This window comes from Halomonas sp. DN3 (assembly GCF_024137905.1).
GTDB classification, from domain to species: Bacteria; Pseudomonadota; Gammaproteobacteria; order Pseudomonadales; family Halomonadaceae; genus Halomonas; species Halomonas litopenaei.
This window is the reverse complement of the sequence record NZ_CP099965.1, coordinates 921,366-977,774: the sequence shown is the minus strand read 5'-3', so window position 1 is coordinate 977,774 and position 56,409 is coordinate 921,366. Positions and strand designations below refer to the sequence as shown.

General features: G+C 65.3%; 53 protein-coding genes and 1 pseudogene (1 of these 54 cut by a window edge). 19 read left to right on the top strand and 35 right to left on the bottom strand.

Annotated features, from left to right (window positions below):
• Positions 1-14: 14 nt before the first annotated feature.
• Positions 15-1,772, top strand: coding sequence for a sugar phosphorylase (locus NKF27_RS04430; RefSeq protein ID WP_253555491.1), 1,758 nt, complete (start codon positions 15-17; stop codon positions 1,770-1,772).
• A gap of 158 nt (positions 1,773-1,930) precedes the next feature.
• Positions 1,931-2,734 carry a thiol:disulfide interchange protein DsbG gene (gene dsbG / locus NKF27_RS04425; RefSeq protein ID WP_253029118.1) on the top strand — a complete coding sequence of 268 codons (804 nt, stop codon included), beginning with the start codon at positions 1,931-1,933 and terminating at the stop codon, positions 2,732-2,734.
• A gap of 228 nt (positions 2,735-2,962) precedes the next feature.
• Here dsbG and NKF27_RS04420 read toward each other — a convergent pair whose 3' ends face one another.
• The 7 genes from NKF27_RS04420 to NKF27_RS04390 all read right to left on the bottom strand — a co-directional run bounded on the left by NKF27_RS04420 (position 2,963) and on the right by NKF27_RS04390 (position 13,511).
• Entirely contained in the window at positions 2,963-4,183 is a 1,221-nt protein-coding gene (locus NKF27_RS04420; protein WP_045991048.1) for a glycosyl transferase, read from the bottom strand.
• A complete protein-coding gene (locus tag NKF27_RS04415) occupies positions 4,180-5,130 on the bottom strand; it encodes a mannosyl-3-phosphoglycerate phosphatase (RefSeq protein WP_253555490.1) in 951 nt (316 codons plus the stop codon). The genes NKF27_RS04420 and NKF27_RS04415 overlap by 4 nt, the downstream gene beginning before the upstream one ends.
• A gap of 315 nt (positions 5,131-5,445) precedes the next feature.
• On the bottom strand, positions 5,446-6,711 hold the full coding sequence (gene glyA / locus NKF27_RS04410; protein ID WP_253555489.1) for a serine hydroxymethyltransferase: 1,266 nt from the start codon (positions 6,709-6,711) through the stop codon (positions 5,446-5,448).
• A 218-nt stretch (positions 6,712-6,929) separates the two neighbouring features.
• Entirely contained in the window at positions 6,930-8,315 is a 1,386-nt protein-coding gene (locus NKF27_RS04405; protein ID WP_253555488.1) for a hypothetical protein, read from the bottom strand.
• Positions 8,316-8,456: 141 nt separating this feature from the next.
• Positions 8,457-9,980 carry a polyphosphate kinase gene (locus NKF27_RS04400; RefSeq protein WP_253555487.1) on the bottom strand — a complete coding sequence of 508 codons (1,524 nt, stop codon included), beginning with the start codon at positions 9,978-9,980 and terminating at the stop codon, positions 8,457-8,459.
• 163 nt (positions 9,981-10,143) lie between these two features.
• Positions 10,144-12,762 carry an ABC transporter permease gene (locus tag NKF27_RS04395; protein ID WP_253555486.1) on the bottom strand — a complete coding sequence of 873 codons (2,619 nt, stop codon included), beginning with the start codon at positions 12,760-12,762 and terminating at the stop codon, positions 10,144-10,146.
• The gene (locus NKF27_RS04390; protein WP_108448147.1) at positions 12,759-13,511 is read right to left on the bottom strand and encodes an ABC transporter ATP-binding protein; all 753 of its coding nucleotides are present in this window, start codon (positions 13,509-13,511) and stop codon (positions 12,759-12,761) included. Before NKF27_RS04390 ends, NKF27_RS04395 begins: the two co-directional genes overlap by 4 nt.
• A 136-nt stretch (positions 13,512-13,647) precedes the next feature.
• On the opposite strand from NKF27_RS04390, the gene NKF27_RS04385 reads away from it, so the two are divergent.
• On the top strand, positions 13,648-14,328 hold the full coding sequence (locus tag NKF27_RS04385) for an arylesterase (RefSeq protein ID WP_253555485.1): 681 nt from the start codon (positions 13,648-13,650) through the stop codon (positions 14,326-14,328).
• Between the two features lie 23 nt (positions 14,329-14,351).
• Positions 14,352-14,615, top strand: a pseudogene (locus tag NKF27_RS04380) (hypothetical protein); the annotation flags it as partial.
• Positions 14,616-14,670: 55 nt separating this feature from the next.
• Here NKF27_RS04380 and NKF27_RS04375 read toward each other — a convergent pair.
• Positions 14,671-15,567 carry a DMT family transporter gene (locus NKF27_RS04375; protein ID WP_253555484.1) on the bottom strand — a complete coding sequence of 299 codons (897 nt, stop codon included), beginning with the start codon at positions 15,565-15,567 and terminating at the stop codon, positions 14,671-14,673.
• Between the two features lie 132 nt (positions 15,568-15,699).
• Positions 15,700-15,969, bottom strand: a complete 270-nt coding sequence (locus tag NKF27_RS04370) for a SelT/SelW/SelH family protein (RefSeq protein WP_253555483.1) — start codon at positions 15,967-15,969, stop codon at positions 15,700-15,702.
• Between the two features lie 110 nt (positions 15,970-16,079).
• Here NKF27_RS04370 and NKF27_RS04365 point away from each other — a divergent pair, with 110 nt between their 5' ends.
• From NKF27_RS04365 to NKF27_RS04345, 5 genes are all read left to right on the top strand, one after another.
• Positions 16,080-17,390, top strand: a complete 1,311-nt coding sequence (locus tag NKF27_RS04365) for an MFS transporter (protein ID WP_108448146.1) — start codon at positions 16,080-16,082, stop codon at positions 17,388-17,390.
• Between the two features lie 222 nt (positions 17,391-17,612).
• On the top strand, positions 17,613-18,047 hold the full coding sequence (locus NKF27_RS04360; RefSeq protein ID WP_108131386.1) for a PAS domain-containing protein: 435 nt from the start codon (positions 17,613-17,615) through the stop codon (positions 18,045-18,047).
• A gap of 143 nt (positions 18,048-18,190) precedes the next feature.
• Positions 18,191-18,406: a PA3496 family putative envelope integrity protein gene (locus NKF27_RS04355; protein ID WP_253555482.1), complete on the top strand. Its 216-nt coding sequence runs from the start codon at positions 18,191-18,193 to the stop codon at positions 18,404-18,406.
• Positions 18,407-18,677: 271 nt separating this feature from the next.
• Positions 18,678-20,339 (top strand): energy-dependent translational throttle protein EttA, encoded by a 1,662-nt coding sequence (gene ettA / locus NKF27_RS04350; RefSeq protein ID WP_045991039.1) that lies wholly within the window; start codon positions 18,678-18,680, stop codon positions 20,337-20,339.
• A 205-nt stretch (positions 20,340-20,544) separates the two neighbouring features.
• The gene (locus NKF27_RS04345) at positions 20,545-21,897 is read left to right on the top strand and encodes a DUF2254 domain-containing protein (RefSeq protein ID WP_253555481.1); all 1,353 of its coding nucleotides are present in this window, start codon (positions 20,545-20,547) and stop codon (positions 21,895-21,897) included.
• A 57-nt stretch (positions 21,898-21,954) separates the two neighbouring features.
• On the opposite strand, the gene lpxL is transcribed toward NKF27_RS04345, so the two are convergent.
• The 20 genes from lpxL to NKF27_RS04245 all read right to left on the bottom strand — a co-directional run bounded on the left by lpxL (position 21,955) and on the right by NKF27_RS04245 (position 41,282).
• Positions 21,955-22,875, bottom strand: a complete 921-nt coding sequence (gene lpxL, locus NKF27_RS04340) for an LpxL/LpxP family Kdo(2)-lipid IV(A) lauroyl/palmitoleoyl acyltransferase (protein ID WP_253555480.1) — start codon at positions 22,873-22,875, stop codon at positions 21,955-21,957.
• A gap of 44 nt (positions 22,876-22,919) precedes the next feature.
• Positions 22,920-24,029 carry an alanine racemase gene (gene alr / locus NKF27_RS04335; protein WP_253555479.1) on the bottom strand — a complete coding sequence of 370 codons (1,110 nt, stop codon included), beginning with the start codon at positions 24,027-24,029 and terminating at the stop codon, positions 22,920-22,922.
• 309 nt (positions 24,030-24,338) lie between these two features.
• On the bottom strand, positions 24,339-25,334 hold the full coding sequence (gene rpoS, locus NKF27_RS04330; protein ID WP_108448198.1) for an RNA polymerase sigma factor RpoS: 996 nt from the start codon (positions 25,332-25,334) through the stop codon (positions 24,339-24,341).
• 110 nt (positions 25,335-25,444) lie between these two features.
• Positions 25,445-26,617 carry a peptidoglycan DD-metalloendopeptidase family protein gene (locus NKF27_RS04325; protein ID WP_253555477.1) on the bottom strand — a complete coding sequence of 391 codons (1,173 nt, stop codon included), beginning with the start codon at positions 26,615-26,617 and terminating at the stop codon, positions 25,445-25,447.
• Positions 26,610-27,563: a DUF368 domain-containing protein gene (locus NKF27_RS04320; RefSeq protein ID WP_108448141.1), complete on the bottom strand. Its 954-nt coding sequence runs from the start codon at positions 27,561-27,563 to the stop codon at positions 26,610-26,612. Before NKF27_RS04320 ends, NKF27_RS04325 begins: the two co-directional genes overlap by 8 nt.
• A gap of 35 nt (positions 27,564-27,598) precedes the next feature.
• Positions 27,599-28,264, bottom strand: coding sequence for a protein-L-isoaspartate(D-aspartate) O-methyltransferase (locus NKF27_RS04315; protein WP_045991033.1), 666 nt, complete (start codon positions 28,262-28,264; stop codon positions 27,599-27,601).
• Complete coding sequence (surE, locus tag NKF27_RS04310) at positions 28,251-28,997, bottom strand: 5'/3'-nucleotidase SurE (RefSeq protein ID WP_045991032.1); 747 nt, start codon at positions 28,995-28,997, stop codon at positions 28,251-28,253. Before surE ends, NKF27_RS04315 begins: the two co-directional genes overlap by 14 nt.
• A complete protein-coding gene (gene truD / locus NKF27_RS04305; protein ID WP_253555475.1) occupies positions 28,994-30,169 on the bottom strand; it encodes a tRNA pseudouridine(13) synthase TruD in 1,176 nt (391 codons plus the stop codon). The genes surE and truD overlap by 4 nt, the downstream gene beginning before the upstream one ends.
• Entirely contained in the window at positions 30,166-30,702 is a 537-nt protein-coding gene (ispF, locus tag NKF27_RS04300; protein ID WP_301271192.1) for a 2-C-methyl-D-erythritol 2,4-cyclodiphosphate synthase, read from the bottom strand. The genes truD and ispF overlap by 4 nt, the downstream gene beginning before the upstream one ends.
• A gap of 14 nt (positions 30,703-30,716) precedes the next feature.
• Positions 30,717-31,445 (bottom strand): 2-C-methyl-D-erythritol 4-phosphate cytidylyltransferase, encoded by a 729-nt coding sequence (gene ispD / locus NKF27_RS04295; RefSeq protein ID WP_253555474.1) that lies wholly within the window; start codon positions 31,443-31,445, stop codon positions 30,717-30,719.
• Positions 31,442-31,777, bottom strand: coding sequence for a cell division protein FtsB (ftsB, locus tag NKF27_RS04290; protein WP_045991030.1), 336 nt, complete (start codon positions 31,775-31,777; stop codon positions 31,442-31,444). Before ftsB ends, ispD begins: the two co-directional genes overlap by 4 nt.
• A 192-nt stretch (positions 31,778-31,969) precedes the next feature.
• On the bottom strand, positions 31,970-33,046 hold the full coding sequence (locus NKF27_RS04285) for a transporter (protein WP_253555473.1): 1,077 nt from the start codon (positions 33,044-33,046) through the stop codon (positions 31,970-31,972).
• 150 nt (positions 33,047-33,196) lie between these two features.
• On the bottom strand, positions 33,197-33,985 hold the full coding sequence (locus tag NKF27_RS04280; protein WP_253555472.1) for a hypothetical protein: 789 nt from the start codon (positions 33,983-33,985) through the stop codon (positions 33,197-33,199).
• A gap of 69 nt (positions 33,986-34,054) precedes the next feature.
• A complete protein-coding gene (locus NKF27_RS04275; RefSeq protein ID WP_253555471.1) occupies positions 34,055-34,759 on the bottom strand; it encodes a C39 family peptidase in 705 nt (234 codons plus the stop codon).
• Positions 34,760-34,888: 129 nt separating this feature from the next.
• Positions 34,889-36,034 carry a hypothetical protein gene (locus NKF27_RS04270; RefSeq protein ID WP_253555470.1) on the bottom strand — a complete coding sequence of 382 codons (1,146 nt, stop codon included), beginning with the start codon at positions 36,032-36,034 and terminating at the stop codon, positions 34,889-34,891.
• Between the two features lie 75 nt (positions 36,035-36,109).
• Positions 36,110-36,751: a hypothetical protein gene (locus tag NKF27_RS04265; RefSeq protein ID WP_253555469.1), complete on the bottom strand. Its 642-nt coding sequence runs from the start codon at positions 36,749-36,751 to the stop codon at positions 36,110-36,112.
• Between the two features lie 2 nt (positions 36,752-36,753).
• The gene (locus tag NKF27_RS04260; protein ID WP_253555468.1) at positions 36,754-37,314 is read right to left on the bottom strand and encodes a hypothetical protein; all 561 of its coding nucleotides are present in this window, start codon (positions 37,312-37,314) and stop codon (positions 36,754-36,756) included.
• Positions 37,315-37,319: 5 nt separating this feature from the next.
• Entirely contained in the window at positions 37,320-37,670 is a 351-nt protein-coding gene (locus NKF27_RS04255; protein ID WP_253555466.1) for a hypothetical protein, read from the bottom strand.
• Between the two features lie 958 nt (positions 37,671-38,628).
• Positions 38,629-40,011: a sigma-54-dependent Fis family transcriptional regulator gene (locus tag NKF27_RS04250; RefSeq protein WP_253555464.1), complete on the bottom strand. Its 1,383-nt coding sequence runs from the start codon at positions 40,009-40,011 to the stop codon at positions 38,629-38,631.
• A gap of 152 nt (positions 40,012-40,163) precedes the next feature.
• Complete coding sequence (locus NKF27_RS04245; RefSeq protein WP_253556407.1) at positions 40,164-41,282, bottom strand: GNAT family N-acetyltransferase; 1,119 nt, start codon at positions 41,280-41,282, stop codon at positions 40,164-40,166.
• A 274-nt stretch (positions 41,283-41,556) separates the two neighbouring features.
• On the opposite strand from NKF27_RS04245, the gene edd reads away from it, so the two are divergent.
• From edd to NKF27_RS04225, 4 genes are read left to right on the top strand one after another with little or no spacing between them, the layout of a single operon-like run.
• Positions 41,557-43,446: a phosphogluconate dehydratase gene (gene edd, locus NKF27_RS04240; protein ID WP_253555462.1), complete on the top strand. Its 1,890-nt coding sequence runs from the start codon at positions 41,557-41,559 to the stop codon at positions 43,444-43,446.
• 8 nt (positions 43,447-43,454) lie between these two features.
• Positions 43,455-44,423 (top strand): glucokinase, encoded by a 969-nt coding sequence (gene glk, locus NKF27_RS04235; RefSeq protein WP_253555461.1) that lies wholly within the window; start codon positions 43,455-43,457, stop codon positions 44,421-44,423.
• Positions 44,420-45,451 (top strand): D-hexose-6-phosphate mutarotase, encoded by a 1,032-nt coding sequence (locus NKF27_RS04230; RefSeq protein WP_253555460.1) that lies wholly within the window; start codon positions 44,420-44,422, stop codon positions 45,449-45,451. Before glk ends, NKF27_RS04230 begins: the two co-directional genes overlap by 4 nt.
• Before the next feature lie 18 nt (positions 45,452-45,469).
• Positions 45,470-46,426, top strand: a complete 957-nt coding sequence (locus NKF27_RS04225) for a carbohydrate kinase (RefSeq protein WP_045991021.1) — start codon at positions 45,470-45,472, stop codon at positions 46,424-46,426.
• Positions 46,427-46,477: 51 nt separating this feature from the next.
• Here NKF27_RS04225 and NKF27_RS04220 read toward each other — a convergent pair whose 3' ends face one another.
• The 5 genes from NKF27_RS04220 to zwf all read right to left on the bottom strand — a co-directional run bounded on the left by NKF27_RS04220 (position 46,478) and on the right by zwf (position 50,679).
• On the bottom strand, positions 46,478-46,900 hold the full coding sequence (locus NKF27_RS04220) for a hypothetical protein (RefSeq protein WP_253555459.1): 423 nt from the start codon (positions 46,898-46,900) through the stop codon (positions 46,478-46,480).
• A 36-nt stretch (positions 46,901-46,936) separates the two neighbouring features.
• Positions 46,937-47,617, bottom strand: a complete 681-nt coding sequence (locus tag NKF27_RS04215) for an NAD(P)H-binding protein (RefSeq protein ID WP_253555458.1) — start codon at positions 47,615-47,617, stop codon at positions 46,937-46,939.
• A gap of 196 nt (positions 47,618-47,813) precedes the next feature.
• Positions 47,814-48,476, bottom strand: a complete 663-nt coding sequence (locus tag NKF27_RS04210; protein ID WP_045991018.1) for a bifunctional 4-hydroxy-2-oxoglutarate aldolase/2-dehydro-3-deoxy-phosphogluconate aldolase — start codon at positions 48,474-48,476, stop codon at positions 47,814-47,816.
• A gap of 18 nt (positions 48,477-48,494) precedes the next feature.
• Positions 48,495-49,178 (bottom strand): 6-phosphogluconolactonase, encoded by a 684-nt coding sequence (gene pgl, locus NKF27_RS04205; RefSeq protein WP_253555457.1) that lies wholly within the window; start codon positions 49,176-49,178, stop codon positions 48,495-48,497.
• Position 49,179: 1 nt separating this feature from the next.
• Positions 49,180-50,679 (bottom strand): glucose-6-phosphate dehydrogenase, encoded by a 1,500-nt coding sequence (gene zwf / locus NKF27_RS04200; RefSeq protein WP_253555456.1) that lies wholly within the window; start codon positions 50,677-50,679, stop codon positions 49,180-49,182.
• A gap of 331 nt (positions 50,680-51,010) precedes the next feature.
• On the opposite strand from zwf, the gene NKF27_RS04195 reads away from it, so the two are divergent.
• From NKF27_RS04195 to NKF27_RS04180, 4 genes are all read left to right on the top strand, one after another.
• Positions 51,011-51,868, top strand: coding sequence for a MurR/RpiR family transcriptional regulator (locus tag NKF27_RS04195; RefSeq protein ID WP_253555455.1), 858 nt, complete (start codon positions 51,011-51,013; stop codon positions 51,866-51,868).
• A gap of 115 nt (positions 51,869-51,983) precedes the next feature.
• Positions 51,984-52,862: a putative selenate ABC transporter substrate-binding protein gene (locus NKF27_RS04190; protein WP_253555453.1), complete on the top strand. Its 879-nt coding sequence runs from the start codon at positions 51,984-51,986 to the stop codon at positions 52,860-52,862.
• The gene (locus NKF27_RS04185; RefSeq protein WP_253555451.1) at positions 52,862-53,695 is read left to right on the top strand and encodes an ATP-binding cassette domain-containing protein; all 834 of its coding nucleotides are present in this window, start codon (positions 52,862-52,864) and stop codon (positions 53,693-53,695) included. Before NKF27_RS04190 ends, NKF27_RS04185 begins: the two co-directional genes overlap by 1 nt.
• The gene (locus NKF27_RS04180; protein ID WP_253555449.1) at positions 53,692-55,200 is read left to right on the top strand and encodes an ABC transporter permease subunit; all 1,509 of its coding nucleotides are present in this window, start codon (positions 53,692-53,694) and stop codon (positions 55,198-55,200) included. Before NKF27_RS04185 ends, NKF27_RS04180 begins: the two co-directional genes overlap by 4 nt.
• 195 nt (positions 55,201-55,395) lie before the next feature.
• Here NKF27_RS04180 and NKF27_RS04175 read toward each other — a convergent pair whose 3' ends face one another.
• Complete coding sequence (locus tag NKF27_RS04175; protein WP_045991015.1) at positions 55,396-55,758, bottom strand: RidA family protein; 363 nt, start codon at positions 55,756-55,758, stop codon at positions 55,396-55,398.
• Positions 55,759-55,998: 240 nt separating this feature from the next.
• Here NKF27_RS04175 and NKF27_RS04170 point away from each other — a divergent pair, with 240 nt between their 5' ends.
• Positions 55,999-56,277 (top strand): DUF2282 domain-containing protein, encoded by a 279-nt coding sequence (locus NKF27_RS04170; protein WP_253555448.1) that lies wholly within the window; start codon positions 55,999-56,001, stop codon positions 56,275-56,277.
• A gap of 89 nt (positions 56,278-56,366) precedes the next feature.
• On the top strand, positions 56,367-56,409 hold the 5' portion of the coding sequence (locus tag NKF27_RS04165; RefSeq protein ID WP_253555447.1) for a DUF692 family multinuclear iron-containing protein. 950 nt of this gene lie beyond the right edge of the window; the window shows 43 of its 993 coding nt (coding positions 1-43); the start codon lies at positions 56,367-56,369; the stop codon falls past the right edge of the window.

Here is a 56,409-nt window from a genome sequence, read left to right as displayed (position 1 = left end):
CTGCGGAGGACACCATGGCAAGCCACCTCTCCCCCCTGGAACCCGACGACTTTCGCCAGCGTGCCGCAGAGCTGCTCGCGCCTCTCTATGGTGCACGCAGCGAAGAGGTCCTGCGCCGTCTGCTGCGCCTGATCGAAGCGCAGGGGGCCGGGTTGAGGCACCGTCATGGTGCACGCCAGACGCTGTGGAGCGAGCAGGACCAGTGGCTGATCGTCTATGGCGACTCGCTGCTGGATGCCGACAAGCCCCCCCTGGCGGTACTCGATGAGTTCCTGAGCAAGCGCCTGAAGACTGTCTTCAGCGGTGTCCATGTGCTGCCCTTCTTCCCCTGGAGCAGCGACGACGGCTTCTCGGTGATCCACTATCGCGAGGTCGACCCGAAACTGGGCGACTGGCGCGATATCCGGCGCCTGGCCAGTCACCATGATCTGATGGTGGACCTGGTGCTCAACCATGTCTCGCGGGAATCGCTGTGGTTCGCCGACTATCTCGGCGGCAACCTGCCCGGGCGCGACTACTTCATCGAGATGGACCCCGATACCGATCTCAGCGAGGTGGTGCGTCCGCGCAGCTCACCGCTACTGGTCCCCGTCAGCACCCGCCGTGGCGTTCGCCACCTGTGGGCGACCTTCTCCGAGGACCAGATCGACCTCAACTTCGCCAACCCCGACGTGTTGATCGAATTCGTCGGCATCCTGCTGTTCTACCTGCAGCAGGGCGCCCGCATCGTCCGGCTGGACGCCGTCGCCTTCCTGTGGAAACGCCCCGGCACCCGCTGTATCCACCTTCCCGAGACCCACGCGGTGGTGCGGCTGTTGCGGGCGGTGGTCGACCACGTCGCCCCCGGCACCCTGATCATCACCGAGACCAATGTGCCCCACGCCGAGAACATCAGCTACTTCGGCCTGGAGCGACAGGACACGCCGCCCGACGAGGCCCACCTGGTCTACCAGTTCCCGCTGCCACCTCTGTTGCTGCACACCTTGACCAGTGGCGAGGCCGGCACCCTGGCGCGCTGGCTCGACAGCCTGCCCGAGCTCCCCGCCGGCTGCAGCTATCTGAACTTCACCGCCAGCCACGATGGTATTGGCGTGCGCCCGCTGGAAGGCTGGCTGGAAGGCCACGAGATCGACGCCCTGGTCGCCTTGATGCAGCGCTTCGGTGGCTTCGTCAGCATGCGCCGGCAGGCCGACGGCAGCGACAGCCCCTACGAGCTCAATATCACCTGGTTCGACGCCATGAGCGGCACCCGGCGCGGCCCCGACCCGTGGCAGGTCGAGCGCTTCCTGTTGAGCCAGCACCTGATGCTGGTGCTGAAGGGTATCCCCGGCGTCTACCTGCACTGCCTGACCGCCACCCAGAACGACCACGACGGGGTCGAACGCAGCGGGCGCCTGCGTTCGATCAATCGCAAGCGCTGGGACCGCCAGGAGCTGGAACCTCTGCTGGACAGCCGTCACACGCCGACCCGCGAGGTGTTTTTCGCCCTCACCCGACGCCTCGAGATCCGTCGCAGGGAACCCTGCTTCCACCCCGATGCGGCCCAGACGGTCATCTCCACACCACCGGAGCTGCTGGCGATACAGCGCGGCCCCCTGGACGATGGCCGTCGACTGTTGGCCATTCACAACGTCACCGATCGGCCTCAGCCACTGGTACTGGACGGCCTCGACCAGTCCGGCTGGCAGGACCTGCTGGAAGGGGGCGCCTGGCGGCCCGTCGACACCCTGGCCCCCTATCGTTCACTGTGGCTGGTGCGCACCGACAGATAAGCCACCGCGCGCTCGGTGTATCACACAACAGCGCGGCCCTGGCGCTTTCACTGCCCTGCGACGTCAGCGGTCGAACCGATGGCGTTTGCTGCTGTCCTAGTGCGAGTGATTCTCGCTTGTCGCGGGATTCGTCCTACAAGATGCCGGAGAGTAACGACATGCCCCGCCGCCCCCGACTGCCCCGCCTGCCCGACCTGCCCCGCCATCAGCGTTCCTTCATGACCCTGGCGGCGGTGGCCTTCGGCCTGATGCCACTGTCCAGCGTCGAGGCCGAGGACCACCCCGCCCCCATCGAGGCGCTGGAAGAGGAAGGTCTTGAGGTGCACGGTGAATTCGACGCGCCGGGTGGGCTCAGCGGCTTCGCCGCCAGCCATCGCGGACAGCCGATGACCATCTTCGTCACCGAGGATGGCGAGCACGCCATCGTCGGCAATCTGATCGATGCCGACGCCAACAATCTGTCGGAGGCGCCGCTGGAGCGCCTGGTACGCGGGCCCCAGGACGAGACCACCTGGCAGAGCCTTGAGGACAGCGCGTGGATCGCCGACGGCGATCCCGACGCCGAGCGCATCGTCTATGTGTTCACCGATCCCAACTGCCCCTACTGCACCCGCCTGTGGCAGCAAAGCCGGCCCTTCGTCGAAAGCGGCCAGGTCCAGCTACGCCACGTGATGGTCGGTATCCTCGACCCCGAAAGTCCGCGCCAGGCGGTCACGATGCTGGCCGCCGATGACCCTCAGGCCGCCCTCCGCGCCCATGAGAGCGGCGATCCGATTGAGCCCATGCGCCAACTGCCCCGAGACCTGGAGCAGCGCCTGCAGAGCAACCATGAACTGTTTCGCAGCTTCGGCATGGTGGCGACCCCGGGCATCGTCTATCGCAACGATGGCAAGCTCGAGATGAGCCAAGGCCTGCCCAGCGAAGAACTGTTCCATACCATCATGGGGCCGGAGCCCGACTGACAGGGTTTATCAAGGTACTGGTACAAGCGCCTGGCAATAGCCTTCTGGTGCCAGGGCCCCGGGTGGGGCCTGGTGCCAGCGCGATGAAGGCTTTATACGAAAAGTCGACGAGCGATGGTTAGACAAGGCAAAAATCGGTGAGAAAGCGCAGTTTACGTGATGTAAATGAGCATTTTGACCCGATTTTTAACGCCGTATTACCGAGCGCAGGCACTTTTCGTCAAAGCCTTAGACATCCCCGGCGTTATCGGCCTCCACCGCGCTATATAGCTGTTCGGGCAGGTCCGGCAAGGCCGCCCGCACACGGTTCCAGCTGGGGATAAAGGGCTTCTCCCTGGGGTTATCGAGAAAGGCGTTACCGGCCTCGATCAGATTGGCCGCAAACAGCTCCACCGCCTGCTCCTCGGCGTGACGGTCCAGGCTCAGCCCGTTCATGGTGGCGTCGTGGTCGTAGGCCTCGATCAGATCGAGGGCCAGGCGATAGTAGGTGGCCTTGAGGGTACGAAAGCCTTCCGACGAGAAACCCACACCCTGGGTGGCCAGCTTGCGATAGAGCGCCTTGGCGATATCCAGGCTCATGCGGTTGAGCCCGGTGGCCGCGTCATCGGCGGACACCGGTTGATGCTTGTGGTCGTAGACGTCGGCGATATCCACCTGACACAGCCGATTGGTGGAGTGGTCGCGGTGGACCTCGGACAGCACCCCGATCTCCAGCCCCCAGTCGGCGGGGATACGGATGTTGTCCAGCACCTCGGTACGCATCGAGAACTCCCCCGACAACGGGTAGCGATAGCTGTCCAGGTAGTCCAGGTAAGGCAAGGGCCCGTGCATGATCTTCAGCGCCCGCAGCAGCGGGGTCACCATCAGCCGGGAGACCCGGCCATTGAGCTTGCCCTCGGCGATACGCGGGTAGTAGCCCTTGCAGAAGGCGTAGTTGAAGCGTGGGTGGGCCACCGGATACATCAGCCGTGCCAGCAGGCCGCGGTCGTAGGTCAGGATATCGCAGTCATGCAGCCCCACCGCGGCGGTGCGCCCGGAGGCCTGCACATAGCCCGCACAGAACCACACATTGCGGCCCTTGCCCGGCTGCTGTGGCGCCAGGCCTTCCTCGGCCAGCTGCGCGTCCAGCGCGCTCAGGCGCGGGCCGTCATTCCACAGGATGCGATGGTGCTGGGGCAGGCGCGAAAAGAACTCGCGTGCACGCAGAAACTGGTCCCGGTCGGCACGATCGAGGCCGATCACGATCTCCGACAGATAGCTCGCCTGGGCCAGCGACTCGACGATGGCGTCCAGCGCCGGTCCTTCCAGCTCCGAGTACAATGACGGCAGGATCAGCCCGAGCGGGCGCTGGCGGCCGAAGCGCTCCAGATCCGCCTCCAGGTCTTCGACCTTGCGCCGGGTCAGATTGTGAAAGTCGGTGATGATGCCGTTCTGGTGGAAATCGCTCATGCCTCACCCTCCTCGCCCAGCTTGTGATGACCCTTGTCGTCGGCGCCGCCGGCATCGGCGCTGCCGGCATCGGCGCTGCAGGAAGGCCCCGCCGCTTCCTGCTCCCCCCAGAAGTGCGCAACCCCCTCGGCCCAGCCCCAGGGGCCCAGCGCCTCGCTGCGATACAAGCGCGGCTGGCACGGGGACACGTCGAGGCCATGGCGGGCACGAATCACCACCGCCGCATCGGTGGCCTCGAGCATGGCAACGTCGTTGGGGCCATCGCCCAGCGACAGGGTCTCGGGGCGTCGGCCCTTGAGCGCCTCGAAGCGGGCGCACAGCCATTGCACCGCCTGGCCCTTGTCGGTGTCGCCGAGCACGTGCCAGAAGCGCCCACCCCTCGTCATGCGCAGGCCGTCACTGGCCAGGCCCTCGCGAAAGCGCTGCAGCAGCGCTTCGTCGTCTTCCCACAACAGCGGCTCGCTGCCCTCACGCAGGCGTGCCAGTCGAGCCTCCTGTTCATCCAGACCGGTGAAGGCCACCACGTCTTCCAGCGCCATCTCGCTCATGGTCAGAAAGCGCGCGGACAGTCGCTCGCGCCAGATCGCCACCCGCCGGCGGATCAGTCCGATATCCACCCCAAGGGTGCGAATCACCAACCCATCGGGCCCCGGCTGTCCTTCGCGCCGGGCGTGACACCAGCTGGCGGGCAGCGCGATTACCGCGCCGTTCTCGGCGATGAAGGGACGATCGGCGAGGCCAAGCTGCTGGCGCAGGCCGAGCAGTTCACTGCGAGTCTTGCTGGTCACCGGGATCACCGCGACGCCGGCCTCGCGCAGGGCATCGAGCCAGGGCTCGGCGGGCTTCCAGCCGTAGTCATGGTGGTCGAGCAGCGAGCCATCCAGGTCGGTGAACAGCAGCCTGGGCCCGTCGAAGGCACCGATTCGGGGAGTCGTGCTGGCGTGCATGGAGGGACCTTCGCATCAAAAGGGTTCACCGAGATACAAAGCAAGGGCTGCGCCAGCGCTCAACAGAGCAACGGAAAAACAAGTAGATGACGGGCAGATAGACATCAGGGCAACGAGGCCCCGTCAGGTCCGGGGCGAGCGCGGCCATGCCCGGTGCAGGTTAAGGCACCACAATGGTGCATCGACTGCCGACGCCCCGCTGGGAGCACGCGAGGAGGTAGCTCCAAGACGACAACACCCCCGAGAGCGGGGCTCTCGGGGGTGTCATTGTTGGCCTGAGCGGCGGGTCATCCCGCCGGGTCCTCAGCCGGGCACTCAGCCATAGACCGGCAGACGGGCGCAGACTTCTTCCACCTTGGCCTTGACCTCGGCCTCGATGGCCTCGGTGGACTCGCCCTTGGCCATGACGTCGAGGATGTCGCAGATCCAGCCAGCCAGATCACCGCACTCGCTCTCGCCGAAACCACGGGTGGTGACCGCCGGGGTACCGATACGCAGGCCAGAAGTCACGAAGGGGCTCTGCGGATCACCGGGCACGGCGTTCTTGTTGACGGTGATGTGGGCACGACCCAGGGCGGCGTCCGCGTCCTTGCCGGTCAGGCCCTGCTTGATCAGCGACAGCAGGAAGAGGTGATCCTCGGTGCCGCCGGAGACCACGTCGTAGCCACGCTCGATAAATACCTTGGCCATGGTCTGGGCGTTCTTGACCACCTGCTGCTGGTAGGTCTTGAACTCGGGCGCCATGGCCTCCTTGAAGCAGATCGCCTTGGCCGCGATGACGTGCTCGAGCGGACCGCCCTGGCCACCGGGGAAGACCGCAGACTGCAGCTTCTTCTCGATGTCGGCGTCGTTCTCGGCGGACAGGATCAGGCCACCACGGGGACCGCGCAGGGTCTTGTGGGTGGTGGTGGTGACCACATGGGCGTGGGGCAGCGGATTCGGGTAGACACCGGCGGCAACCAGGCCGGCCACGTGGGCCATGTCCACCAGCAGGAAGGCACCCACCTCGTCGGCGATCTCGCGGAAGCGTGCCCAGTCGATGATCTGGGAGTAGGCGGAGAAACCGGCGATGATCATCTTCGGCTGGTGCTCGCGGGCCAGGCGGGCCACCTCGTCGTAGTCGATGCGGCCGGACTCGTCGATGCCGTACTGCACGGCATTGTAGTGCTTGCCGGAGAAGTTCGGGCGGGCGCCGTGGGTCAGGTGACCGCCGGCGTCGAGGCTCATGCCCAGCACGGTGTCACCGGGCTTGACCAGGGCCTGGAAGACCGCGCCGTTGGCCTGGGAGCCGGAGTGCGGCTGGACGTTGGCGTAGCTCGCGCCAAACAGCTCCTTGGCATAGTCGATGGCCAGCTGCTCGACCACGTCGACGTACTCGCAGCCACCGTAGTAACGCTTGCCGGGATAGCCTTCCGCGTACTTGTTGGTCAGCTGGCTACCCTGGGCTTCCATCACCCGGGGGCTGGCGTAGTTTTCGGAGGCAATCAGCTCGATGTGAGCCTCCTGACGGGCGACTTCCTTCTGCATCGCATCGAACAGGGCATCATCGAAACCGGCAATCTGCATATCACGGCTGAACATCGGCGGCATAACCTCGCAGCGGGGGATTCAAGGGGCAATCGCGAAAAGCGGGCCGCCATCATAGCGCAGCCCATGACCGCTTTCACATGAAAGACCGTCATGGGCTGCTGCATGATTTCTCATCTTGGCTTCAGTCAGACTGAAGCGTGGCCCACCGGGCGCTCTTTTCCAGGCTCAGCCCGAATCGCCGGCGGGCGCCATCACCCTTCGGCCAAGCCCTAGTCCATCGTGACTTCCATGGACAACGCCTGGGGCAGCCCCAGCGGGTCCTGGGCCAGCTTCTGGAGCTGTCGGCTGGGTGGCAGGCTGAGGTCGATCGACATCTCGCTGGCCTCGCCGGCCATCATCTGCACCAGCCCCGTGAGCACCGCGCCGATCTGCGGTCCCATCATGATGCCGAAGCCTTCGGACTGGGTCCTGAGCTGTTCGAGCAGGGCGTCTTCGGACACCCCCTGGGTCGCCGCCACCACCGGTGCGATACGCCCGAACACGCCCAGATCGCTGAGACTGAGCGAGACGTCGCCGCCCTGGGTGTCCAGTTCGGTCCAGTCCTCGAGGCCGGCAAAGTAGGCCGCAGGGTCCTGGCCCTTGGGCAGGTTGACCGGCAGGTCACTGTCGAAGCCGAGGCGGAAGGCATCGGCTGCGGTCATCTCGAAACGGCTGGCCACCTGGCCATTGGCACCGCTGGCCTCCCAGGTACCGTCCATGTCGGCGTCCAGGGTGAGCTGCCCGGAGCCATCGGTCAGCACATTGCTGACCAGGCGTAGCTGGGTGCGTTCGTCCACCGGTGACAGCTCGATCATCCTGGCCAGATCCACCGTCAGGTTGTCCATGCGCCCGCTGTACTCGCCGTCATTCATGTCGCCGTCGGCCACCAGATGCTCAAGGCTTGCCACCAGGCGATCGGTGGCGATCTCCAGGTCCTCGAGCTCGAGAGCGTCCACCGTGGGCGCGTCGCTTGCAAGCCCCTTGAGGCCGGTCAGACTAAGCGACGGCAGCGAGAAGGTACCGGCCCCGAGCCGCTCGAAGTTGTCGCTCGAGCCGCTCACCCCGGTCAGGGTCAGGCTGCCGATGGCATCGGCGCTGACGTCGCTGGCGCCCAGGCTCAGGATCTCGATGCGGCCGGGATAGTCGCCCCAGGGCAGATCCGCCCCCACCTTGCCCTGGCGCTGATCCATCACCAGCCCTTCCAGGCTAATCCCGGCCAGCGGGTTGTCCTCATCCCAGGGCAGATCGCGCAGATCGAGCACCGGCTGGCCGGGCTCCTCGAACACCAGCCGCTCGAGCAGCATGCTGGCGCCCCGATCGACCAGCTCGATGTCCTCGAGCACCACCTCTTCCGGCGCGTCGTAGTCGCCCTCGACCAGATAGCGCGCGATGGTCAGGCGTTCGCCGTTGTCGCCGGTCAGGGTCAGGTTCTCGGCGCTGGTGGTGCTGCCGAGCAGCTCATCGGATACCTCGCCGATCTCAAGGGACCCTTCACGCTCCAGGGCCGCACGCAGGTCGGCTTCGAGGCGCTCGGCGTCGGCCTGGGCGACGCTCGCCCCCAGGGACAGCAGCGCCACGAAAGGGACGGCGTGACGGGAAGACAGACGGCACTTCATGAACTTTCACCTCCGGTGTGAAAACAGAACCTGGCAAACGCCAACGATCTTTGCCGATGCGGCAATTGTGTCAGCCTTCACTGTAGCGCCTGAGCGAATCCGTCGACAGGCCTTCAGCAGGTTTCACAGGACATCGGTCGCTCAGTCCAGCGGCAGCCGCGCCGCCAACCGCCGACTCACCTCCTCGATCACCGCCAGACGCGCCCGACGCTTGTCGTTGGCGTCGATCAGCACCCACTCGCCGCCAGGGGCATGAGTTTCCGCGAACATCTCGTCGATGGCCTGCTGGTAGTCGTCCCAGCGCTCGCGGTTGCGCCAATCCTCGTCGGTGAGCTTGTGCCGCTTGTGAGGAGTCTCGGCCCGGGCTTCGAAACGCTCGAGCTGCTCGTCCTTGTCGATGGCCAGGAACAGCTTGACCAGCACGGTGCCGTGCTCGAGCAGGCGCGCCTCGAACTGGCGAATCTCTTCAAAGCCGCGTCGCCAGTCCCGCTCATCGGCGAGGCCTTCGACCCGTTCCACCAGCACCCGGCCATACCAGGAGCGGTCGAAGATCGCCACCCGGCCATCGCGGGGCAGACGATGCCAGAAGCGCCACTGCCACGGGTGCAGGCGCTCCTCCTCGGTGGGCGCAGCGATCTGATGCACACGGTACTGACGTGCATCCATCGCCGAGGTCAGGCGATGGATGCCGCCGCCCTTGCCGGCAGCGTCATGGCCCTCGAACACCACCACCAGTGGCACTCCCTGGCGCGCGGCACTGCGCGCCAGCTGGGCCAGCCTGGCCTGGGCGTCGGCCAGGCGCTCGCTGTAGTCGCGCTTCTTGAGTCGGGGGGGCGGGTCGTCATGCTCGAGGGCGTCGAGCCGAGGGGGAGCGATGGCATTCAGTGGGGGAGTCTCGGGGCGCTCGAGGGCCGGGACAGGGCTTGCCATGACCTTCTCGAGGACTTCGGCCACCTGGGGCAGCAGGTCGTTGCCGGGGCTCGCGTCGAGCTCGATCCAGGGACTGTGGCGACAGTGGGTGCGCGCACGCAGGTCGCGGGCAAGCTCATCGAGCAGGCCATGCTGGGCGTGGCGGCGCCACTTTTCGTCGGTGACCTGCCAGCGACTGGCCGGGTCGGCGGCCCAGGCCTCGAGTCGTTGTCGCTGGGTGTCTGCATCGATCTGCAGCCACAGCTTGACCAGGCGAACCCCGTCGGCGGCAAGCTCCGCCTCGAACTGACGCATCTGTTCGATGCGGTCATTGTAGGCGCCCTCGCCCAAGGCGCGGGAGGCCCGCGCAAGCACCGCATCGCCGACCCAGCCATGGACGAACACCCCGAGCCGGCCACGCCCCGGAAGACGCCGCCAGAATCGCCACCAGTAAGGTCGTCGGCGCTCCTCGTCGCCGGGCACCAGGGCGTGCACCTCGGTCAACCGGTTCTCCAGCCAGTGGTTGAGCAGGTTGATCAGCTCGCCCTTGCCGGTGGCGGCGTGGCCGGCCACCAGCACTACCACTGCCCGATCCGCTCGCTGGGCCAATTCCAGCTGGGCCGACAGCAGGCGAAACCGCTGACACTCCTCGGCGGACATGGTCTTGCCGGAGGCGCTCTTGCCACAGGCGTTCTTGTCCGAGCTGTCGTTGGCCGAGGTCCGCTTCTTTCCCTTTGCCACCTTGCTGCTGGTCATCGTCGCTCCTTCATGACGCGCTTCGCTTTTCGTTAAGCGCTGCGCTTTGCATAAGGCGCTTCGCTTTGCATGAGGCGCTTCGCTTTGCATAAGGCGCTTCGCTTTGCATGAGGCGCTTCGCGTTGCGTGAGGCGCTTCGCCCTTTCATGACGTGATCCGCCTTTCAGGCCTCGCCCAGCAGTCCCAGGCTCGCCGCCGGCGCCTGGCGTCTGATGCCCCGGGACAACAGATGCCCCACCAGGCCCAGCACCACAGCGCCGAGCGTCGGTACCAGCAACCAGACCCAGGGATGCACCCGCGGCGGCAGATCCAGCCACAGCAGGTATAACGCGGCCGTGGCGACCTCCGCCAGCAGCGCCGCCATCAGGCCGCTGGCCAGTCCCAGAACAGCAAATTCAGCCCACTGCACCCGCGCGAGCAGACGCGAACCTGCGCCAAAGACGCGCAACAAGCCGCTTTCGTGGGCACGTACCGGCTGACTGGCGATCAACGCGGCGTAGAGCACACTGACCCCGGCCAGCAGCACGAAGGCCAGCACCACTTCCACCGCCCGGGTCACGTGCCCCAGCACCTCACGGACCTGCCCCAGCAGGGCATCCACGTCGAGCAGCGTCACCCCCGGGAAGGCCTGGACCAGGCTCCCCAGTTCGCGCTTCTGCTGCTGCTCCAGATAGAAGGCGGTGATGTAGCTATGGCCGTAGCGTTCCAGCACACCAGGTGGGAAGATCACGTAAAAGTTGGGCTTGAAGCTGTCCCAATCGAGGTCGCGGAGACTGGTGATCTCACCGACCAGGGTGTCGGCGCCGATGGTGAAACTTAAACGATCCCCCAGCGCCAGCCCCAGACGTTCTGCCAGTTCTCGTTCCATGGAGATCGGCGCCGTCTCGGCGACGTCATCGCCTGCGGGCGCCGAGGACGGCTGGGCATCCACCTCGTCGAGCCAGCCGCCGGCCTCGGCGCGCGAGGCAAACCATTCGCCGGCCACCAGACGATTACCGCTCGGCAGATCCTCCCGCCAGGTCAGGTTGAGCTCCCGGCGCAGGGCGTTTTCTCCTCTCGCCTCGGGGGGCACGGCCTGCCTCGGCGGCTGGCCGTTGATCGCGGTGATACGCCCGCGGACCATGGGGTAGAGATCACTGCTGGCCTCGGCGATGGCCTCGAGCCGCTGCTCGAAGTCGTCGCGCTCGCCGGGCTGGATATTGATCGCGAAGTGATTGGGTGTGTCCTCGGGTAACTGCGCCTGCCAGGTGGTCAACAGGTCACCCCGCACCAGCGCAATCATGGTCATGGCGAAGAAGGTCACCGCGAATGCCAGCATCTGCCCCAGGCTGGCGTTGCGACGGCGCGCCAGTTGCCGCGCTCCCAGACGCAGCGACCCGCGCAGGCCAGCGGGATCACCACCGTCGAGCCGCGCGGCCAGACGCAACAGCCCATCGAGGATCAAGCCCGCCAGGCCCCAAAGAACGCCCAGCGCCACCATGCCACCGGCCAAGAGCCCCGCCGCCAGCCCCAGGCTGCCGGAGTACAGCCAAAGCAGAGCACCGAAGGCCAGCGCCGCCGCCAGCAGCAGCGACCAGCCGGAGGCGGGCAAGGGGTCCAGCTCCCGGCGCAGTACCTTGAGTGCGCTAACCCGCTTCAAGCGCAGCAGGGTCGGCCCTGCAAAGCCGGCCAGCACGGCCAGTGCCGTCAGCACACCCAGCCACAACGGCAAGGCTCCGGGAGGCGGCAGCTCCAGCGGTAAAAAACGCTGCATCAAGCCCAGCAGCAACGCCTGTCCCGCCAGCCCCAGAAGCGCGCCGATCAGCGAGGCCACCAGCGCCAGACCGGCCAGCTGGAAGGTGAAGATACGCGCCAGGTCCCGCTGGGAAGCGCCGAAGCAGCGCAGTAGCGCGGCGGTATCCAGATGGCGATCGACGTAGCGCCGCGTCGCCATGGCCACCGCCACCCCGGCCAGCAGCACGGCGGCTAGACCGGCCAGGCTCAGGTAGGTCTCGGCTCGCTCCAGCGCCGAGCCCAGCCGCGGCCGGTCCTCGCGCACGTCACGTACCTCGACGCCGTCGGCGCGCAGGCGGGCGAGCCAGGGCGACAGCGTCTCCACCGCCTGGGGCGAGCCGGCGGCAAGGATCTCGAACTCGATGCGCGAACCGGGCTGGATCAGCCCGGTCGCCTCGACGTCGTCGACGTGCATCATCACCCGCGGGTTGAAGCTGCCGAAGCCGGCAGACTGGTCGGCCTCCCGCTCGATCCAGCCGGTCACCTGGAACTCGCCCCTGCCCAGCGTCAGACTGTCGCCGAGTTCGATGTCCAGCAGCGTCTCGAGCCTCGGCGCCAGCCACACCTCGCCTGGCGCAGGGCCACTGGCGAGCTCCTCGACACCGGCGCCCTGGTCGACCCGGGACACGCCGTAGAGTGGATAGTCGTCATCCACCGCCTTGATGCTGACCGGCTGAAAGGCGCCATCGCGACTGGCCATGGAGACCAGATCGACCTGGTCGCTCAGGCGCATGCCGGCGCCTTCCAGACGCTCCCGGATCTCCTGAGCGAAGGGATCGGACTGCTCCAGTACCACATCGCCGCCCATCATCTGACTGGCCTGACGGGTCAGGCCACGTTCCAGCCGGTCGAGAAAGAACCCCATCATGGTCGAGGCGGCCACCGCCAGGGTCAGCGCCACCAGCAAGGCGCGTACATCACCCGCACGAAGATCGCGCCGCAGAGAGCGCGCCGCCATCACCAGCTGACGTCCCAATTGGCCCTTCGCCGTGGAGCTTCGCTCACTCATGCCGAGGCCTCCCGCTGGGCGTCTGGCGCCTCGGCTGGAAGCTTGGATGTCACCTCGGTGAGCTGGCCGTCGGCCAGGCGCAGACAGCGATCACAGCGCCTCGCCAGAGCGTGGTCGTGGGTAACCAGCACCAAGGTGGTGCCCTCGGAACGGTTGAGCTCGAACAGGGTCTGAATGATGCGCTCCCCGGTGTCCGGGTCGAGATTGCCGGTCGGTTCATCGGCAAACACCAGCTCGGGGCCGGTGACAAAGGCCCGCGCCAGCGCCACCCGTTGCTGTTCGCCGCCGGACAGCTGCTTGGGCAGGTGATCCAGGCGCTCGCCCAACCCCACTCGACCGAGCCAGTCGGTGGCACGGGCCTCACGGTTGGCAAGGGTCGACAGCTCGGTCGGCAGCAGCACGTTTTCCAGCGCCGTCAGGGTCGGCAGCAACTGGAAGTTCTGAAACACGAAGCCCACTCGGGTGTTTCTCAGCGCCGCGCGACCGTCCTCGTCGAGCTCGGCAAGCGATGTACCGAACATCGCAAGCTCGCCGGCACTCGGCGTATCGAGACCGGCCAGCAGCGCCAGCAGGGTCGACTTGCCGGCACCGCTCTGGCCGAGGATGGCGACGCTCTCGCCGGACTGTACGTCGAGCTCAAGCTCGCGCAGGATGGTCAGTTCCCGCGTTCCGCTGGCGACCCGCTTGGACAGGCCTCGCGCGCGCAGCACGGTGGTCGGGACGGTATTCTCGGAAGGAGACAGCGACATGGTGATGGCATTCCCTGGGACTTGGACGTTTGGGGCGGCACGGCGGTTTTTTTCTGGAGCCTCGCGCTTCGGCGCTGCTGATGCCACGACGTCAGGAAGACGAGCGCAGGATCGCCGGGCAACGCCCGCCAAGCGGATGCTGAAGACGCTGATGATGGCCTGCGTCTTGACCGCCCTTGTGCCGGGGTCGGTCTGGGCCCAGTCTGACACAGCCCCGCCGACCTTGCTGGTGGTGGGCGACAGCTTGAGCGCCGCTTACGGCATCGAACGGGACGCCGGCTGGGTGGCGTTGCTGGCCGAGCGAGTGGCGCACCGCGCCGAGGTGGTCAATGCCAGCATCAGCGGCGAAACCACCGGCGGGGGCGCCACCCGTCTCCCTGAACTCCTCCGACAGCACGACCCGGACATCGTTCTGCTGGAGCTGGGCGGCAATGACGGACTCAGGGGCCTTCCGCCGAGCCAGATGTCGGCAAACCTCGAAGGCATGATCGAAAAGAGCCAGGCCGCCGGCGCCCAGGTGCTGCTGCTGGGTATCGACATCCCCCCGAATTACGGCGACGCCTACCGTCAGGCCTTCACCGGGGTCTTCCGCGAACTGGCCGACACCCATGAGGTGCCGCTGGTGCCCTTCCTGCTCGAAGGGGTCGCGCTTAAGCCCGAGTTGATGCAGGACGACGGTATCCATCCCACCGCCGAAGCCCAGCCGAGGCTGCTCGATAACGTCTGGCCGAGTCTTGTGCCCCTGCTGGAAGAAGCTGGGGCAGCCTCGACCAGCACCGCGAGCGAGGAAAGCACTAAGCAAGCGGGCGCCTCCTGATATCCCACCGCTCTCGACTTTGCGGCGACGCCTACCGTCAGGCCTTCACCGGGGTCTTCCGCGAACTGGCCGACACCCATGAGGTGCCGCTTGTGCCTTTCCTGCTCGAAGGGGTCGCGCTGAAGCCCGAGTTGATGCAGGACGATGGCATCCACCCCACCGCCGAAGCCCAGCCGAGGCTGCTCGACAACGTCTGGCCTAGCCTTGCGCCCCTGCTGGAAGAAGCTGGGGCAGCCTCGACCAGCACCGCGAGCGAGGAAAGCACTAAGCAAGCGGGCGCCTCCTGATATCCCCCCGCTCTCCCCCATGATCAACTTTGCAGAGACTCCGACCGTCAGGCTCCTATGACGACGAAGGCTCGATGGCCTCGGGCGCCTTCTGCCACTGCTGCAGCCCAAGCCCCAGCAGGATCAGCACCAGTCCGATCAGGGTCGAGGGGAGTATCGGCTCGCCGACCACCAGGTAGAGCAGCATCAGTGACACCGGTGGCGACAGAAAGATCAGGTTGGAGACCTTGGCGGTGCGCGAAACCCGCTGCATCGCCGCCTGCCACAGCACAAAAGCGACGCCCATCTCGAACAGTCCGACATAGATGCCCGCGCCCAGGGCGGCGCTGCCATGCCACTGAAAGCCTGGCCCCAGCACCATCAGCAGCGTCAGCACCGGCACCCCGACGCTGAAGTTCTGCCACTGGGCGACCAGCGGCGGACGCCGGTCGCGGGCATTGAACAGCCAGTACAGCGCCCAGATCAGCGTCGACACCAGCGCCAGTGCGACGCCCAGAGGATCGGCGAAGGCCACGTCAAAAACCTGGCCGCGGGTGGCGATGACCCAGACCCCGGCGTAGGCCACCAGGCCGGCCACCACGTCCATCGGCGTCAACCGCTGCTTGAGGATCGGCACCGCCAGCAGGGCCATGGCCAGCGCCCAGGTGTAGTTGAGCGCCATGGCCTCCTGTCCCGGTAGCCGGTCATAGGCCGCAAACAGCACAAGATAGTAGGCCACTGGGTTCATCAGCCCGGCCCACACAGCGGTGCGCCAGCCGCGACGAAGTGCCTGATGCAGCTGTCCGCGCCGCAGCATCAGCACGCTCATCAGCGCCCAGGACACCAGCGCCGCCAGCCACATCAGCTCCAGCGGGCTCATATGGGCAAGCGCCAGCTTGAAGGCGGTGGCCACCGTGGACCACAACGCCACGGCGCCAAGGCCGAAGGCCATGGCCTGTCGATCAGTTGTCATGACATTCCCTGGGGTAAAGATGAGGGTAAGGAGCAACGAGCCATGGCCAGGCGAAGGGGGAACGCGGTCGATCAGGATGACGCCATCGAGCCCGCGTTCAGACCGTCAACACAGGATGACCATCGGCAACGTTCAACGGTCCAGATGGCCCAGATCACGCTCGGGAGCGATGCCGTCGCGGACCCGTTGCTTGAGCGTCTTGATGTCGGGAAAGCCGCCATCTCGCTTGCGCTCCCACAGCGTCTCGTCATCCAGCTGGATCTCGAAATGGCCGCCGTGGGAAGGCACCAGCGTCACCTCCTCGAGATCCTCGCCGAAGGTCGAGAGCAGCTCCTGGGCATACCAGCCACTACGCAAGAGCCACTGACATTGCGTACAGTAGATAATCCGAATGCGTGCCACGTTCAGCCTCCCTGTTCCAGCACGTAGGTGGAAACACCGGCAACGCGCTGCAAGGCAGCGTGTACACCGTATTCCCTCAAACCACGATCATAACAGTCAGGACAGCCTCCATGGCCAGTGGCGAAACCCAGACGCGACTTTACGAGTGGCTCACCGGCGACGAGGACAGTCGCCTGTGCAAGGACATCCCGGACAGCGCCTGCGATGAGCAGCCGCGCAACTTCTTCCTGCATCTGCTGGCGTCGCTCGGCAACAAGCTCGCCGACGAACTCTCCAGCGCCCGTCTGGTCCTGCCCTGGCTACTGGGCGCCATCGGCGCGCCGACCTGGATGGTCGGCCTGCTGGTGCCGATTCGCGAGGCCGGCGCCCTGCTGCCCCAGCTGTTCGTGGCCGGTTTTATCCGCCTGAAACCCAGGCGCAAGGGCGTCTGGGTGGTCGGTGGATTGCTCCAGGCGCTGGCCGCCGCGGCGCTGTCGGTTCTTGCCCTGATCGGTTCAGGCGGTGTTGGCGGCGGCCTGGTACTGCTGGCCCTGGTCGCCCTGTCGCTGGCCCGGGGGCTGTCGTCCATCGCCACCAAGGACGTGCTCGGCAAGACCATCTCCAAGCAACGTCGCGGGACCCTGATGGGCTGGAGCGGCAGCGTGGCGGGCGCCGTGACCCTGGCCGCCGGTGCGGTGCTGGTGCTGTTCGACGACCGCCCCGGTGAGCTCGCCCTGGCGGTGCTGCTTGGCGTGGCGGCGCTGGGATGGACCCTCAATGCGCTTTGCGCCGCCGCCATCGAAGAAGCGGAAGGCGCCACCGACGGCGGCGCCAACGCCTGGGATTCGGTCAAGACCGGCCTCGCCCTGATGCGCGACGACGCCGCCTTTCGTAACTTCAATCTGACCCGCGCCCTGTTGCTGTCCAGCGCCCTGGCGTTGCCCTATGTAGCGCTGATGGCCCAGGACAACGGCGGTACTGAACTTGGCGGACTGGGACTTCTGATCGTGGTATCCGGGGTCGCCGGCATGGTCGCCAGCCCCATCTGGGGCAAGCGTTCGGATGCCTCCAGCAAAACGGTGATGCGCGACGGTGCCATCGGTACCACCCTGTGCTGCCTGCTGGGGGCATCGCTGGCCTGGTTGCCCGAGTCGATGAGCGCAAGTGTCTGGCCCTACGCCCTGGTCTACGCGCTGCTGGTCATCGTCCACTCGGGCATTCGCCTCGGTCGCAAGACCTACATCGTCGACATGGCCGGCGCCGACAATCGTGCCCTCTATGTGGCCCTGTCCAACACCATCACTGGCGTGCTGATGCTGATCGTCGGCGCCGTGATCGGTGCTCTGGCGCAATGGCTCGGCGCCGGCCCGCTGTTGCTGGTGCTGGCCGCCACCGCCGCCCTGGCCGCCCTCAGCGCGCTGCGCCTGCCGGAGGTAGAGTGACGCCAGGGCAGCAAAAGAGGTTAGCGGACCATTGATTTAATCTCGCCCTCTGGCCATGCTTAGCATCAAATTTTGCCGATTAGAGCCATCATTACATCCCGAGGTTGCGCACAAACCGTCTACGAGAGACTACCGGTTTGGTGCACATCCTGGCCCCTGAATCCCCGGCCCCTGATTACCAGGCAACAAGGGTGTAACGCCAAGCCCGCAACAGGACGTCCCATGACACGACCGAACATGATCGCCCCGGAACTGCTCGAACGCATCGTCAACGCCTCGGAAGACGGGATCGTGGTGGCCGAGAAGGAAGGCGACGAGCATATTCTGATCTACGTGAATCAGGGCTTCGAGCGCCTGACCGGCTACAGCGCGGACGAGATCCTCTACCGCGACTGCCGCTTCCTGCAAAACGACGATACCGACCAGCCGGCCCTCGACGTCGTGCGCAAGGCATTGAAGGAGTTGCGCCCCTGCCGCGAAGTTCTGCGCAACTACAAGAAGGACGGCACCCTGTTCTACAACGAGCTGTCACTGACCCCGGTGTTGGACGAAAGTGACGAGCTGGTCTACTTCATCGGCGTCCAGAAGGACGTCAGCGAACGTGTGGCCAACCTGGCCGAGATCGATCGCCTGCGTGACGGCGCCGACAGCGCCTGAGCCAGTCCACGCCTCCCTCTTGCACTTTTCTCGATTCCCGCTTATATAGCCAACAGAGTCCTCGGATTCTGTTGGCGCTTCCCGCCGTCGGAAGCATGGTGTGACAAGACGCGCTTCGGCGCTCTGGCCATGGGAGATTTCACATGAGCCGTGATTCCCTTCTCGATGATGCCTACCTCGACCTCTCTGATCAGGAGGCGGTCAACGACGAGGACTATTCCCGCAGTCGTCCTTCCAACCGTGCTGACACCCTGCGCGCCCGCCGACGAGTGGAAGCCCTGCTCGAGGAACGTCGCCTGCGCCAGGCCATCGATGACAACTGGGGCTATGACGAGGAAGAGGAAGAAGAAGAGGAATAGCATCCAGCGCCACCTGTCTTTCCCGGGGCGGTCGGTGCATCGCCCCCGCCATTCGCTCTCGCCTGGCGAATCCCCTCACCTTGTGTGGGGCGCCCCTCGATCTCGCCACACGGCTGGCGTTTGTGCGCCTCCGGCTCTATCATCTGTGACCAGCTTTTTTTCCGCGAACCCCAGTGGAAACGCGGCATCGTCCACGTCTGGCTATGCTGTCGACGCCCAGGGCGTCCGTCAGCGCCGGTGGTGATCGTTTCCCCAACACTAGCGAGTTCCCATGGCGCAATACGTCTACACCATGAACCGGGTGGGCAAGGTCGTGCCCCCCAAGAAGCAGATCCTCAAGGACATCTCCCTGTCCTTCTTCCCCGGGGCCAAGATCGGCGTGCTCGGTCTCAACGGCGCCGGCAAGTCCACCCTTCTGCGGATCATGGCCGGCGTGGACACCGAGATCGAAGGCGAGGCACGGCCGATGCCGGGCCTCAACGTGGGCTATCTGCCCCAGGAGCCCGAGCTCGACGACACCAAGAACGTGCGCGAGACCGTCGAGGAGGCACTGGGCGAGATCAAGGAAGCCCAGGCCAAGCTGGACGCCGTCTATGCGGCCTACGCCGAACCGGACGCCGACTTCGACGCGCTGGCCGCCGAACAGGCCAAGCTCGAGAACCTGATCGAGGCCGCCGACGCCCATAACCTGGAGCGCAAGCTGGAAGTCGCCGCCGAGGCACTGCGGCTGCCGCCCTGGGAGGCCAATGTCGGCCACCTGTCCGGTGGCGAACGTCGCCGCGTGGCGCTGTGCCGCCTGCTGCTGTCCAACCCGGACATGCTGCTGCTGGACGAGCCGACCAACCACCTGGACGCCGAGTCCGTGGCCTGGCTCGAGCGCTTCCTCCACGACTATTCCGGTACCGTGGTAGCCATCACCCACGACCGCTACTTCCTCGACAACGTGGCCGGCTGGATCCTCGAGCTCGACCGCGGCCAGGGCATCCCCTTCGAAGGCAACTACTCCCAGTGGCTGGAAGCCAAGGAGAAGCGCCTGGAGCAGGAAGCCAAGGCCGAGGCCTCGCGTCAGAAGGCGATCAAGCACGAGCTCGAGTGGGTTCGCTCCAACGCCAAGGGCCGTCAGGCCAAGAGCAAGGCACGCCTCAACCGCTTCGAGGAGATGCAGTCCGGCGACTTCCAGAAGCGCAACGAGACCAACGAGATCTACATTCCGCCGGGTCCGCGTCTGGGCGACAAGGTCATCGAATTCCACGGGGTGTCCAAGCGCTTCGACGACAAGCTGCTCTACGAGGACCTGAGCTTCACCATCCCCCAGGGTGCCATCGTCGGTATCGTCGGCGGCAACGGTGCCGGCAAGTCCACCCTGTTCAAGCTGATCCAGGGCAGCGAGAAGCCGGACGCCGGCGAAGTGGTGCTCGGCGAGACGGTGGACATCGCCTACGTCGAGCAGATGCGCGACGCCCTCGACGACAAGCAGACGGTGTGGGAAGCGGTGTCCGATGGACAGGATATCCTCAACATCAACGGCTACGAGGTCTCCTCACGGGCCTACGTCGGGCGTTTCAACTTCAAGGGCAATGACCAGCAGAAGTTCCTCAGGGACCTCTCCGGTGGTGAGCGCGGCCGCCTGCAGCTGGCCCAGACCCTGAAGCAGGGCGCCAACGTGCTGCTGCTCGACGAACCGTCCAACGACCTGGATATCGAGACCCTGCGTGCGCTGGAAGAGGCTCTGCTGGCCTTCCCCGGCTGCGCCATGGTGATCTCCCACGATCGCTGGTTCCTGGACCGCATCGCGACCCATATCCTGGCCTTCGAGGGCGAGTCCCACGTCGAGTTCTTCGCCGGCAACTACACCGAGTACGAAGCCGACCACAAGAAGCGCGTCGGTGACGACACGCCGCATCGGATGAAGTACAAGCGTATCGACGCCTGATACGACAAGCACTGCGCACTGCAACGACGCCACCGGCCCACGCCGGTGGCGTCGTCGTTTGTGCAGTTCCAGTCTTTCCGCTGCCGCCAGCGTTTACCGGCGTACTTGCATGACAGCACGCTTGAAGCGATAAGAGCCACATGCGACGCATCTTGTCGTCGACATCGACCTCTCCCATCCACCGCTACCTGACAGGGTCCCTGCCATGTCATCGCTGACCTTCCATCCGGTGCGGTTGATTCGCGCCTTTTATACCAGCATCGCCTACCTGCCGACCCTGGCAGCCCTGGTCTACGGTCTGCTCGGCCTGCTGGCGTTGGCCCCACCGATCAGCGACACCTCGCTGCCGGAGGTGATCCAGAAGCTCAGTCTCACCGCCCCGGGCAGCGCCCAGTCACTGCTGGCGGCGATGCTCGGCGGCATGATCTCGCTGATGGTGTTCAGCTTTTCCATGGTGATGTCGGTGCTGTCCCAGGCCGGCGGCAACTTTTCCCACAAGCTGGTATTCGGGCTGGTATCGGAGCGCGCCAATCAGTGGGTGCTCGGCCACTACCTGGGCACCATCCTGTTCATCCTGATTCTATTGATCGTGCCGGAGGTCGACGACGGCGAAGCCGCCTGGCGTTCGCTCGCCATCTATCTGGCCTGCGCCATGGTGCTGCACTGCCTGGCGCTGTTCGTCTATTTCATCCACAACGCTTCCCAGTCGATCCAGATCGACGCCGTGATCTCCGGGCTCCATGACACCACCCTGGCCAGCATGCAGCGTCTGCACGACAAGGAAACCGATGACCATTGGCGCTACCTGCCCTCGGCTGCACCGCCGAGCGCCCAGTGTCACGAGATCCATGCGCGCATGGCGGGCTATGTGCAGAACGCCAACCTCGAGCGACTGGCGGAGCTTGCCGAGCGCATCGGTGGCGTGCTGCATCTGCAGTTTCGTTTCGGCGACTACGTGGTGGAAGGTCTGCCCATCGCTATCCTGGAATGCGAGGACACGCCCAACGAGGAGTGGTGCGACGAGGTGCTCTCCACCCTCACCTATCTCGACGGTGAATCCATCGACGAGCACTTCGTCCACGGACTGACCCAGATGATGGAAGTGGCGATCAAGGCGCTGTCACCGGGGATCAACGACCCCGGCACCGCCAGGCTGTGCCTGCACCGGATGACCGATCTGCTGTGCCGCTACCTCAAATGGCAGCCGGCCAACACCATGGTCGACGGTGACGGCAAGCGCCGTGTGACCTGGCCGGTGGAACGCTACGACAGCCTGCTGCACCGCCTGTTCGTGCCGATCCTGTCCTACGGCGCCGAGGACCAGAGCACCCTGCTGGGTTTGCTCAAGTCGCTCAAGACCCAGTCACTGTTCGCCGGGGAACACCAGCTCCCCAGCATTCAGCGGATGGCTCAGCGGGTCGGCCAGGCGCTGGCGGACGGCGCCAGCGACCCGATGGATCAGGCCTTTATCGTGGAACGCTTGGAAAGAGGCGCACACCGCCTCGACCTGACCCCCATGCGAGAACGCCTGGCGGCGAGCCTCGAGCAGATCGGTTGACGCCTGGACCGACGGGGCGCCCGCGGCCAAGCCGGCAAGCCCCGCCAGGCGGGTCCATCAGTAGATCTTGGCCTCGCCCCTGGGGCGGGTCTTGAAGCGCCGGTGCATCCACAGATACTGCTCGGGATGGCGGCGAATCGCGGCCTCGATCACCGCGTTGATACGGGCAGCGTCGGCGACCTCGTCACCGCTGGGGAAGTTGTCCAGGGCGGGCAGGTATTCGAGGCTGTAGGTGCGATTGTCGGGATTGCGATGAAAGATCAGCGGCATCACCGGCGCGCCGGTCATCTTGGCGATCTTGGCCGTCAGCTTGATCGACGCCGCCTCGACCCCGAAGAAGGGCGCAAACACGCTGGCGTCACGGCCGAAGTCCTGGTCCGGACTGTACCAGACGTGGTGACCGGCCTTGATCCGTCGCACCACGCCACGCAGGTCATGACGATCGATGGCAGTACCGAAGATGCCGTTGCGGGCACGGGTCATGAAACGCTCGAACACCGGATTGTCGTGGGGGCGATAGACCACGTCGGCGGGAAAGAACAGCGAGTGAAGGGCTCCGCCGAGATCCAGGGTGGAGAAGTGGATGCCGATGATCAGCGCGCCCTTGCCTTCGGCCTGGACCCTCGCCATATGCTCCTGGCCCTTGAAGGTGACCCGGTGGCGCAGATGTTCGGGATCCCGGCACCAGCCGGTGGCGGTCTCGAAGATGCCGATGCCGTTGGCCAGAAAGCTCTGCTTGACCAGGCGGGCCTGGGCCGCCTGGTCGAGCTCGGGAAAGCAAAGGCGAATATTGGTCTCGGTGATATGACGGCGACGCCCGGCGAAACGCCAGGCGGCCAGTCCGATCAATCGGCCCAGCGCCAGCTTGCAGCGCCAAGGCAACCAGGCGCTGGCGCGCATGGCGGTGATGGCAAGGTAGGTCGGCCAGTAGCGTGGCTGGGTCCAGTAACGTGGCGCGGTCGTTGTGTCCTTGGACATGCGATCCCTCGTCGGTCGATCAGGACGACCGACGAGCCAGGCCGTCAGTCGCTAACGGCGCCATTGTACCGCCTGGGCACCCGTGGCAGCACCCCGGTCAACAGGGTATAGCTGATGGTGTCGCAGAATCGGGCCACTTCATCCACCGACAGTACGCCACCGTGACGGCTGCGGCCCCACAGCACCACCTCGCTGCCGATGCCTGCCTCGGGCAGTTCGCTCAGGTCCACCGTCATCATGTCCATCGACACCTTGCCGGCCACATGGGTGCGCTTGCCGCCGACCAGCACCGGGGTGCCGTCCACGGCGTGGCGGTCATAGCCGTCGCCGTAGCCACAGGCCACCACCCCGATACGCGAGGGCCGAGAGGTGACGAAGCGCCCCCCGTAGCCCACCGGCTCCCCCGCAGGAAGCTCGCGCAGGGCGATGATCTCGCTGCGCAGGCTCATCACCGGTGCAAGCTGCTGGCTTGCGCTGTTGGCGACCTCCAGTGGATCAGACCCGTAGAGCATCACTCCTGGGCGGTTGATGGCACCGTGGGCCGAGGACTGGGCAAGAATGCTTGGCGAATTGGCCAGGCAGGTGGGCGCGTCGAGGCGCTCGGCCAGCGCCACAATGCACTCGCGCTGACGTTGAAAGTAGCCAGCATCGGTACTGTCGGCGGTGGCGAAGTGGCTCATCAGGTGAAGATCACAGACACACTCAGGGGCCGCCTCGAGTGCCCGCCAGGCCGCTTCGGCCCGCTCGGGCGGGAAGCCCAGCCGATGCATGCCGGAGTCCACCTTCAGCCACACCGGGATGGGCCGGGCCGGGCGCCGGGCCAGGGCGGCCTCGAGCTGCCAGTCGCTGTGAATCGCCATGCCCAGGCCAAGCGCCTCCACCTGAGCCAGCTCATCGGCGCTGAAGATCCCCTCGAGCAGCACGATGGGCTCCTCGATGCCGGCCTCGCGCAGGGCGACCGCCTCCTCGATCGCTGCCACCGCAAACATCGGCGCCTCGCCGGACAAGGCCCTCGCGCAGGCGACGGCGCCATGGCCGTAGGCGTCCGCCTTGAGCACCGCGACGCTGAGGCTGCCAGGGGCCAGGCCCGCGGCAAGCCGGTAATTGTGGCGCAGGGCATCCAGGTCGATATCGGCGATCAGGGGGCGAGACATGGGGACTCCGAGGTCAGTGTGCAGAGGCTAGTGTTGTCACCATATTATGCTCAATAGAAAAGGGTATTTCATGGCATATAAGTCCATAAAACTCTTCCGAGACAGCTAGTTAAACCAATACTTGGATAGCAACCAGACAAAACCACTAAAAAAGCGCCAGGCTTGGCCTGGCGCTTATGGATACGTCTCACGGGGTCAGTCTTGAAGGTCGGGACCATGCCCCTATCCAAGCGCCCCAGCATGCGCTGATATCATCTACTTGCCGGGCACCGCCACCGACAGCACTCTGGTCACGCCAGGCTGACGGGGCTACTCGAAGATGGCGTCCAGCGACAGGCCCTGCTTGTCGAGCATCCGGCGCAGCTTCTTGAGCGCCTCGACCTGGATCTGGCGCACCCGCTCGCGGGTCAGGCCGATCTCCTCGCCGACCTGCTCCAGGGTGGCGGCCTCGTGGCCACGAAGGCCAAAGCGTCGCACCACCACCTCGCACTGTTTCTCGGTAAGCTCCGCCAGCCAGTGATTGACGTGGGCCTTGACGTCACCGTCGACCAACGTCGACTCGGGCCCCTGCTCGTTGTCGTCGGTGAGGGTCTCGATCAACGGCTTGTCGCTCTCGCCGCCCATGGGGTAGTCGACCGAGGACACCCGTTCGTTGAGCCCCATCATCTTCTTGACGGTCTCGACGGGCTTGTCCAGATGTTCGGCGATCTCTTCGGCGGTGGCCTCGTGATCGAGCTTCTGGGTCAGCTCACGGGCGGCGCGCAGGTAGATGTTGAGTTCCTTGACCACGTGGATCGGCAGGCGAATCGTGCGGGTCTGATTCATCAGCGCCCGTTCGATGGTCTGGCGAATCCACCAGGTGGCGTAGGTCGAAAAGCGAAAGCCGCGCTCCGGATCGAACTTCTCCACCGCACGAATCAGGCCGAGGTTGCCCTCTTCGATCAGGTCCAGCAGGGTCAGGCCGCGATTGAGGTAGCGGCGCGCGATCTTCACCACCAGGCGCAGGTTGGACTCGATCATCCGAGCCCGCCCCTGGGGGTCACCCTTGCGCGCCAGACGGCCGAAATAGACCTCTTCCTCCGGCGTCAGCAATGGCGAGAAGCCGATCTCATTCAAGTAGATCTGGGTGGCGTCGAGGCTCTGGCGCGCATAGCGATCCTCGCGACCCAGCGCCTTCTCGAACGCCTGAGTCTCGTCGTCGGCTTCCTCGACCTCTTCGACCTCGTCCGTCACGTCCTCGACGGCGTCCTCGTCAGCCTCGTCTACCGTTTCGAGATTCACATCCTGAAGATCCCGTTCAAGCATGCTCATCGTATAGCTACCCCGTGGTTGCGACCCGGCGTTGTCGTCACCCACTACGATCAACGCCAAAGATTATTATTGTGTGACGCTCATCCTGGAGAAACTGCCGTTTCTCAACGGGAAGGAAGATATTTCGTCGGATCCTGCGGCTGGCCGTCCTTGCGCACCTCGAAATGCAGGCGTACGTCCTCGGCGTCGGAATCCCCCATGGTGGCGATGACCTGGCCTGCCTCGACGACATCGTTCTCGCTGACCTTGAGACTGTCGTTGTGGGCGTAGGCACTCAGGTATTCATCGTTATGCTTGAGCAAGATGAGCTTGCCGTAGCCCCTCACACCGCTGCCCGCGTAGACCACCTTGCCCGGCCCCGCCGCTCTGACAGGTTGCCCCTTTTGACCGCCGATATCAATGCCGGCGGTGATGCTCGAACTCTCGCCGAACTGGCTGACAATCTGGCCGTCGGCCGGCCACTGCCAGGGAACCTCATCGACCGGCGTATAGGTCCGCGATCCGCCGCTTGAAGCGCTCTCGCCGCCACTGGAAGACGTGGCCTGGCTGCTGCTGCCGCTGTCCTGTGAAGCGTTGGCGGCCACGGTTTCTGACTGTGCAGAATCGCTAGCCTCGGCCTGCTGCTGTTGCTGTGCCCTGGCCTCTTCCTCGGCGGCCGCCACCACCGATTCCTCGGCTTCGCGCTGGGCGCGCTCGGCCTCATCCTGGCTGCTCAGGCTACCATCGGCGCCGGGGGTGTCGTAGTCGTACACCGGTCCCGGAGCGGTCGCGCTGACACCGGCCACGGCGGCCGCGCCCTGGGCCGCGGTACCGCTGATCTGCTCGGTACTCGCGCTCACGGTCTCGGTGCTGCCGTCCGGCAACAGCCACTCGAGATCCTCGGAGGAGGGCTGAGCGTTCTGACTTTCCTGGCCGAGGGGCGTTGCCACCGCCCCGCCCTGGCCTGCGCCCTGGCCTGCCTGCGCGCCCGCCACCTGCTGACCGCCGGCGCCCGACGACGGGGCCTGACCGTTGGCCGACAGGCTCAGCGTCTGGCCGACGTCGATGCGGTAGGGCGGCTGGATATTGTTGATCCGGGCCAGTTCGCGGAAGTCCATATCGTGGCGCCAGGCGATGCCGTACAGCGTATCGCCGGACTCGACGGTGTACTGCGCAGGCACCTGTGCGGCACGGGCCGACGACAGGTCCTGAACCTGGACCGGCTGGCTCGGGCCCTGCTGATTGACACAGCCGGCCAGGACCAGCGCCAGGCTGGAGATGACGAGAGTCTTATGCATCGTGTGGTGTCTCCTTGTCGGCTGACCGCGTCGAGCGGCTAGCGTTGGCGTCTTCGCGGGCGGCGGACGAAGCGCCGACCCTGGCAACGATGAGGACCACCAGCATGCCGAGGATGGCGAGCAGCGTCACCCCCACCAGCTGCGCGGCCTCTCCGGTCACCGCAGAATAATCCCAGGGGGCCAGATAGCGATAGTCCAGCGGGATGACTTGATCGTCACTGCCTAGCTGATAGCGCGTCAGTTCCCGCCAGGGCCAGAGGATCGGCAGCGAGCCCACGATGAAGCCGACCAGCAGCTGCAGGGTGGCGGTGTGATGACGCCGCAGCAGCCACGACAGCAGACGGGAAAAGGTGAAAAGGCCAACCAGGCACCCCAGGGCAAACAGCCCCAGCAGCGGTACATCAAAACCACGAATCCCCTGCATCACCACGTCGTAGAGGCCCATGCTCAACAAAAGAAAGCTGCCCGAGACGCCGGGCAACAGCATCGCGCTGATGGCGATGGCGCCACCGACGACCAGTACCAGCGAGGGGCTGCCGAGGGCGTTGACCAGCGGCATCAGCGACGGCAGCGCCTGGGCCAGCACCAGTCCCAGCGCCAGCGGCAGCATGTGCCACCAGCGCCAGTCGGCCGGGTGCTTGCCGACCACCAGCGCCGACGCCGCCACCAGGCCAAAAAAGAAGCCGTTGAGCAGCAGCGGATGGCTATCCAGCAGCCACACCACCAGGTGAGCCACGGTGATCAGGCTGGTCAGGATGCCGGCCATCAGCGGAAGCAGGAAGCGCAGGTTCAGGTGAGCAACGAGCCCCCTGACGCCACCCTGTTTCAGCGCCCCGAAGGCACTGGGACCGAAGCGCTTGATGGTGTGGATCAACTCCTCGTAGATGCCGGTGACGAAGGCAATGGTGCCACCGGAGACTCCCGGGACGGCATCCGCCGCCCCCATGCCCGCACCCCGGAGGTAGAGGCCTAGCGAATGTTTCAACGAATTACTCCTTCCAGTAACGGCACGAAGCGTACCGGCTCCAGCCGTTCGAATTCAAAGCGCTCTCCCTCGCGCCTTACACGGGTCAGCCACTGGCGTCCATCGTGCCCTTCCAGCGGCGCGATCAGCACGCCGCCGTCCACCAGCTGGGACAGCAGAGGTTCGGGCAGTTCGCTGGCACAGGCGGTCAGCAGGATGGCGTCGAAGGGGGCGGCCTCGGGCCACCCGTGCCCGCCGTCGGCCAGCCTCAAGCGCGCGTTGTAGGTCTTCAACAGGCGCAGGCGCGAGGCGGCGATACGATGCAGAGCATTGATCCTCTCCACCGACCAGAGTTCCGTCACCAGACGTGCCAGGATCAGCGTCTGGTAGCCTGACCCGGTGCCCACCTCCAGCACTCGCTCGGGCGCCTGTTCGAGGATCAGCTCGCTCATGCGTCCGACGATCCAGGGCTGCGACAGGGTCTGGCCATGGCCGATCGGCAGCGCGGTATCTTCGTAGGCACGATGCGCCAGGGCCTCGTCAAGGAACAGATGGCGAGGTTCCCGCGCCATCACCTCGAGCACGCGAGACGAGCGAATGCCCTGCTCGCGCATGCGGCTGACCATGCGGTCCCGGGTTCGCTGGGACGTCATGCCGACGCCTCTGAGATCAGGTGAGCGCATCAAGCCAGTCCTGCACATCATCGCGTGCGGCGTGTCGGGTCAGATCGGTCTGCAGCGGGGTGATGGAGACGTAACCCTCCGCCACCGCGGCGAAGTCCGTGTCCGGCGCATCGTCCGCATTTTCTCCCACCGGGGCGATCCAGTAGCGCAACCGTCCACGGGGATCGCGCGTCTCGATGGGGCGTTCGGCGGGGCCACGATAGCCCATGCGAGTGACGCGAAAGCCGCGCAGCTCTTCCCACGGCACATCCGGCACATTGACGTTGAGCAGGCTGCGCGGCGGCAGCGAAAGCTGCTCCAGCGCCCCCACCAGGCTTGCCGCCACCCGGCCGGCGGTCTCGAAGTAGCGGTGTCCGACCAGTGACACGGCGATGGCCGTCATGCCCAGATTGCGCCCTTCCATGGCCGCCGCCACGGTGCCCGAGTAGAGCACGTCGTCGCCCAGGTTGCCGCCATGGTTGATACCCGAGATCACCAGATCCGGTGTCTCGTCCCAGACGCCGTTGACGCCAAGATAGACGCAGTCGGCGGGGGTACCGTCGACGCTGTAGAAGCCGCTGTCCATGGGGCTGAGCGACAGCGGACGCGACAGGGTAAGGGAGTTGCTGGCACCGCTGCGATCACGATCGGGGGCGACCACCCTGAGCTTGGCATAGGGGCTGAGGGCGTCATGCAGGGCCTTCAAGCCAGGCGCATTGACGCCGTCGTCGTTGGATAGCAGCAGTCTCCTCATGGTGTATCTCCCTGGTGTTGCTCGGCCACTGGTTGCGCGTCCCCGGTCTGCTCTTCCCCAGGCTGCCTGGCCACAGGCTCCTTCACTAAAGGCTCGTCGACGGACGGCGCGTTGCGAAAGCTCAGGCTGGGGTGATCCATCAGCTCACGCAGCACGGCGGTGGCAAAGGCCCCGGCGGGCAAGCGAAACTCGAGCCACACCGCGTCGTCCTGACGCCACAGACGGGCCTCGGTGGGCATGACTCTCAACGCCCGTCGGGACGCCTTGACCCTGGCCTTCTCGAGTCCGGCGCACAGCGCCGGCGCCTCGGCCAGGACGTCTTGCTCCAGCGCCTCGGCTCGCTCCCGGGCGCGACTGCCACCGGTCCCCCAGAGTACCCCGGCGGGATGGATGTCGCCTTGCTCGAGCCGAGCCTTCAAGGCGTCATCGGGGCTTTCCACGTCGAACAGGCTGTGGGTACCTTCCAGCATCATCACGTCGCCGGCCAGCACCTCTCGCCAGCAGCCCCTGCGCAGACGCTCGGCCAACTGGGCGTTGAACAGGTAGCTGCGAGCGGCAGACAACAGCATGCCCTCGCGGTCATCACGCTTGCGCCAGCCGCGCTCGAGCACCGCACAGGCCTTGCTCAGGTTGCGCCCCTCGTGACCGAATCGCTGGGGCCCGAAATAGTTGGGCACCCCGTCGCTCACCAAGGCCTCGAAGCGCTGTTCGAGCCCAGGATCCCGAGCCACCTCGCCGGTCAGCTTCAGACGAAAGCGGTTGCCGCGATGGACCCCCCGCTTGAGCTTGCGCGGATGACGGCTGGCGGCCTCGACCACATAGCCCTCCGCCGTCAGTCGTGCGTCGAGATCCTCCGGCGCCTCACGCCCCGCAAGATGCACCGAGAACCACTGACGCGTTACCGCCGTGCGGTCCTTCATGCCGGCATAACCGACGTCGCGGCGACTCACCTGACACAGGTGGGCCAGGGTCGAGGCGACCCTGGCGGTGGTGGTGTCACGCTTGGCGATCCACAGCCACAGGTGCTCGCCCTGGCCCTCAGGAGCGAATCCCAGGTCCTCCTCGACCTGGAAATCCTCGGGGGTTTCCCGGTAACGCCCGGCCACCGGGGCGCCGAAACGCTCGTCCAGATAGCGCGGCCAGTGCGGGGGCCAGACGATGGCATCGCTCATGTCGATTCGGCCCTCGTGACACTGGCGCCAGGGTCCCCGGCGGCGCTGATGGCATCATTGTCAATGGCCGCCATCAGCACCACCGCCTCGGCGGCGATGCCCTCGCCACGCCCGGTGAAGCCGAGACGCTCTGTGGTGGTGGCCTTGACGTTGATGGCGCCCCTGTCGATGCCCAGGTCCTCGGCCAGGGCGTCGCGCATGGCACCGAGATGCGGTGCCATCTTCGGCGCCTGGGCCATCAGGGTGGCGTCCAGGTTGGCCACCCGGTAGCCGGCCTGCGCCACCCGCGCCACCACCCGCCGCAGCAGGTCGCGACTGTCGGCGCCCTTCCACTCAGGGTCGGTATCCGGAAACAGGTGACCGATATCACCGAGGGCGCAGGCGCCCAGCAGCGCGTCACTGATGGCGTGCAACAGAACGTCGCCATCGGAGTGCGCCACGAACCCCCGATCGAAGGGCAGTCGCACGCCCCCGATCATCAGGTGGTCACCCTCGCCGAAGCGATGGACGTCGAAGCCGTGGCCTATGCGCAGGGGCAGCAGCATGTTCATGAACTCTCGTGCAGATCCCGGAGCACCGCGTCGCCGGCCAGGATCAACTCGGCCAGGCGCAGGTCCTCGGGGTGGGTGATCTTGATATTGTCGCGGCGACCGGCGACCAGTCGGGGCGCGCGGCCCAGGGCCTCCACCGCCGACGCCTCGTCGGTGATCCGGCCGACGCCGATGCCGTCCGGCGCCAGCGCCCGGACCAGAGCCTCCTGAAGCAGAGCAAAGCGAAATGCCTGGGGCGTCTGGGCCTGCCACAGACCCCGTCGGTCCTCGGTGTTCGCCACCGCCCCCTGGCCATCGTCGCGCTTGATGGTGTCCGCCACCGGCGAGGCCAGCAGCGCCCCGTCAGGACTCGCAAGGGCAGCGCTGTAGAGCCGTGAAAGGTCATCGGCGCTGACACAGGGGCGCGCCACGTCGTGCACCAGCACCAGGTCATCGGGGGCGCCTTGGGCGGCGACCGCCGCCAGGGCATTGACCACGCTGTGCACGCGCTCGGCGCCGCCGGCCACCCGCTGCCAGTCGGTAAAGGGGACCAGCGCCGGGTCGAACCAGTCGTCATCGGGCGCCAGGCACAGGCACAGCCGCGCCTCGGGAAAGCTCTGATGCAGCCGCGCCAGGGTATGTGCCAGCACCGGTCGCCCCGCCACTTCGAGATACTGCTTGGGGCACATCCCGCCGACCCGCTTGCCGACGCCCGCCGCCGGCACGATCAGCCACAGTCGGCTCATTCACTGGCCCCCTGGGCGGATCCCGGTGTCGGTTGGGCCACCGGGGCGACGTCGGTCTCGACCCCGGGCACCCAGAAGAACTGCTCGTCGGTGCGCACCATGCCCACATCGCTGCGAGCGCGTTCCTCGATGGCATCGAGACCGGTCTTGAGGTCCACCACCTCGGCGCTAAGACGAGCATTGCGATCGCGCAGGGGCTGGTTTTCCGCCTCCAGCGCCGCCACCCGCCCGCTGACTTCATTCATTTCCATGACACCGCCCTGGCCCAGCCACAGTCGATACTGAAGCAGGGCGAGCAGTGCCAGCAGCACTATCGCCAAGGTCTTGAGCATGCAGGTACCGTCGACATTCGATTCGGCGCCTAGTATGCCATCGCCGCCCGGTCGGGGGCGAGTCGCGGGTCGGCCCATGTCACGATGGCCAGGAGAGCGCATCAAGACCAGAGGCACCAACGCAATCGGCCGACCCCGAGGGTCGGCCGACTCGCTGGCGAGCGTTCTTGCGCTGGTTAAATGCCAACCGCTCTATAGCTGGAACGGCATACGGAAGGTCAGGCTGATATCCGAGGCGTCATCGGTCATGCCGATGCCCAGGTTGGTGACCACCGAGGTGGAATCGGTCATGGCGTAGGTGCCACCGATATTGAACACCCCGATAGTGGCGTCACTGCCGATAACCTCGGTCTCGTTGCCACCTTCCGGGGTAATCTCGGTCTTGCGGATATATTCATGGGAGTAGGACAGCGCCAGGCTCAAGCGCTCGTTCAAGGCGAAGGCGGTACCGAAACCTGCGCTGATGCTGTCACCGAGGTCCACATCGGCGCGCTGGCGGCCCTCACCCGCGGAAATATCGTCGAACTCTTCCTCGATATTGTAGGTATAGCCCAGGTTGGCGAAGACGATGGCCGGGTCCAGGGTCTTGAGCACCGACACCCCGGCGGTCACGCCCCAGACGCCGTTGCCGGTGGGCAACTCCTTGGGCACCGCCAGATTACCGGCGGTATCGGACTGCTCGATTTCGATGCCGTAGGGGTCCTTGCCGGTGGGTGCGCGCACCCCCAGACTGACCACCACGTCGGGTCTCTCCACGGTCTCCGGCAGCAGCCGGTAGGACAGGCTCGCCGAGATATCGCCGAGCCCGGCTTCATCGACGTCATCCTCCACGTTGCGTTCAGTGGAGAACTCGCCACCGATGGACTGGATGGTGGTGGTGCGATAGACGAAGGGCACGTTGATGCTGGCTTCCAGCCGATCGGTCAGGCCATAACGGGTATTGATATCCAGGGTGGTGATATGGGTCTCGACATTGTCGAGGTTCAGCTCGCCGAGAAAGATGGCGTCCAGTGCCAGAAAGCCACGAAGTGCCAGGCTGTCGCGATCCGAGTAGGTGTAGGTGATCCCGGGTTCGATGGTCAGGCGATCGGAAAACAGCGCGTGCTCCTCGCGGAAGATATCCTGCACGCTGCGCGAGGCCTCCTGGGATTCCAGCGCCTCTTGCTGTTCGGCTCCGACGGTCTGTTGTGCAAGGGCGGGCGCCGCAGCACCGGCCAGTAAAAGGCCCGCCAACGGCGGGCAGAGCGTCCTGTTGATGACGATATTCACGTCGATCTCCTTGTCCCCGAATGAAATCGTTTGTACTTCTTGTCGAGCGTCTACTGCGCCCTTCTGCTCCCCTTCCAGCAGAGTCCCCCGACACTCCTGGTAAAGTGTAGACAAATTGTGCGTTTACGGCGGTCAATTACTCCATAACTGTCAACGCAGCGCCGCCGCCGACTTGATGCCACTGAGCATGCCGGGTACCGCCCTGTCCCCTACCCCGGCCTGGTTCCCCATATACAGCTGCAGCCGGGTCAGGTTGCGCACCTGCTGCAGGTTGCTGGAGAGCTGGATCGCCTGATTCAGCCCGCCGCCGGGCACAATGGCCTGACTGATGCTGCCCATGCCCGGAATGTCCACGGACACGCTCATGTTGTTGCCGACGGCGGATACCGCGATGGTACTGCCGGCGATGGAGCGGGTCAGATTGCCGCTGGTGTCCGGGCTCACCCCGCCGAAACTCGAGGCGTCCAGCACGTCGATGACCAGGTCATTGGCGGCGACGTTGAAGTCTCCCCCCGCCTGGATCGACTGCACCACGCCCGAGGCGTTGGCGGTGCCCCGATCGACTATCGTTGCACCGTTGCCAAGACTTGCCAGACCAGCGGCGCTCTCCACCACGGTGATGGTGGGCTGGAAACTCACCGTGGGTTGGCCTCGGCTCAGATCACCCAGCATCTGCGCGCCGGCAGACAGATGATCCCCCGCCGCGGTGCGCCATTCGCTGACCATCTGCACCCCGGAAAACATCAGGCGCCCCTTGTCCACGAAGCGCCCGCGCTGTTGTCCCAGTTCACTGTCGGATAGCTGACGCGCCTCGCTGAAACCCTCGAAGCGGTCAAAGTCGGTGGTGGCAGCCAATGCCGCCGGTGCGCCCAGGGCCAACGACAATGCGAGCAGCATTGCCCAGCGTTTCAGCCCTGGTCCCCTGTCATGTCCCATCATGGTGTTGCCCCCTGATCGACGGCGCCTTCCTGCTCGCCGCTGAGCCTTGCCGAAAGAGCGTTATCGTTGTCAGAACAGTTCAGCGTGACGGAAACCGAAGTCGATCATCTGCTCGCGTGAGACGGGCGAGAACACGTCCTTCATTCGATGCGCCGTCAAAGGCTGGCGCGGATCGAGCAAGGCGGTATAGCGGTCGAAGCCGTCGCCCACCACCGCGAAGATGATATTGTTCCAGGCGGCCATGAATTCGTCCCGGGACATCACCCGGTTGCCCAACGCCGGATCACCGATATAGACGCGATCTGCGCTGGCCTTCTTCATGACCACGAAGTGTTTGTAGCCGTTGAGGTCCAGAAGGACGATCACCGGAATCGAGACTTCATCCAGGGTGTCGGCGTCGACTTCATAGCCACGTCCGCGCAGACCCAGGGTCTCGACATAGTTCTTCAGATCCAGCAGGGAGAAGCCCTGCTGCTGTACCAGCTCCAGGTCGGCTACCTCCAGCATCCCCGCCAGCACGTCGTGCTCAGTGGTGTCGGGGCGTTGGTAGGCGTACTTGAGCAGGGTGGCCAGCGAAGCGGCACCGCAGGAAAAGTCGGTGCGCTGCTCGACCAGATTCTCGTAGCGACGCTCACGGATGGACTGGACGTCCTTGTTGATCACCGTCCCCGGCACGATCCCTCCCAGGCGAATGGTGGCAGCCTGCGTATCGCCGAGCGGTAGTGCGAGGCCGATGGCCAGTGCCGCGGCCAGCGGCCAGCGTGGCAGTGTCATGACCTGTCCCCCGTATCCAGATAGTGAGTGTCGTATTGGCCAGCTTCTTGGTGAGCTTTGGCGGTCGTGTCTTGTGGGAAAAATCCCCGGCCCAGATGGGCCGGGGAAGCTCCGATTAGATCGAGCGAATTACGGCGCTTCGCTGCCACCGCCGGTAGTTGCACCGCCCATGCTGGAGGCAATCGACAGCGAGTTGCGCTGCATGTTGCCGGAGCCAGAGGCGATGTTGACGCCGATGTTGCCGGTAGCGCCGCGCAGGGCATTGCCACCCAGTGTCGCGGCATTTTCTTGATAGACCAGCATCTGAGTGGTGTTGACGCTGCCGCCCACGGCGATACCACCCAGGGCGATGCTGCCACTCTCGGTAAAGCCAAGCTCACCGCCTTCGCTACCTTCGAAGCGGCCGTCGTTGCCGTCCGGTCCCTGGTCGTCGAAGTCAGCATGGCCCCACAGGGACTCGCCGCCGGGGTGGCTGTCGCCGCCCTGCCAGATTTCCGGATAGACGTCGTTGGTCTGCGCCCAGTTGCCACCGTAGGTGCCGCTACCGCCGCCTTCGTATGAGCCACCCAAGGCCACACCTGCAACAAACGCAGAGGTATCGGTCAGCGTCACGACCTGACCCGCGGAGGTGGTGTTGTTGCCATAGCTGGCCTGGACGCCGCCGGTGGTGGCATCGGCGCTGCCGCTGGCGGTGTTGACGGCTGCCGCCAGGCTGTTGTGCTGGGCGTTGCCGACACCGGCCGCGACGTTGACGCCGATGTTGCCGCTGGCATTACGCAGGGCGTTGCCACCCATCAGGGCAGTGTTCGGGCTGCCGTTGATGGTGGTCATGTTGTTGGAGGCGGACTGGAAGGAGAATGAGGCCGCCTGGCCGAACACGGTAGCCGCGTCGGAGGACGACAGCGCCGCGTCGTTGGCCTGCTGGTTGTTGTCACCGGCGGCCACGTTGGCGCCGATATTACCGGCGGCACCCTGCAGGGCATTACCGCCCAGGGTAGCGTCATTGGTGGTCAGGGTTTGCGTGGCTTCGTTGTTGTTGGAGAGCTGTTTGCTGTCCACGGTAGCGCCGGAATAGTTGTCATCCAAGAACAGCGCCCCGCCAAGCGCACCCACGTACTTGTAGTTGTGGGAGTCGTTGAAGATATGGACATCGATGCCGTTAGTGGCCTCTGAGTCGATGCTTGAATTGGTTTCGAAGTCGTTGGCCATTGCCGCCGGTGCGACCAGAAGTGCAGAGATGGCCAGAGCGAGCGGCGCTTTTTCAAAAGTTTTCATGATCGTTCTCCTGAATGAACCGTACTGTCTTTTCACTGCTTTTATTGACGTCACTCGTTGCTTTCAGCGCTAGCTTTATTGGTTGAAGCGATAGCTGAAGCTGTTGCGAGTGGCGTTCCCCGTGCCGGCTGACTGGTTGACCTGAATCACTCCTCTGGCGCCCCCGAAGGTACTTTCCTCGATCTCGAGATTCCGGATGGCGCTGTCGGAGCCATTGCTGCTCGACCCATTCAGCCCCTGCCTTGGTGCCAGCACCTGTTGCAGACTGTCGTCGCTCAGGCCGCTGACCGTGCTCCCCAGAGCCATGCCGAAGCTATTGCTCTGAAGGTTGCCTATCCCCGCCGCCTGGTTGACGGACATCCACCCGGAGGCGCCGCCAAAGGCGCCCTCCCTGATGGCGGTGCCCACCTCCATGCCGGCGAGTCGTTCGTCGATGCGTACCTGCTGCACCAGACGATTGTTGATGGTGGCGCCGTCACCGATGGCCAGGGCGCCGCTGTTGGACTGCAGATTCTGGTTGCCCGCGGCCTGGTTGGCCGCCGCGACACCACTGACACCGCTGAGCGCCTGACCGCTGATCACGCTGCTGCTGCGCAGGCCGCTCAGGTCCTGGCCCTGGGCCGGGTCCGGGCTCACCATCACCAGCCCGAAGGCGGCGGTGAGCACCAGGCTGCGGGTCAACCGTAGCGGCAGATGTGAAGGCTTGAAGATCCGCATGATCAGCGCCTCCCGCCGGTCAGGGGCGCCAGCGCGCCGGTCACGGTATTGGCGATGCCGGAGGTGGCCCCAATCACGCTGCCACCGGCTGCCGATCCGCCGCCGACCGAGGTCGCTACCCGATTGCTGCCGCCCACGGGACCGGAGCCGAGATTGGCGCCGGTACCCAGGGCGCGGTGCATCTGACTCATACCGCCGCCTACGCCGGCGGAGATGCTGGCCGCCCGGGTGTCATCGAGCATGATCGCGGAGACCCCGCCCATGCGGTTGTGGACGCTGCCCGTGGCGCTGCGTGCCATGTTGCTGCTGTGCATCAGGTCGGCACGCCCACGGATCGGTCCGCTGTCGCGATTGACATAGCCGAATGGCGCAGTCTCGACCTCCCTCAGCATGATGATCTCCCCCGGCTGGACGCCGGGGCGAAGATCGGCGCCGAGGCTCTGGTCGGTCCCCACACCGACCAGGCCCACCGCCACTACCGCTGCGGCCAGGGCCAGACGCCACTGGCACGTTACGGCGTTCCCGCTTCCCCCTTGCCCTTCTCTGTGCTTCAGGTGTCCCATGGTGATCACCAGTCCCGTTGCGTAGTGACGTTGGCGCTCTGACGGTTGTTCAGCCCGTTGGCTGCGCGATGGCTGCTGTCATCGCCCCCGCCTCCGGCGCCTCGTCCCGGCCGTTCGTCCCAGAGGATGACGCCGTCGGCGTCGATTCCCTGCTCCGGCACGAAGCGGCCTCGAATTGTGTCCAGCGCCCCGTCATTGACGAGGTGCTGATCCCCGGGAGCGCCGAACACCTGCTGCTCGTCGAGCATCGCGGTGTCCGAATGGGCCGACATGGATCCGGCGGCGGCCAGCGCCACACCGATCGCGATGGACGCGCCAAGGACAAGGGTCCGGCTGTTTGCGATCGTCTGGTTCATGTCGGCGTCTCCTCGGGTCCTGTTCCCGTTGCAGTGCTTCTCCTGCACAAAGAACAGAGCAATCGCCGTGCCAACTTATAACTTATTGATTTTTAGCTATTTTTATTTTTGTGCGAAACAAGGAGTGTTAAGCCGATGAAACAATGCCTCTTCTGCCGAGCGACAAAGACGGCACAAAACACCAGCAAACCCATGTTTTAAGGTGCTTTTTCAAGAAAGTACCGTTACTGGTACAGCTCAGGGGCCAGCGGCGTTATCCACCCCGAAAAGCGACCCTGTCAGACCCGCGCTATCGTGCTGAAGGGCCCGTGAGGCGGGGGTTTCAGAAGAAACAGCAAAAAAATGTGGCAGGGTGTGTTCAAGGACGACATTCGCGTTACGAGGGAAGCCGGCATCTTGTACGGATGGGGGAGAAATGTCAGAAATCGCATGATTGAGCACAGTTAAACCTGGCCCGTTAACAAGCAACACACTGATATAAAAGGTGTTTTTTAGGCATTCACCGCTTCAACACTGTCCTTCTGGCCAATGTTTCAACAAAGCAACACTTTTACGCCAGGCCCATTTTGTCGGGAGTACGAAGCATCAGCTTCGTCCGCATAGCGTCGAAATCTTGCCGCGATCTCTCAACGTCGCTAACCGACTTCTGATGTCAGAGCGCAGATTTCAGGGGGATAGAAGGGCGCAGATACCAGCGTGATAGAAGGACGCAGATACCAAGGTGATAGAAGGATCAGATGCCAGGGCGATAGAAAGCCCCAGATAGCAGAGCGCTGGAACCAGGATGCAAAAAGCCCCGCTTGCAGCGGGGCTATCAAAGAGTGGTTTGCCGAGAGGTCATATAGCCGAGAAGGCATATAGCCGAGAGGTCATATAGAGAGAAGAGAGCGCTGCGAGGAGAGACCTGCCGATAACGCCTCTTTTATACCGCCCGAACAAAATCGATGGCACCAGGCCGTCAGGAGAAGGCGGCCTCCTGGGGAGGCGTACGTGAAATACCGTGCTTGTCGAGCAACCGATAGATGGTCACCCGGGAGACGCCGAGTTCCTTGGCGGCGGCGTTGACCCGGTACTTGTTGCGCCCCAGCGCCGAGAGCAGCGCATCACGTTCGGCTTCCTCGCGAACCTCCTCCAGGGTCATCTGGTGGCGGTTCAAGCCACGCCGTTCGATGCCGAGGTCCTCGGGCTGGATCAGGCGGTTTTCGCACATCACCATGGCCCGCCGGACCCGGTTGATCAGCTCGCGGACGTTGCCGGGCCAATGGTAGCGCTGCATCACCGACAGCGCCTCTCGGGAGAAGCCTTTCAGACAGGAGGCCTTCTCGCTGGAGAAGCGCTCGAAGAAGAAACGCGCCAGGATCTCGATATCTTCCGAGTGCTCGCGCAAGGCAGGCACCTGCACCTGGAGCACATTGAGCCGGTGATAGAGATCCTCCCGAAAGCGTCCCTCCTTCACCGCCAGTTCGAGATTGACGTGGGTCGCGGCGACGATACGCACGTCCACCGGAATATCCTCGAGCCCACCGACGCGCTGGATACAGCGCATCTCCAGAAAGCGCAGCAGGTTGACCTGAAGCTCCAGCGGCAGGTCGCCGATCTCGTCGAGAAACAGAGTGCCACCGTCGGCCGCCTCGATACGACCGATCTTGCGTTGTGACGCACCGGTGAAGGCGCCCTTCTCGTGGCCGAACAGCTCTGACTGAATCAAATGCTCGGGCAGGGCGCCGCAGTTGATGGCGTGAAAGGGCTGGCGTGAACGCGTGGAGCGCTCGTGGATGGCCTGGGCCGTCAGCTCCTTGCCGGTACCGGACTCGCCGCTGATGAACACCGGGGCATCGACCACCGCCACCTTGCGGATGGTCTTGAACAGGTTCCACATCACCGGCGTCGTACCGACGAACTCGTACTCGCTGTCTTCGGCGGCGGCCGACATGCGCTGTTCTTCACGGTCGCGCTGCTGCAGCATCGACAGTTCCGCAGCGTGCTCCATCAGGATCGACAGGCGTAGCAGATCCACCTGGGGCGACACCAGGGAGTGGCTCAGGTGGGCCATGATGCGGCGCATCTCGGGGTCGTCACACTGATCCGAGGTGCCGACCGCGATCCAGGGCCTTTCGCTTTTCAGGATCAGCGGTTCCAGATGGCGCAGGTCCTGACAAGACAGGTCCTCCAGTACCATGATGCCGACCCGGCAAGGGTCATCAGGCTGCAAGCGGCAATCCGACAGCGGCGACACCAGCGGATGCATCTGCCAGCCACTCGACTGCAATCCCTCCAGCAGGTGGCCGGCACGACCACCGGGGTCGCCGATCCACCAACTGCAACGTTGCTTGACGTCCATCGCCTGTCCCCTGAACCCAACCGCCCGCAGACACCAGCAACGATCGGACTGTCGCGCCAACGCGACTACGAACCCGACCGCCCTCGATCCATCTGCGCCTGCGTAATGTAATCGTTATCTCACATGAGTATCGGTTGAATCATAGCACCGTATTACGCTCTACCTCGAAACGGTAGTCCACGGTGGGCCGCCGCCACATAGTGTTCGAGCTGTCGGGCTTCCTCTTGACAAAACCGCGCTACCGCATCGTTGAGGCGGGGATCATTGACATGATGCAAGGACGTCAGCCGGCGGGGGACGAAGCCCCGGGACACCTTGTGCTCACCCTGGGTACCGGGGTCAAAGCAGTCGAGGCCTCGCGCAAGGCAGTGTTCGATACCCTGGTAGTAACAGGCCTCGAAGTGCAAACAGTCGGCCAGCACCTCGCTGCCCCAGTAGCGACCGTAGAGGGTTCGGGTTCCCTGAAGGCAGAGTGCGGCGGCCACCGGGCGGCCTTCGACAAAAGCTTGAACAAGCACAAGGTTTTCCGGCATATGACGGCGAAGCCGCTGAAAAAATACCTCGCTTAAATAGCCCGTCGCGCCCCTTTCGAGGTAGGTGATGCGATAGCAGCGATAGAAGTGGCGGATCGCCGCTTCGTCGATCTCGCTACCCTCGAGACGCCGCAGTTCGATGCCCTGGTCGGCGACACGGCGACGCTCGCGTCTTACTTCCTTGCGCCGTTTCGAGGTCATCGCCGCCAGGAATCCCTCGAAGTCGCCAAAGCCCTCGTCTCGCCATTGAAACTGCACGCCGCTACGGGCGATCAGGCCCGGACAGGCCTGTCGCCAGGCGGCCACCTCCGAGTCCTCGGCAAACAACAGGTGCCAGCCCGATAGCCCGGGGTCGTCTTGCCACTGGCTCGCCAGCATGGCCATGACGGTCTGCTCGTCTTCACCTTCTGCCAGTGCCAGACGCGGGCCTGGCGCCGGGGTGAAGGGGATCGCGCTCACCGCCTTGGGGTAGTAGCGTCCCCCGGCACGCTCCCAGGCATCCGCCCAGCTCCAGTCGAACACGTACTCGCCCCAGGAGTGCTCCTTGAGGTAGTACGGCAGCAGGCCCACCAGTCGCGCCCCTCGCCACAGCGTCAGATGTCGAGGCTGCCAGCCGGTGCCCTCCCCCACCGCGCCGGTGGCTTCCAGCGCATCGAGAAATTCATGACGGGCAAAGGGGTGGTCCGGGTCCACCAGGGCGTTCCAGTGCTCGGCCGGCACCTCGGCGACAGCCTCCAGGCACTTGACCGAAAGATCTTCCTCGGCGTGGCCGCCCTGTTCTTGCTGCGGGGATGATGGCGTCACAACCCACTCCTTGCGCTTTGCGATTCAGCCACAGAGTGCCAGACTTTGGAGGTGCTCGTCGCCGAGATCGTCGAAGGCGGCGACCACCGGCCACTCCCTGTAAAAAAACTACATACTCGACCAAAGCACTCGGTCAAGGGGGAGGAAATTGGCTTTTTATTTGGTAAAGTTACGTACCTGACCCGCATCAACACGTCTGAGGTTGACCATGGCTAGCCAGCAAGCTTCTTCGCTCGATCCCACCGTCGCCCGCGTCACCGAGCGCATCCGTGAGCGCTCCCGGCAAAGGCGCGCCCTCTACGAAGAGCGCATGGAGGCCCAGCATCGTCGCGGCGTCCATCGCTCCGAACTGTCCTGCGGCAACCTGGCCCACGGCTTTGCCGCGTGCGGCAGCGAGGACAAGAATCAGCTCAAGCTGATGAATAGCGCCAACCTCGGCATCATCTCGTCGTACAACGATATGCTGTCGGCGCACCAGCCGTTCGAGAGCTTTCCCGAGGTGATTCGCGAAAGCGCCCGCCAGATGGGCTCTACCGCCCAGTTCGCCGGCGGTGTGCCGGCCATGTGCGACGGCGTCACCCAGGGCCAGCCGGGCATGGAGCTGTCGCTGTTCTCCCGCGACGTCATCGCCATGGCCACCGCCGTGGGCCTGTCGCACAACATGTTCGACGCCGCCCTCTATCTTGGCGTGTGCGACAAGATCGTGCCGGGCTTGTTCATCGGCGCGGCGCGCTTCGGCCACCTGCCGACTACCTTCATCCCGGCCGGGCCCATGCCCAGCGGCCTGCCCAACAAGGAAAAGGCCCGCGTCCGTCAGCTGTTCGCCGAGGGCAAGGTCGGCCGTGACGAGCTGCTGGAAGCCGAGTCCGAGAGCTACCACAGCCCCGGTACCTGCACCTTCTACGGCACCGCCAACTCCAACCAGCTGATGATGGAGTTCATGGGGCTGCACCTGCCGGGCGCTTCCTTCGTCAACCCCGGTACCGACATGCGAGAAGCTCTGACTCGCTTCGCCACCGAACAGACGATCCGCAATACCGAGCCCGGCGGCGACTACCGTCCGTTCTATCGCCAGATCGACGAGCGTGCCATCGTCAACGCCATGGTCGGCCTCTTGGCCTCCGGCGGCTCCACCAACCACACCATGCACCTGGTGGCCATGGCCGCGGCGGCGGGCATCACCATCAACTGGGATGACTTCTCGGAGCTGTCCTCTGCGGTGCCCAGCCTGACCCGGGTCTATCCCAACGGCCAGGCCGATATCAACCACTTCCAGGCCGCCGGCGGCATGAGCCTGCTGATCCGGGAGCTGCTCGGTGCGGGCCTGATCCACGGCGACATCCCGACGATATTCGGCACCGACCTGACCGCCTACACCCAGGAGCCCTTCCTCGAGGATGGCAAGCTGGTGTGGCGCGAAGGCCCCCTGGAAAGCCTCGACCCGGACGTGCTGCGCCCGGTATCCAACGCCTTTGCCGCCACCGGTGGCCTCAACGTGCTCGAGGGGAATCTCGGCCGTGGCGTCATCAAGGTGTCGGCGGTAGAGGCTCAGCACCGGGTCGTCGAGGCGCCGATCAAGATCTTCGAGGAACAGAACGACCTCAAGGCCGCCTTCGACGCCGGCGATCTCGACCGGGACGTCATCGTGGTGGTGCGCTTCCAGGGTCCCAAGGCCAATGGCATGCCCGAACTGCACAAGCTGACCCCCTACCTGGGCGTCCTGCAGGATCGCGGCTACAAGGTTGCCCTGGTCACCGACGGGCGCATGTCCGGTGCCTCGGGCAAGGTACCTGCGGCCATCCACATGACCCCGGAGGCGCTGGACGGTGGCCCGCTGGCCAGGCTGCGTGATGGCGATGTGGTGCGCCTGGACGCCGACAAAGGCGAGCTGTCTGTCGTGCTCAGCGACGCCGAATGGCGGGATCGTCCCAAGCGCGTGGCCGAACTGGATCACTACCATGTGGGTCTGGGTCGCGAGCTGTTCGGCGGCTACCGTCACCTGGCCATGGGCGCCGAGGAAGGCGCCGGCGTCTTCGGTGGCTTCGAGGCCGACGACCTCGAGCGCCAGCAGGGACAGATCCACGACGAGGACGCCTGAGTTCGCCCATGACACGCCAAGCGCTGATCGGGGACATCGGCGGCACCAACGCACGCTTCGCGCTGGTGTCGCCGGGCAAGACTGCCCCCCACGACATCCTGACCCTGCCCTGTGCCGACTATCCCGGCGTGGTGGAAGCTGCCCGTGACTACCTCGAGCGGGTGGGCGCCAGCGGCGAGAAGGCCCCGCGGGAGGCGTGCCTGGCGTTCGCCTGCCCGGTGCACGCCGAACGGGTCAGCATGTCCAACAATCACTGGAGCTTCCTGAAGGGCGAGGTCAAGCGTGACCTTGCCCTGGATGACTTCAAGGTGATCAACGACTTCATGGCTCAGGCGCTCGGCGTCCCCCACGTCGATTCGCATGATCTGGTCAGCATCCAGACCGGCGAGGCCGAAGGGCACGCCGCTCGACTGGTCATCGGACCGGGCACTGGCCTCGGCATGGCTGGCGTCTTCCCGGCACGGCGCGCCTGGGTGCCACTGCCCAACGAGGGTGGCCATGCCAGCTTCGCGCCCACCGACGAACAGGAACTCGACATCTATCGACGCTTCCACCGTCGCTATGGCCGGGTCAGTGTGGAACGCATCCTGTGCGGTCAGGGCCTGCTCGACCTTTATCGGGTGCTGGCAGAGATCGATGGTCTGGAGGCCAGCGCCAGCACGCCGGCTCAGGTCACCGAGGCCGCCAACCGCGGCGACCCGCTGGGGCGTGATACCATTCTGCGCTTTCTCAAGATCCTCGGCGACGTGGCGGGCGACGCTGCGCTGACCCTGGGTGCGAGAGGCGGCGTCTACCTGTGTGGTGGCATCGTGCCACGGCTGATCGACTGGCTGCCTCACAGCGGGTTTCTCAGCGCCTTCTGCAACAAGGGAAGGATGCGCCCTTACAACGAAGCCATCTCCATCCAGGTGGTCACGGCCCCGTGGACGGGGCTGCTGGGCGCCGCCGAGGCGCTCCACAACGAGGAGGTCGAATGATTCCGGCAACGCTCAAGACACGTATCGACGAGGTAGAGGGCCAGGGGCACATCCACTGGGCCGGCCGCGATATCTGGGTGGCCAACGAGAGCTGGGGCCAGCTGGCGATCTCGTTGCAGGGCGCTCAGGTGCTTCACTATCTACCCGCGTCCGACCCCACGCGAGCCGCAGGCGCTTCACCCGCGCCCGGGGTTGAAACGGCCGCGCAAGCCGCAGGCGCATCTCCCGCGTCCGACCCCACGCAAGCCGCAGGCGCCTCACCCGCCAAAGCCACCGTCGATAGCGGTGCGGATGATCCGCTGGTGCCCACTGGCTGGCTGTGGGTGACCCCCACGCCCCAGGATGTGCCGGGTGCGATTCGTGGCGGCATCCCCCTGTGCTGGCCGTGGTTCGCCGACGAGAACACCGCCGACGAGTCCCCCGACCGCTCCGGCCCGATGCACGGCCCGGCGCGCAAGGCCGACTGGCAACTGGACGCGGTGGACGAGCACGAAGACGGCGTCGAAGTGCACCTGTCACTGCCACAGCGCCTTCACAGCCAGTTGCATCCCCGTGCGGTGGTCCAAGCCAACGCCCAGCGTCTGCACGTGGAGCTGATCACCGAGCACCTGGGCGAGACGCCGGTGAAGATGACCGCCGCCCTGCACAGCTATCTGGCAGTGGATCAGGTCTTCGCCTGCCGCGTCGAAGGCCTCGTCGGGGCCCGCTACCTGGACAAGCTCAAGGGCTTCGCCGAGAGCGAGCAGGTGGGTGAGCTCGGGGTCCGTGAAGGCGTCGATCGCATCTATCATTCCAACGCCGAGGTGGTGCTCGATGACGGCCAGCGCCGCCTGCGAGTCGCTCGCCAGAACAGCGACTCGGTGGTGGTGTGGAATCCCGGCGAAACACCCAACCCGGACACCCCGCTGGACGCCGCCCGCCGTTTTCTGTGCGTCGAGTCCGCCAACACCCGCCTCGATCCGGTGTGGCTGGTACCCGGCGCCCAGCATATGCTCGGCACCACCCTGTCGCTGGCCGACAACCACTGATCGACGAGGAATCCCGCCATGACCCCCGTGATCGCCTTTGGTGAAGCCCTGGTCGACATGCTCTCCAGTCGTCTCGGTGATGCCGCCGAGGGACCAGAGACCTTCACCCCCTACGCCGGTGGCGCGCCGGCCAATGTGGCCGTGGCCTGCGCACGGCTGGGACTGACCAGTCGCTTTCTCGGTATGCTGGGCGACGACCACTTCGGCGACTTCCTGGCCCGTGAGCTCGAGCACCACGGCGTCGATGTCTCCGGCGTGTCGCGCACCCGCGAGGCCCGTACCGCCCTGGCCTTCGTCTCCCGCGACGCAGACGGCGAGCGCACCTTCGACTTCTATCGTCCTCCCGCCGCCGACCTGTTGTATCGCACCGAGCATCTGCCCCATGGGGTGTTCAGCGAGCCCGCCATCGTCCACCTGTGCAGCAACAGCCTTACGGACGATGCCATCGCCGCCACCTCTCTGGCGATCACCGAGATGGCCTCCCGGGCAGGCTGTCTGGTCAGCGTCGATGCCAACCTGCGTCACAACCTCTGGCCCGAGCACAGCATCGACGTCGGCCTGGTCACCCGCCTGCTCGACCAGGCCGACCTGATCAAGCTGTCCACCGATGAACTCGACGCCCTGCGGGGTGATCACCCACGTGACGACTGGCTGGCCGAACGCCTGGCCGCCGGTGCTCGCCTGATCGTGATCACCGATGGTCCCGGTGCGGTCGCCGCCCACACCACCCAGGGCGTCAAGCGCATGACACCGCCGCCGGTCAAGGCGGTCGATACCACCGCCGGTGGCGACGCCTTTATCGGCGGTCTGCTGGCGGCTCTGGCCGACCACGACTGGCAGCGCCCCAACTGGCAGCACGACGAGGCCTTCCTCGAACGCGCCCTGACCCTGGCCTGTCGCTGCGGCGCCCACGCGGTGACGCGCCCCGGCGCCTACGCGGCCCTGCCGCGCCGCGAAGACGTGATCGACAGCTGACATCACGACAACCTCGGGTGACCCGAAAGTCCCCCGCCGCCATGCCAGGGCTTATCGCCTCCCCGCCCTGGCATGGCGCCAGCGATTGACCAGCCTGTGGACGATCAGCGGCAGAAAGATGGCAGCCACCGCGCAGCCCTGGAACCAGGCCAGACGATAAGGGTGCGCCCATGCGCCCGAGTGTCCAGTCAGGATCCCCGTGAAGGTCAGCACGATGGCCGCGGTGATCGTTGCCGCCAACCACTCGAGCCTGACCCAGCGCCGCGACCAGCGGTACACCACGACTCCTTCGACCAGCGACAGCAACACAACCCCCCACGAGTAGTAGCCCAGGGTCATCCCCCAGGACACCCCACCCCGGTACTCCCTGCCCAGGTAATCGGCGATCTCATGACCGACGCTGTACCCCACCACCAGAAGCAGAAAGCGCAGTCCTGGTAGTCCAAGCACGCGGTAAAGCAATCCTAGGTTCATTGACGGCCTATTCCATCACTGCGTTGACGGCTTGGGTCAGGCCAGGTCCCTGGCCTCCACCAGATGCCTTCCGGCTGGCGCGCTGATGGCACCCTGCACCAGCGCCTCGGCGAGGCGGGCCACCGGACTGGGACGCCACTGGCGTGGCAGCAGCGGAAGCAGACCGCGAGAAAGCGCGAGCCCCAGGCGCTCGGCGTGGCGCACCTCGGCGCGCTCGCCGTCGATCAGGCCCGGCCTGACCAGGGTCAGGCTCGGGTAGTCGAGTTTGATCATTTCGGCTTCCAGTTCGCCCTTGACCCGGGAATAGAAGAAGCGCGAGCCGCGATCGGCGCCCAGTGCCGAGTTCAAGGCAAAACGCTCGGCACCGGCGGCTCTGGCGTGGCGGGCAAACCACAACGGCAACTCGAGATCCACACGTCGAAAGGCCTCTCGCGAGCCGGCGGCCTTGAGGGTGGTGCCCAGTGCGCAGATCACGCCATCCGCCTTCCACAACTCGTCATTCCCCTCCAGCGCCTGTGCATCGCCTCGTCCAGCCTCGTCCGCTCTCAGTGACTCCAGGTCGGCAAAATCGACGACCGGGGCGGCTAGCCTCGGGTGCTCCAGCGCCAACGGTCGGCGCACCGGTGCCCGCACCTCGGTGACGTCGGGATGGGCCAATGCCTGGCGCAGCGCCTCGCTACCCACCAACCCCGTCGCGCCCAGTATCAACAGTTTCATAGGTTTTCTCCGCTCGCTCAGGCAGCCATCATCCCATGGCGGCGGACAAAAAAAATCCGGCCAGAGGCCGGATCAAGGACAGCACCAGCTGTCGAGAGAGCACATGGATAGGCATGACGCCCTTCCGGTGCAGAGAGCTCAGGAATCATGACGAAGCGGCCAGCGCCGCTTCGTCATCGAGCATTCGGTGATGGCTTCAGTGATGGAAACGGTCCGCGGCTTCCTTGGCCAGGGCGCGGATGGCGTCCCAGTCACCGGCGTCGACCAGCGACTTCGGGGTCAGCCAGGAGCCGCCCACGCACATGACGTTAGGCAGCGCCAGGTACTCGGAGGCGTTGCCCAGGTTGATGCCGCCGGTGGGGCAGAAGCGAGCCTCGCCGATGGGGCCGGCGAAGGCCTTGAGCGCCTTGACGCCACCGCTGGCTTCGGCCGGGAAGAACTTGAAGCGACGATAGCCGTACTGCCAGCCGGTCATCAGCTCCGAGATGGTGGCCACCCCCGGCAGCATCGGCACCGGGCTCTCGACGCCATAGCGGTAAAGCGCCTCGGTGGCGCCCGGGGTCACCACGAAGTCGGCACCGGCCTGCTCGACCTGACGATACTGGGCAGGTGTCAGCACGGTACCGGCGGCGATGCTGGCCTGGGGCAGCTCCTTCTTCAGCCGGGCGATGGCCTCGATCGCGCAGTCGGTGCGCAGGGTCACCTCGAGCACGCTGAGACCACCTTCGACCAGGGCGCGGCCCATGGGCACGGCGTCCTCGATGCGATCGATGACGATCACCGGGATCACCTCGGCCTTCAGGCAGATGCTGTCGAGCTCGGTGGTGCGGGTAGACGGAAGCTGTTTTTCAATGGTCATGAGCGTGGCTCCAGGAAATCAGGGCGCCCAGTAGACGGCCAGCGGGCAGCTAAGAAAGGCACGAATGGGCAGTTCACGTACGTTGTCACCGGCCATGGCGCGTCCCAGCACGGCGCGCTTGTCGTCACCGGTCAGGTGCAGGTAATGGCGGCGGGCATGGTGCAGGCGCTCGGCGCTCAGGGTAATGCGCGCCTGGGGCTGGCTCGGTGTGCGCACCGCCACCACATGGGCATCGGTGCTCAGTGCCAGGTCCAGTTCGCGACTGTCAGGAAAAAGTGAGGCGGTATGGCCATCGCCGCCCATCCCCAGGATGACTACCGATGCCGGCCAGGACAGGCCCATCAGTCGCTGGGCGACCTCGTCGGTGCCTTCCTCGGGGGTATCGTGTTCGGTGGTGAGCGGGACAAAGGTGGCCGCCTCGGCCCGGTTGATCAGCAGGTGCTTCCTGACCAGCCGGGCGTTGGAATCGTCGGCCTCGGCAGCGACCCAGCGCTCGTCGGCCAGGGTCACGTCGACCCGATCCCAGGGCAGTGTTTCCCGGGACAGCGCCTCGAAGAACGGCACCGGGGTGGAGCCGCCGGACACGATCAGCAGGGCGCGATCCTGGGACGACAGATCCTCGCGCAGCGCCGTGGCCACGGTCTGCGCCAACTGGTACGCCAGTTGCTCTCGGGGGGACGGAGAAAGTTGCTCGCTGCTCATGTCAGTAGTCCTCGTACCAGCTGCGTCCGTCCTGGGTGATCATGGCGATGGAGGCCACCGGTCCCCAGGAGCCTGCCGGATAGCGGCGCGGCGGCTCGTCACGATCCTGCCAGGTAGCGATCAGCTCGTCGCACCAGTGCCAGGCATGCTCGACCTCGTCACGCCGAACGAACAGGTACTGCTGGCCCTTCATGACTTCGAGCAGCAGACGCTCGTAGGCGTCGGGGATACGTGCCTTGGGGAAGGCGCTGTTGAAGTCCAGGTGCAGCGGGCCACGGCGCAGGCGCATGCCCTTGTCGAGACCACTGTCCTTGGTCAGCACCTCGAGGCGGATACCTTCCTCCGGCTGCAGCCGGATGATCAGCTTGTTGGCGGCCAGCGCCCGCTGATCCGGGTCGAAGATATAGTGCGGCTGCTGACGGAAGTGGATCACGATCTGTGACAGCTTCTCGGGCATGCGCTTGCCGGTACGCAGGTAGAAGGGCACGCCGGCCCAGCGCCAGTTGGACACCTCGGTCTTCATCGCCACGAAGGTCTCGGTATGGCTGCGGGTATTGGCGCCTTCTTCCTCGAGATAGCCGGGTACACTGGTGCCGTTGCTGGTGCCGGCGGTGTACTGTCCGCGCACCACGTCACGTCCGATCATGTCGTCGGTGAACGGCTTGAGCGCCTTGAGCACCTTGACCTTCTCGTCGCGGATGGCGTCGGCGTCGAGGTTGGCCGGCGGGTCCATGGCGATCAGGCAGACCAGCTGCAGCAGGTGGTTCTGGACCATGTCCCTGAGCTGGCCAGCCTCGTCGAAGTAGCCCCAGCGGCCCTCGATGCCGACCTTCTCGGCCACCGTGATCTCCACGTGGGAAATATGGTTCTGGTTCCACTGGGTACCGAACAGCGGATTGGCAAAGCGCAGCGCGATCAGGTTCTGCACCGTCTCCTTGCCCAGGTAGTGATCGATACGATAGACCCGTGACTCGGGGAACACCGCCCCCACCGCATCGTTGACCTCCCGCGACGATTCCAGGTCGTAGCCGATCGGCTTCTCCACCACCACGCGGCTTTGCTCGTCCAGGCTACCACTGGCCTCGAGGTGGCGGCAGATATCGCCATACAGGCTCGCCCCCACCGCCAGATAGACCACCAACGGGCGCTGTTGACCGCCCTGCTCACGCCACTCGGCGATGGCGCCATAGCCTTCCACCGTGGTGAAGTCCACCGACAGGAACGACAGGCGATCGAGGAAACGGGCGACCACCTTGTCATCGAGCTCGCTCGACTTGACGTATTCCTTCAAGGAGCCATGGATGCGCTCGCGGAAGGCCTCCTGGTCGATGTCCTGACGCGCCAGGCCCAGAAGCCGGGTGTCGTCATGCAAGAGTCCCTCGCGGTCCAGCTGGTAGAGCGCCGGGAACAGCTTGCGGCGAGACAGGTCGCCCAGGGCGCCGAACAACGCCAGATCGATGTCGGTACGCTCGGCGTCACCGGATCGGGTGTGTCGTGTCATAACCGTCCTCGTTTGGTGGTAGACCCCTGGATATCGCAGAAGGCTATCGAGCGAGATGTGTCCTGCTTACCGTCAGGGTATCTAAGTTTACAAAAAAATGGTCAACTTTCGACGGCCAGATCAAAAAATATTTTGTAAACTTACACAAAATATCCCGCTGGCGCGCTTATACGTTGGATGTAGATCGGTGGAGCGCTAGGATAGCCGCCAATACGTAGTTAAATCACCACATCCCCAGAGAGAATTGTCTCGGGTACCCCAATAAATGCGCCGCTGCCCGCGCACCACCGCGCAGTTGCCCGCGCCTTTCGTCACGGAGCCGACCTCGACCATGGTTCGCCACGACCTTATCGAACGCATTCGCACCCGCCTCGACGAGCTCAACCGCTCCGAGCGCAAGGTCGCCGACGTCATTCTGGCCGACCCCGCCGCCGCAACCGGCATGAGTATCGCCAGTTTGGCTCAAGCTGCCTCGGTCAGCGAACCCACCGTCAATCGCTTCTGCCGAAATTTCGAGGCCAAGGGCTATCCCGACTTCAAGATCCAGCTGGCCCAGAGCCTGGCCGGCGGCACCCCCTATGTCAGCCAGGCGGTGGAACCCGATGACGGTGCCGAGGCCTACAGCGGCAAAATCTTCGGCGCCACCATCGCGGCGCTGGACCTCGCCAGTCGGGAGGTCGCTCCCGAGCGCATCGAGCGCATGGTCGACTACCTGATCCAGGCCAAGCAGATCCACTTCTTCGGCCTCGGAGCCTCCGGCGCAGTGGCCCAGGACGCCCAGCACAAGTTCTTTCGCTTCAACCTGCCGGTCAGCGCCTACATCGACGTACTGATGCAACGCATGGTCGCCTCGGCCTGCCACACCGGCGACGTGGTGGTGGTACTGTCCTATACCGGGCGCACCCGGGAACTGGTCGACATCGCCGCCCTGGCCCGTGAAAACGGTGCCGTGGTGCTCGGTATCACCGCGCCGGACTCACCTTTGTCGCGCCAGTGCACCGAAACCCTGACCGTCAGCGCGCCCGAGGACACCGACCACTACATGCCGATGACCTCACGCATGGTACAGCTTGCGCTGATCGACGTGCTGGCCACCGGCGTCACCCTGCGTCGCGGCGAGGACTTCCTGCACCACCTCAAGAAGATCAAGGACAGCCTGCGCAGCACAAGGTACAGCGTCGACGAGTGACAACAATGACAGGCCCGCTCCACGGCTTGCCTCCTTAGCGTATTGGCACAACAATAGCGGCCTGTCTTGCGTCCCTGTCCGCACGCCGCCATCCACACCATTGCCAGGAAGCCTCATGCGATCACTGCCATCCCTGACCTCCGTTCTGACCGTCCTGAGCCTGGGGCTGTTCAGCCTGCCGACGCTGGCCGACCAGACCGAGACCTTCCGCTTCACCGCCATCCCCGACGAGGACGAATCGCGTCTGGTGGAGCGCTTCTCGCGGGTGGCCGACTATCTGTCCGAGACGCTCGAGGTCGAGGTCGAGTACGTGCCGGTGAAGTCCTACGGTGCGGCGGTCACCGCCTTCCGCAACGACCAGGTTCAGCTGGCCTGGTTCGGCGGTCTGTCCGGTGTCCAGGCCCGTCGTCTGGTGCCCGGTTCCCAGGCGCTGGCCCAGGGCGTCGAGGATGCGGCCTTCGAGAGCTATTTCATCGCCCACTCCAGCACCGGACTCGAGGCCGCCGACCAGCTGCCCGAAGCGATCGAGGGCAAGACCTTCACCTTTGGCGCCAAGACCTCCACTTCCGGTCGCCTGATGCCGGAGCACTACCTGCGCGAGCGCTTCGACGCCGCGCCGGAAGAGCTGTTCTCACGGGTCGGCTTCTCCGGTGATCACTCACGCACCATCGCCCTGGTCGAGGCCGGCACCTACGAGCTGGGCGCGGTCAACTTCAAGGTGTGGGACGCGGCGCTGGAAAATGGCGATGTCGACACCGACAAGGTCAGCGTGATCTGGTCTACCCCGAGCTACCCGGACTACCAGTGGACCCTGCGCGGCGACGCCGATGAGGCCTTCGGCGAAGGCTTTACCGACAGGGTTCGCCAGGCACTGCTCAAGATGGAAGATCCCGAACTGCTGGAGAGCTTCCCGCGTTCCGGCTTCATTCCCGCCGACAACAGCATGTACGCCCCCATCGAGACGGTCGCCGAGAGCCTCGGCCTGCTGCGCTGATGGACGATGGCCAACGTCAGGTCACCGGCGGCCGGGACAACGGCCACGGTGACTTCCCGACACTGATCCTCGACGGGGTCGACCTGGGCCACGCCGACCACAGGGTGCTGCATGACGTCCACCTTCGCCTTGCGCCCGGCGAACGCGTCGCCCTGCTCGGGGAAAGCGGCGTCGGCAAGTCCACCCTGCTGGCGGAGCTGCGCCGCCGTCTTGGCCGCCACGCCGCCTGGTGTCCCCAGTACCACGGTCTGGTGCCTCAGCTATCGGTCTACCATAACGTCTACATGGGCAGGCTGGAGCGCCACTCGGCGCTGGTCAACCTGTGGAACCTGGTCAGGCCGCTGCGCCAGGCCTGGGAAGATGTCGCAAGTCTGTGCGCTGAACTAGGGCTCGAAGGCGCCATCAGGCGCCCAGTAGGTCGGCTGTCGGGTGGCCAGCGCCAGCGGGTCGCCATCGCCCGTGCGCTCTATCAGCGCCGCCAGGTCTTTCTCGGTGACGAGCCGGTCGCCAGCGTCGACCCCCACCAGGCCATGGCGCTGCTCGATCGAATCGATGCCCAGCACGCTACCACGGTGATGGCGCTGCACCAGCGCGAGCTGGCGCTGAGCCACTTCGATCGCGTCTGGGGACTGGCCGGCGGTCGCGTGGTGCTCGACGCGCGCAGCGAAGAGCTCAACCTCGATGATCTCGACGCGCTCTACCCCAGTGCGTCACGCACGGCTCCCACGCCCGCTGCTCCCAGCCCTGCTCGCGACGACAGCAGCGATTCGCCGGCCGAGGCCAGCGCTCGCCACGCCTCGCACCAGCCCGGCGAGGAGCAGGCACGACCGTGAGCGCCGCGCAAGCGACACGCCCAGGCCTGTTGGCCGGCGACGGTATCGGTGCCCGCCTGGCACGCCACAGCCTGTGGCTGGTGGTGCTGGCTGCCCTGGCGATTCCGCTGGCCGACCTCGAAGTATTGAGCCGCGATCCCTGGGGCGAACTCGGACGCATGGCAATGGGCCTGGCGCTGCCTGACTTCGGCGCCATCGAGACGCCCCTGCAGGCCATCGGCCTGACCATTGCGGTGGCCTTCTGGGGCACCCTGGCCGGCGTGGTGCTGGGGCTGCCCCTGGCGCTGGTCTACGCCCGCTCACGCCTGGTGCGCGCGGCCAGTGCCGCGGTGCGGGCGGTACATGAGCTGTTCTGGGCGCTGCTGTTCCTGCAGGTGTTCGGGTTGTCCGCGCTGACCGCCCTGGCGGCCCTGGCGATCCCCTACGCCGGCATCTTCGCCAAGGTCTACGCCGAGATCCTCGAGCAAACGCCCCAGGCGCCCCAGGCGGCGCTGCCCGAGGGTACCGGGCGCCTTGCCCGGCTGGCCTATACCGAGCTGCCCCAGGCATTCGCCCAACTGGCCGCCTACACCCGCTACCGCTTCGAGTGCGCGCTCAGAAGCAGCGTGCTGCTGGGTTTTGTCGGTCTGCCGACGCTGGGCTACCAGCTCGAGAGCGCCTTTCGCGAGGGCCGCTACTTCGAGGCCGGCGCCCTGCTGTGGGCCTTTTACCTGCTGATCGCCACCCTGCCCTGGTGGGCCCATCGGCGCCTGCTGCTGCCGCTGGGGCTGGCCAGCGTGTGGTTGCTGGGTCCCTGGCCCGAGATCGACCCAGGCCTGTTATGGCGTTTCGTCAGCGTAGACATCTGGCCCCGCGCCCTGCTTGAGGGCGACATCGGCGGTGTGCTCCGCTGGCTGGCCGAACTGCCCGACCTCGTCGGCGCGGTGGCCAATACCCTGCTGCTGGGGCTGCTCGGCACCGTCGGCGCCCTGCTGCTCGCCCTGGTGCTGTGGCCCCTGGCATCGCGCCACTTCGGCAATCGCGTCAGCCAGGGCATCGGCCAGGGTGTGCTGATCTTTCTGCGCTCGACCCCGGAGCTGATGCTGGCCTTCGTCTTCCTGTTGCTGCTGGGGCCATCGCTGCTGCCGGCCTGGCTGGCCCTGGCGCTGCATAACGGCGCCCTGATCGCCTTCCTGGTATGTCGCCACGCCCAGGCGATCGAGCCCGGCATGCCGGGACTCCCGGCCTCGGGACGGCTGGCCTACGAGCTGTTGCCCCGGCTGTACCCGGGCATGCTGGCGCTGGTCTATTACCGCGCCGAGGTGATCCTGCGCGAAAGCGCCCTGCTCGGCATGCTCGGGGTCGCCACCCTCGGTGACAATATCGATGACGCCTTCCAGACCTTGATGTTCGACGTGGCCTTCGCCCTGCTGGTGATCACCGCCCTGCTCAATATCGCCGTCGACGCCCTGGCCCGCCGTCTGAGGCCCTGTGAGCCACCTATGGAAGACCCCTGCCTGCGCTGAAGGGAAGCCCCCTGTCTGCGCTGAAGGGCAGATCCCGGCCTGCGCAGAAGGCAAGACGTCTTGAAGGGCGGCACAGGCGTTTTATCCGGCACACCCTGACGCCAGGACCAATGCCTCAAAACCGACACAAACGACAACGCCGGCCACGGGGCCGGCGTTGTCGTTCGAGCGGACGGCTACATCACTGCGGCTCTGTTACAGGCCCTTGACGGCGGCGGTGACGGTGATCTCGACCTTCAGTTCCTTTGCCGGCATCGGCGCGCACACGCAGGTACGGGCGGGGGCGTGGCCTTCCGGCACCCAGGCGTCCCATACCGCGTTCATGGCGGCAAAGTCCTCGCCGTTCTGCAGGTAGATGGTGGCGCTCAGCAGATGCTCGCGGTCGCTGCCCACCTCGGCCAGCAGCTCATCGACACGCTCCAGCATGCTGGTGGTCTGGGCGGTGATATCCCCCTGACGGGCGTCCGGTCCGGCGACCTGACCACACAGGTAGGCAACACCGTGGTGGATGACGGCGCGGCTCATGCGGGTCTTGGTGTCGTGACGCTGAATGCTCATCGCTCTCTCCAAAAAAGTCGGTATTTCTAAAAAATCTCGAAAAGACAGCCGATTCGACCACCTCTTCACCAGTGTCTTCTCTGCAACGTTAGACAGCCGCCCAATATAGCCAACTTCTCCCTGCGCCAGATAGTCTGTTGTCGCGCTTTTGCCTCTTTTGCGATGTCAGGTATCCCTCACCCCGGCGACATAGTCACGACAGTCCTGCTGTCGCCCAACCGTTTATATGAGGGTTTGCAAATGAAACGTTCCGTCATGATGGCCGCCGTGCTGTCCACCGCCCTGGCCCAAGCCGGCGCCATCGCCACCGTCCAGGCCGCCGATGGCGACATGGAAAAGTGTTACGGCGTCGCCCTGGCCGGAGAGAACGACTGCAAGGCAGGGCCAGGCACCACCTGCGCCGGCACCTCTACCGTCGACTACCAGGGCAACGCCTGGACCCTGGTCCCGGAAGGCACCTGTACCGATATCGAAACGCCCCACGGCAATGGCAGCCTGAGCGAGGTCGAGCCCCCCTGAGCCAGAGCACTGGCGCCACGGGGAGGCTACGGCCTTCCCGTGACTTCGACCAGTCCAGACGCCAAGCCTCATGCCATAGCGAATCGCCCATGCCCTCTTCCCTGTCATCCAGCCATCCACGCGAGTCGCTCG

What these genes read in the sequence shown, in the direction of transcription:
- NKF27_RS04430 (WP_253555491.1), top strand. Translation starts at nt 15, where the DNA reads ATGGCAAGCCACCTCTCCCCCCTGGAACCCGACGACTTTCGCCAGCGT.
- dsbG (WP_253029118.1), top strand. Translation starts at nt 1,931, where the DNA reads ATGCCCCGCCGCCCCCGACTGCCCCGCCTGCCCGACCTGCCCCGCCAT.
- NKF27_RS04420 (WP_045991048.1), bottom strand. Translation starts at nt 4,183, where the DNA reads ATGAGCGATTTCCACCAGAACGGCATCATCACCGACTTTCACAATCTG.
- NKF27_RS04415 (WP_253555490.1), bottom strand. Translation starts at nt 5,130, where the DNA reads ATGCACGCCAGCACGACTCCCCGAATCGGTGCCTTCGACGGGCCCAGG.
- glyA (WP_253555489.1), bottom strand. Translation starts at nt 6,711, where the DNA reads ATGTTCAGCCGTGATATGCAGATTGCCGGTTTCGATGATGCCCTGTTC.
- NKF27_RS04405 (WP_253555488.1), bottom strand. Translation starts at nt 8,315, where the DNA reads ATGAAGTGCCGTCTGTCTTCCCGTCACGCCGTCCCTTTCGTGGCGCTG.
- NKF27_RS04400 (WP_253555487.1), bottom strand. Translation starts at nt 9,980, where the DNA reads ATGACCAGCAGCAAGGTGGCAAAGGGAAAGAAGCGGACCTCGGCCAAC.
- NKF27_RS04395 (WP_253555486.1), bottom strand. Translation starts at nt 12,762, where the DNA reads ATGAGTGAGCGAAGCTCCACGGCGAAGGGCCAATTGGGACGTCAGCTG.
- NKF27_RS04390 (WP_108448147.1), bottom strand. Translation starts at nt 13,511, where the DNA reads ATGTCGCTGTCTCCTTCCGAGAATACCGTCCCGACCACCGTGCTGCGC.
- NKF27_RS04385 (WP_253555485.1), top strand. Translation starts at nt 13,648, where the DNA reads ATGCTGAAGACGCTGATGATGGCCTGCGTCTTGACCGCCCTTGTGCCG.
- NKF27_RS04375 (WP_253555484.1), bottom strand. Translation starts at nt 15,567, where the DNA reads ATGACAACTGATCGACAGGCCATGGCCTTCGGCCTTGGCGCCGTGGCG.
- NKF27_RS04365 (WP_108448146.1), top strand. Translation starts at nt 16,080, where the DNA reads ATGGCCAGTGGCGAAACCCAGACGCGACTTTACGAGTGGCTCACCGGC.
- NKF27_RS04360 (WP_108131386.1), top strand. Translation starts at nt 17,613, where the DNA reads ATGACACGACCGAACATGATCGCCCCGGAACTGCTCGAACGCATCGTC.
- NKF27_RS04355 (WP_253555482.1), top strand. Translation starts at nt 18,191, where the DNA reads ATGAGCCGTGATTCCCTTCTCGATGATGCCTACCTCGACCTCTCTGAT.
- ettA (WP_045991039.1), top strand. Translation starts at nt 18,678, where the DNA reads ATGGCGCAATACGTCTACACCATGAACCGGGTGGGCAAGGTCGTGCCC.
- NKF27_RS04345 (WP_253555481.1), top strand. Translation starts at nt 20,545, where the DNA reads ATGTCATCGCTGACCTTCCATCCGGTGCGGTTGATTCGCGCCTTTTAT.
- lpxL (WP_253555480.1), bottom strand. Translation starts at nt 22,875, where the DNA reads ATGTCCAAGGACACAACGACCGCGCCACGTTACTGGACCCAGCCACGC.
- alr (WP_253555479.1), bottom strand. Translation starts at nt 24,029, where the DNA reads ATGTCTCGCCCCCTGATCGCCGATATCGACCTGGATGCCCTGCGCCAC.
- rpoS (WP_108448198.1), bottom strand. Translation starts at nt 25,334, where the DNA reads ATGCTTGAACGGGATCTTCAGGATGTGAATCTCGAAACGGTAGACGAG.
- NKF27_RS04325 (WP_253555477.1), bottom strand. Translation starts at nt 26,617, where the DNA reads ATGCATAAGACTCTCGTCATCTCCAGCCTGGCGCTGGTCCTGGCCGGC.
- NKF27_RS04320 (WP_108448141.1), bottom strand. Translation starts at nt 27,563, where the DNA reads ATGGGGGCGGCGGATGCCGTCCCGGGAGTCTCCGGTGGCACCATTGCC.
- NKF27_RS04315 (WP_045991033.1), bottom strand. Translation starts at nt 28,264, where the DNA reads ATGCGCTCACCTGATCTCAGAGGCGTCGGCATGACGTCCCAGCGAACC.
- surE (WP_045991032.1), bottom strand. Translation starts at nt 28,997, where the DNA reads ATGAGGAGACTGCTGCTATCCAACGACGACGGCGTCAATGCGCCTGGC.
- truD (WP_253555475.1), bottom strand. Translation starts at nt 30,169, where the DNA reads ATGAGCGATGCCATCGTCTGGCCCCCGCACTGGCCGCGCTATCTGGAC.
- ispD (WP_253555474.1), bottom strand. Translation starts at nt 31,445, where the DNA reads ATGAGCCGACTGTGGCTGATCGTGCCGGCGGCGGGCGTCGGCAAGCGG.
- ftsB (WP_045991030.1), bottom strand. Translation starts at nt 31,777, where the DNA reads ATGCTCAAGACCTTGGCGATAGTGCTGCTGGCACTGCTCGCCCTGCTT.
- NKF27_RS04280 (WP_253555472.1), bottom strand. Translation starts at nt 33,985, where the DNA reads ATGATGGGACATGACAGGGGACCAGGGCTGAAACGCTGGGCAATGCTG.
- NKF27_RS04275 (WP_253555471.1), bottom strand. Translation starts at nt 34,759, where the DNA reads ATGACACTGCCACGCTGGCCGCTGGCCGCGGCACTGGCCATCGGCCTC.
- NKF27_RS04270 (WP_253555470.1), bottom strand. Translation starts at nt 36,034, where the DNA reads ATGAAAACTTTTGAAAAAGCGCCGCTCGCTCTGGCCATCTCTGCACTT.
- NKF27_RS04265 (WP_253555469.1), bottom strand. Translation starts at nt 36,751, where the DNA reads ATGCGGATCTTCAAGCCTTCACATCTGCCGCTACGGTTGACCCGCAGC.
- NKF27_RS04260 (WP_253555468.1), bottom strand. Translation starts at nt 37,314, where the DNA reads ATGGGACACCTGAAGCACAGAGAAGGGCAAGGGGGAAGCGGGAACGCC.
- NKF27_RS04255 (WP_253555466.1), bottom strand. Translation starts at nt 37,670, where the DNA reads ATGAACCAGACGATCGCAAACAGCCGGACCCTTGTCCTTGGCGCGTCC.
- NKF27_RS04250 (WP_253555464.1), bottom strand. Translation starts at nt 40,011, where the DNA reads ATGGACGTCAAGCAACGTTGCAGTTGGTGGATCGGCGACCCCGGTGGT.
- edd (WP_253555462.1), top strand. Translation starts at nt 41,557, where the DNA reads ATGGCTAGCCAGCAAGCTTCTTCGCTCGATCCCACCGTCGCCCGCGTC.
- glk (WP_253555461.1), top strand. Translation starts at nt 43,455, where the DNA reads ATGACACGCCAAGCGCTGATCGGGGACATCGGCGGCACCAACGCACGC.
- NKF27_RS04230 (WP_253555460.1), top strand. Translation starts at nt 44,420, where the DNA reads ATGATTCCGGCAACGCTCAAGACACGTATCGACGAGGTAGAGGGCCAG.
- NKF27_RS04225 (WP_045991021.1), top strand. Translation starts at nt 45,470, where the DNA reads ATGACCCCCGTGATCGCCTTTGGTGAAGCCCTGGTCGACATGCTCTCC.
- NKF27_RS04220 (WP_253555459.1), bottom strand. Translation starts at nt 46,900, where the DNA reads ATGAACCTAGGATTGCTTTACCGCGTGCTTGGACTACCAGGACTGCGC.
- NKF27_RS04215 (WP_253555458.1), bottom strand. Translation starts at nt 47,617, where the DNA reads ATGAAACTGTTGATACTGGGCGCGACGGGGTTGGTGGGTAGCGAGGCG.
- NKF27_RS04210 (WP_045991018.1), bottom strand. Translation starts at nt 48,476, where the DNA reads ATGACCATTGAAAAACAGCTTCCGTCTACCCGCACCACCGAGCTCGAC.
- pgl (WP_253555457.1), bottom strand. Translation starts at nt 49,178, where the DNA reads ATGAGCAGCGAGCAACTTTCTCCGTCCCCCCGAGAGCAACTGGCGTAC.
- zwf (WP_253555456.1), bottom strand. Translation starts at nt 50,679, where the DNA reads ATGACACGACACACCCGATCCGGTGACGCCGAGCGTACCGACATCGAT.
- NKF27_RS04195 (WP_253555455.1), top strand. Translation starts at nt 51,011, where the DNA reads ATGGTTCGCCACGACCTTATCGAACGCATTCGCACCCGCCTCGACGAG.
- NKF27_RS04190 (WP_253555453.1), top strand. Translation starts at nt 51,984, where the DNA reads ATGCGATCACTGCCATCCCTGACCTCCGTTCTGACCGTCCTGAGCCTG.
- NKF27_RS04185 (WP_253555451.1), top strand. Translation starts at nt 52,862, where the DNA reads ATGGACGATGGCCAACGTCAGGTCACCGGCGGCCGGGACAACGGCCAC.
- NKF27_RS04175 (WP_045991015.1), bottom strand. Translation starts at nt 55,758, where the DNA reads ATGAGCATTCAGCGTCACGACACCAAGACCCGCATGAGCCGCGCCGTC.
- NKF27_RS04170 (WP_253555448.1), top strand. Translation starts at nt 55,999, where the DNA reads ATGAAACGTTCCGTCATGATGGCCGCCGTGCTGTCCACCGCCCTGGCC.